At 34.0% G+C, this 57,671-nt stretch carries 57 protein-coding genes, 5 tRNA genes, 1 pseudogene, 1 riboswitch and 2 other annotated features (1 of these 66 running past the window's edge); of the genes and pseudogenes, 60 read left to right on the top strand and 3 right to left on the bottom strand.

Annotated elements, in window-relative coordinates; genetic code table 11:
• Together BM077_RS04885 and BM077_RS04880 are read right to left on the bottom strand one after the other, a co-directional pair.
• Window positions 1–85, bottom strand: a tRNA-Leu gene (locus BM077_RS04885); it reaches 3 nt to the left of the window's first position.
• A gap of 135 nt (window positions 86–220) precedes the next feature.
• Window positions 221–388 (bottom strand): 4Fe-4S binding protein, encoded by a 168-nt coding sequence (locus BM077_RS04880; RefSeq protein WP_089748508.1) that lies wholly within the window; start codon window positions 386–388, stop codon window positions 221–223.
• A 237-nt stretch (window positions 389–625) separates the two neighbouring features.
• On the opposite strand from BM077_RS04880, the gene BM077_RS04875 reads away from it, so the two are divergent.
• On the top strand, window positions 626–979 hold the full coding sequence (locus BM077_RS04875; RefSeq protein WP_089748507.1) for an excisionase family DNA-binding protein: 354 nt from the start codon (window positions 626–628) through the stop codon (window positions 977–979).
• Window positions 980–1,081: 102 nt separating this feature from the next.
• Here the strand turns inward: BM077_RS04875 and BM077_RS04870 are convergent, their stop codons facing one another.
• Window positions 1,082–2,473: an S-layer homology domain-containing protein gene (locus BM077_RS04870; protein ID WP_089748506.1), complete on the bottom strand. Its 1,392-nt coding sequence runs from the start codon at window positions 2,471–2,473 to the stop codon at window positions 1,082–1,084.
• A 267-nt stretch (window positions 2,474–2,740) separates the two neighbouring features.
• Here BM077_RS04870 and BM077_RS04865 point away from each other — a divergent pair, with 267 nt between their 5' ends.
• The 59 genes and pseudogenes from BM077_RS04865 (at window position 2,741) to pheT (ending at window position 57,136) form a co-directional block, all read left to right on the top strand.
• Window positions 2,741–3,217, top strand: coding sequence for a hypothetical protein (locus BM077_RS04865; RefSeq protein ID WP_089748505.1), 477 nt, complete (start codon window positions 2,741–2,743; stop codon window positions 3,215–3,217).
• 23 nt (window positions 3,218–3,240) lie between these two features.
• Window positions 3,241–5,862, top strand: a complete 2,622-nt coding sequence (gene polA, locus BM077_RS04860) for a DNA polymerase I (protein WP_089748504.1) — start codon at window positions 3,241–3,243, stop codon at window positions 5,860–5,862.
• Window positions 5,863–5,894: 32 nt separating this feature from the next.
• Window positions 5,895–7,292, top strand: a complete 1,398-nt coding sequence (locus BM077_RS04855; protein WP_255364341.1) for a TldD/PmbA family protein — start codon at window positions 5,895–5,897, stop codon at window positions 7,290–7,292.
• A gap of 2 nt (window positions 7,293–7,294) precedes the next feature.
• Window positions 7,295–8,647: a TldD/PmbA family protein gene (locus BM077_RS04850; protein WP_089748502.1), complete on the top strand. Its 1,353-nt coding sequence runs from the start codon at window positions 7,295–7,297 to the stop codon at window positions 8,645–8,647.
• A gap of 226 nt (window positions 8,648–8,873) precedes the next feature.
• Window positions 8,874–9,788, top strand: coding sequence for a cation diffusion facilitator family transporter (locus tag BM077_RS04845; protein ID WP_090003515.1), 915 nt, complete (start codon window positions 8,874–8,876; stop codon window positions 9,786–9,788).
• Window positions 9,789–9,873: 85 nt separating this feature from the next.
• Complete coding sequence (gene mutM, locus BM077_RS04840; RefSeq protein ID WP_089748500.1) at window positions 9,874–10,692, top strand: bifunctional DNA-formamidopyrimidine glycosylase/DNA-(apurinic or apyrimidinic site) lyase; 819 nt, start codon at window positions 9,874–9,876, stop codon at window positions 10,690–10,692.
• A 76-nt stretch (window positions 10,693–10,768) separates the two neighbouring features.
• Window positions 10,769–11,434: a sporulation membrane protein YtaF gene (ytaF, locus tag BM077_RS04835; RefSeq protein ID WP_176941627.1), complete on the top strand. Its 666-nt coding sequence runs from the start codon at window positions 10,769–10,771 to the stop codon at window positions 11,432–11,434.
• 26 nt (window positions 11,435–11,460) lie between these two features.
• Window positions 11,461–12,081: a dephospho-CoA kinase gene (gene coaE / locus BM077_RS04830; protein WP_089748498.1), complete on the top strand. Its 621-nt coding sequence runs from the start codon at window positions 11,461–11,463 to the stop codon at window positions 12,079–12,081.
• Window positions 12,044–12,427, top strand: a complete 384-nt coding sequence (gene mgsA / locus BM077_RS04825; RefSeq protein ID WP_089748497.1) for a methylglyoxal synthase — start codon at window positions 12,044–12,046, stop codon at window positions 12,425–12,427. Before coaE ends, mgsA begins: the two co-directional genes overlap by 38 nt.
• Before the next feature lie 12 nt (window positions 12,428–12,439).
• On the top strand, window positions 12,440–13,012 hold the full coding sequence (locus tag BM077_RS04820; protein ID WP_089748496.1) for a lytic transglycosylase domain-containing protein: 573 nt from the start codon (window positions 12,440–12,442) through the stop codon (window positions 13,010–13,012).
• A gap of 258 nt (window positions 13,013–13,270) precedes the next feature.
• Complete coding sequence (locus BM077_RS04815; RefSeq protein WP_089748495.1) at window positions 13,271–14,200, top strand: ABC transporter permease; 930 nt, start codon at window positions 13,271–13,273, stop codon at window positions 14,198–14,200.
• Between the two features lie 23 nt (window positions 14,201–14,223).
• The gene (gene nikC / locus BM077_RS04810; protein ID WP_089748494.1) at window positions 14,224–15,096 is read left to right on the top strand and encodes a nickel transporter permease; all 873 of its coding nucleotides are present in this window, start codon (window positions 14,224–14,226) and stop codon (window positions 15,094–15,096) included.
• A gap of 32 nt (window positions 15,097–15,128) precedes the next feature.
• Window positions 15,129–16,118 (top strand): ABC transporter ATP-binding protein, encoded by a 990-nt coding sequence (locus tag BM077_RS04805; protein WP_089748493.1) that lies wholly within the window; start codon window positions 15,129–15,131, stop codon window positions 16,116–16,118.
• A gap of 13 nt (window positions 16,119–16,131) precedes the next feature.
• Window positions 16,132–17,109: an ABC transporter ATP-binding protein gene (locus tag BM077_RS04800; protein ID WP_089748492.1), complete on the top strand. Its 978-nt coding sequence runs from the start codon at window positions 16,132–16,134 to the stop codon at window positions 17,107–17,109.
• 332 nt (window positions 17,110–17,441) lie between these two features.
• On the top strand, window positions 17,442–18,122 hold the full coding sequence (locus BM077_RS04795; RefSeq protein ID WP_089748491.1) for a UTRA domain-containing protein: 681 nt from the start codon (window positions 17,442–17,444) through the stop codon (window positions 18,120–18,122).
• Between the two features lie 135 nt (window positions 18,123–18,257).
• Window positions 18,258–18,346 (top strand) — tRNA-Leu (locus BM077_RS04790).
• Window positions 18,347–18,523: 177 nt separating this feature from the next.
• Window positions 18,524–18,724: an SHOCT domain-containing protein gene (locus BM077_RS04785; protein ID WP_089748490.1), complete on the top strand. Its 201-nt coding sequence runs from the start codon at window positions 18,524–18,526 to the stop codon at window positions 18,722–18,724.
• 19 nt (window positions 18,725–18,743) lie between these two features.
• The gene (locus tag BM077_RS04780) at window positions 18,744–19,001 is read left to right on the top strand and encodes an SHOCT domain-containing protein (protein WP_089748489.1); all 258 of its coding nucleotides are present in this window, start codon (window positions 18,744–18,746) and stop codon (window positions 18,999–19,001) included.
• 26 nt (window positions 19,002–19,027) lie between these two features.
• A complete protein-coding gene (locus tag BM077_RS04775; RefSeq protein ID WP_089748488.1) occupies window positions 19,028–19,561 on the top strand; it encodes a hypothetical protein in 534 nt (177 codons plus the stop codon).
• Between the two features lie 232 nt (window positions 19,562–19,793).
• Window positions 19,794–22,133, top strand: coding sequence for a sulfurtransferase TusA family protein (locus tag BM077_RS04770; RefSeq protein ID WP_089748487.1), 2,340 nt, complete (start codon window positions 19,794–19,796; stop codon window positions 22,131–22,133).
• 216 nt (window positions 22,134–22,349) lie between these two features.
• On the top strand, window positions 22,350–22,991 hold the full coding sequence (locus BM077_RS04765) for a hypothetical protein (RefSeq protein WP_089748486.1): 642 nt from the start codon (window positions 22,350–22,352) through the stop codon (window positions 22,989–22,991).
• Window positions 22,992–23,152: 161 nt separating this feature from the next.
• Entirely contained in the window at window positions 23,153–25,012 is a 1,860-nt protein-coding gene (locus tag BM077_RS04760) for an ABC-F family ATP-binding cassette domain-containing protein (protein WP_089748485.1), read from the top strand.
• Window positions 25,013–25,116: 104 nt separating this feature from the next.
• Window positions 25,117–25,317 carry a spore coat associated protein CotJA gene (locus BM077_RS04755; RefSeq protein WP_089748484.1) on the top strand — a complete coding sequence of 67 codons (201 nt, stop codon included), beginning with the start codon at window positions 25,117–25,119 and terminating at the stop codon, window positions 25,315–25,317.
• A gap of 20 nt (window positions 25,318–25,337) precedes the next feature.
• Window positions 25,338–25,601, top strand: coding sequence for a spore coat protein CotJB (locus tag BM077_RS04750; protein WP_089748483.1), 264 nt, complete (start codon window positions 25,338–25,340; stop codon window positions 25,599–25,601).
• Between the two features lie 21 nt (window positions 25,602–25,622).
• Window positions 25,623–26,180, top strand: a complete 558-nt coding sequence (locus BM077_RS04745; RefSeq protein ID WP_089748482.1) for a manganese catalase family protein — start codon at window positions 25,623–25,625, stop codon at window positions 26,178–26,180.
• Between the two features lie 443 nt (window positions 26,181–26,623).
• Window positions 26,624–27,175: a hemerythrin domain-containing protein gene (locus BM077_RS04740; protein WP_089748481.1), complete on the top strand. Its 552-nt coding sequence runs from the start codon at window positions 26,624–26,626 to the stop codon at window positions 27,173–27,175.
• Between the two features lie 229 nt (window positions 27,176–27,404).
• The gene (locus BM077_RS04735; RefSeq protein WP_089748480.1) at window positions 27,405–27,587 is read left to right on the top strand and encodes a hypothetical protein; all 183 of its coding nucleotides are present in this window, start codon (window positions 27,405–27,407) and stop codon (window positions 27,585–27,587) included.
• A 131-nt stretch (window positions 27,588–27,718) separates the two neighbouring features.
• The gene (locus BM077_RS04730) at window positions 27,719–27,922 is read left to right on the top strand and encodes a cold shock domain-containing protein (RefSeq protein ID WP_089748479.1); all 204 of its coding nucleotides are present in this window, start codon (window positions 27,719–27,721) and stop codon (window positions 27,920–27,922) included.
• 196 nt (window positions 27,923–28,118) lie between these two features.
• Entirely contained in the window at window positions 28,119–28,607 is a 489-nt protein-coding gene (locus BM077_RS04725; protein WP_089748478.1) for a cell wall hydrolase, read from the top strand.
• Window positions 28,608–28,628: 21 nt separating this feature from the next.
• Entirely contained in the window at window positions 28,629–29,948 is a 1,320-nt protein-coding gene (locus BM077_RS04720; protein ID WP_176941625.1) for a PepSY1/2 domain-containing protein, read from the top strand.
• Window positions 29,949–30,228: 280 nt separating this feature from the next.
• On the top strand, window positions 30,229–31,101 hold the full coding sequence (gene glcT / locus BM077_RS04715; RefSeq protein WP_089748476.1) for a glucose PTS transporter transcription antiterminator GlcT: 873 nt from the start codon (window positions 30,229–30,231) through the stop codon (window positions 31,099–31,101).
• Between the two features lie 18 nt (window positions 31,102–31,119).
• Window positions 31,120–32,571 carry a PTS transporter subunit EIIC gene (locus BM077_RS04710; RefSeq protein WP_218140291.1) on the top strand — a complete coding sequence of 484 codons (1,452 nt, stop codon included), beginning with the start codon at window positions 31,120–31,122 and terminating at the stop codon, window positions 32,569–32,571.
• Window positions 32,572–32,643: 72 nt separating this feature from the next.
• Window positions 32,644–33,120 (top strand): PTS sugar transporter subunit IIA, encoded by a 477-nt coding sequence (locus tag BM077_RS13840; protein ID WP_218124647.1) that lies wholly within the window; start codon window positions 32,644–32,646, stop codon window positions 33,118–33,120.
• A 53-nt stretch (window positions 33,121–33,173) separates the two neighbouring features.
• Window positions 33,174–33,440 (top strand): HPr family phosphocarrier protein, encoded by a 267-nt coding sequence (locus tag BM077_RS04705; RefSeq protein ID WP_089748475.1) that lies wholly within the window; start codon window positions 33,174–33,176, stop codon window positions 33,438–33,440.
• An 11-nt stretch (window positions 33,441–33,451) separates the two neighbouring features.
• Window positions 33,452–35,182: a phosphoenolpyruvate--protein phosphotransferase gene (gene ptsP, locus BM077_RS04700; protein ID WP_090095154.1), complete on the top strand. Its 1,731-nt coding sequence runs from the start codon at window positions 33,452–33,454 to the stop codon at window positions 35,180–35,182.
• A 143-nt stretch (window positions 35,183–35,325) separates the two neighbouring features.
• Window positions 35,326–35,402, top strand: a tRNA-Cys gene (locus BM077_RS04695).
• A 6-nt stretch (window positions 35,403–35,408) separates the two neighbouring features.
• Window positions 35,409–35,498, top strand: a tRNA-Leu gene (locus BM077_RS04690).
• A gap of 9 nt (window positions 35,499–35,507) precedes the next feature.
• Window positions 35,508–35,582, top strand: a tRNA-Val gene (locus tag BM077_RS04685).
• Between the two features lie 175 nt (window positions 35,583–35,757).
• Window positions 35,758–36,150: pseudogene (gene hslO, locus BM077_RS04680) on the top strand (Hsp33 family molecular chaperone HslO); the annotation flags it as partial.
• Window positions 36,151–36,284: 134 nt separating this feature from the next.
• Window positions 36,285–37,142 carry a hypothetical protein gene (locus BM077_RS04675; RefSeq protein WP_089748472.1) on the top strand — a complete coding sequence of 286 codons (858 nt, stop codon included), beginning with the start codon at window positions 36,285–36,287 and terminating at the stop codon, window positions 37,140–37,142.
• Window positions 37,143–37,252: 110 nt separating this feature from the next.
• The gene (ytxC, locus tag BM077_RS04670; protein ID WP_089748471.1) at window positions 37,253–38,179 is read left to right on the top strand and encodes a putative sporulation protein YtxC; all 927 of its coding nucleotides are present in this window, start codon (window positions 37,253–37,255) and stop codon (window positions 38,177–38,179) included.
• A gap of 56 nt (window positions 38,180–38,235) precedes the next feature.
• Window positions 38,236–38,517, top strand: a binding site (T-box leader).
• Between the two features lie 56 nt (window positions 38,518–38,573).
• Window positions 38,574–40,490, top strand: coding sequence for a threonine--tRNA ligase (thrS, locus tag BM077_RS04665; protein ID WP_089748470.1), 1,917 nt, complete (start codon window positions 38,574–38,576; stop codon window positions 40,488–40,490).
• Window positions 40,491–40,753: 263 nt separating this feature from the next.
• Window positions 40,754–41,278 carry a translation initiation factor IF-3 gene (gene infC, locus BM077_RS04660; RefSeq protein WP_089748469.1) on the top strand — a complete coding sequence of 175 codons (525 nt, stop codon included), beginning with the start codon at window positions 40,754–40,756 and terminating at the stop codon, window positions 41,276–41,278.
• 26 nt (window positions 41,279–41,304) lie between these two features.
• A complete protein-coding gene (rpmI, locus tag BM077_RS04655; RefSeq protein ID WP_089748468.1) occupies window positions 41,305–41,502 on the top strand; it encodes a 50S ribosomal protein L35 in 198 nt (65 codons plus the stop codon).
• A gap of 49 nt (window positions 41,503–41,551) precedes the next feature.
• Entirely contained in the window at window positions 41,552–41,905 is a 354-nt protein-coding gene (rplT, locus tag BM077_RS04650) for a 50S ribosomal protein L20 (protein WP_089748467.1), read from the top strand.
• Window positions 41,906–42,007: 102 nt separating this feature from the next.
• A riboswitch (cyclic di-AMP (ydaO/yuaA leader) is annotated at window positions 42,008–42,163 on the top strand.
• Between the two features lie 72 nt (window positions 42,164–42,235).
• Window positions 42,236–43,579, top strand: a complete 1,344-nt coding sequence (locus BM077_RS04645; protein ID WP_090095152.1) for a TrkH family potassium uptake protein — start codon at window positions 42,236–42,238, stop codon at window positions 43,577–43,579.
• 47 nt (window positions 43,580–43,626) lie between these two features.
• Window positions 43,627–44,274, top strand: coding sequence for a potassium channel family protein (locus BM077_RS04640; RefSeq protein WP_089748555.1), 648 nt, complete (start codon window positions 43,627–43,629; stop codon window positions 44,272–44,274).
• Window positions 44,275–44,322: 48 nt separating this feature from the next.
• On the top strand, window positions 44,323–46,167 hold the full coding sequence (locus BM077_RS04635) for a sensor histidine kinase (RefSeq protein WP_089748465.1): 1,845 nt from the start codon (window positions 44,323–44,325) through the stop codon (window positions 46,165–46,167).
• Between the two features lie 11 nt (window positions 46,168–46,178).
• Window positions 46,179–46,538 carry a response regulator transcription factor gene (locus tag BM077_RS04630; RefSeq protein ID WP_090003554.1) on the top strand — a complete coding sequence of 120 codons (360 nt, stop codon included), beginning with the start codon at window positions 46,179–46,181 and terminating at the stop codon, window positions 46,536–46,538.
• Between the two features lie 52 nt (window positions 46,539–46,590).
• Window positions 46,591–47,298, top strand: a complete 708-nt coding sequence (locus BM077_RS04625; RefSeq protein WP_089748463.1) for a sigma-54-dependent transcriptional regulator — start codon at window positions 46,591–46,593, stop codon at window positions 47,296–47,298.
• Between the two features lie 2 nt (window positions 47,299–47,300).
• Window positions 47,301–47,699, top strand: coding sequence for a potassium channel family protein (locus BM077_RS04620; protein ID WP_089748462.1), 399 nt, complete (start codon window positions 47,301–47,303; stop codon window positions 47,697–47,699).
• A 26-nt stretch (window positions 47,700–47,725) separates the two neighbouring features.
• Window positions 47,726–48,403: a potassium channel family protein gene (locus BM077_RS04615; protein WP_089748461.1), complete on the top strand. Its 678-nt coding sequence runs from the start codon at window positions 47,726–47,728 to the stop codon at window positions 48,401–48,403.
• A complete protein-coding gene (locus BM077_RS04610) occupies window positions 48,400–49,878 on the top strand; it encodes a TrkH family potassium uptake protein (protein WP_089748460.1) in 1,479 nt (492 codons plus the stop codon). The genes BM077_RS04615 and BM077_RS04610 overlap by 4 nt, the downstream gene beginning before the upstream one ends.
• 356 nt (window positions 49,879–50,234) lie before the next feature.
• On the top strand, window positions 50,235–51,602 hold the full coding sequence (locus tag BM077_RS04605) for a TrkH family potassium uptake protein (RefSeq protein ID WP_255361557.1): 1,368 nt from the start codon (window positions 50,235–50,237) through the stop codon (window positions 51,600–51,602).
• A 25-nt stretch (window positions 51,603–51,627) separates the two neighbouring features.
• Entirely contained in the window at window positions 51,628–52,275 is a 648-nt protein-coding gene (locus BM077_RS04600; RefSeq protein WP_089748459.1) for a potassium channel family protein, read from the top strand.
• A 23-nt stretch (window positions 52,276–52,298) separates the two neighbouring features.
• On the top strand, window positions 52,299–53,111 hold the full coding sequence (locus BM077_RS04595; RefSeq protein ID WP_089748458.1) for a TrmH family RNA methyltransferase: 813 nt from the start codon (window positions 52,299–52,301) through the stop codon (window positions 53,109–53,111).
• A gap of 87 nt (window positions 53,112–53,198) precedes the next feature.
• On the top strand, window positions 53,199–53,303 hold the full coding sequence (locus tag BM077_RS04590; protein WP_255361556.1) for a YqzL family protein: 105 nt from the start codon (window positions 53,199–53,201) through the stop codon (window positions 53,301–53,303).
• A gap of 27 nt (window positions 53,304–53,330) precedes the next feature.
• Window positions 53,331–53,580 (top strand) — a binding site (T-box leader).
• A 78-nt stretch (window positions 53,581–53,658) separates the two neighbouring features.
• Complete coding sequence (gene pheS / locus BM077_RS04585; RefSeq protein ID WP_089748456.1) at window positions 53,659–54,678, top strand: phenylalanine--tRNA ligase subunit alpha; 1,020 nt, start codon at window positions 53,659–53,661, stop codon at window positions 54,676–54,678.
• A 61-nt stretch (window positions 54,679–54,739) separates the two neighbouring features.
• A complete protein-coding gene (gene pheT, locus BM077_RS04580) occupies window positions 54,740–57,136 on the top strand; it encodes a phenylalanine--tRNA ligase subunit beta (protein WP_090095150.1) in 2,397 nt (798 codons plus the stop codon).
• The last annotated feature ends 535 nt before the right edge of the window (window positions 57,137–57,671 follow it).

Here is a 57,671-nt window from a genome sequence, read left to right as displayed (position 1 = left end):
TGCCGAAGGTGGGAGTCGAACCCACACGAGCACAAGGCCCATTGGATTTTGAATCCAACGCGTCTGCCAATTCCGCCACTTCGGCACATTTAAATATATTCAATTCCCGTATCGACAATTAATATAATAACACAATGATTAAATTTTTGCAAGGAAAATCTAATACAAATTATTTACATATCCCCGGTTAACAATAGGTTAACCGGGGTAGATTTATTCTTTACTCTTCAATTGCTTCTACAGGACAGACTTCAGCACAGACTCCACAATCAATACATAAATCAGCATCGATATCGAACTTGTCATCACCTTCGCTAATTGCTTCTACTGGACATTCTGGTTCACAAGCTCCACAAGCAATACATTCATCAGTAATAGTGTAAGCCATTGTTATACTTCATCTCCTTTCTAGAATAATTCTTTAGATAATTTAATGTACTTAATTATAATAACATTTTAATTTATGCAAGTCAATTACATAAGTCATATAATTATTGGTTGCAAGAGACAGATTATTGACATAAAAGTAAATAAATAGTATAATATAAACAATAAATAGTTGATAAGGATATTATTTGCACGCCTATTAGTAGAGAGTAGTCAAGAAGTAACTGGGGGGAATATAATGAATTATGGAGTAGATGTAGATTATTTAAATGAAGAAGAAGTAGCAGAACTATTAGCTGTCAGCTCAGAAGTTATTGTTAAGTATCTCTATGATGGAGAATTAGAAGGTGTTGAATTAGGTGAGGAGTGGAGAATAGAAGTAGGTGACTTAAAAGAATTTATTTCTAAACTAAAAGAAGATAAAGAAGAAGAATTGAAATTTAAAGATCAGCAAGCAATAGAGGTAGATCCTAATTGGACTTTAGATGAATGTGGACATTGTGGTGAATTAAGGATGATGAATATAGAACTTTCTCCTTTCTGTTCAGTAGAATGTAGAGACGCGGTAGACTTTGGAGTGCAGAGCTTATAATTATATATGAGATTAAAAAGAGCAACTTATTTGAAGCTTCAAATAAGTTGCTCTTTTTTTGGGAAGGAATATTTTAATCCCTTGAATAGATATTTTAAATTTTTAAGACAATAGACCGCTATTCATGACTTGCACTGTTGCTCTTTGAATCAACTCGATTTCAGCTAATCGTTGTAAGCGAGTCCAGTTCTGTTCAAAGATTGCCTTAGTAACATCGACAGGTAGTCCTGTTTGTAAAGAGACAGCCTCTACTAAACGATTCTTACCAGTTGACTGTAAAGTATTCCAATCTTGGTCTAAAAGAGCTTGGGCTTCATTAGTAGTCAAGCCTTGTTTAACTAATCTACTTTCAATTCCTTGTCTAAGAGTAGGCTCAAGGGTCTTTAAATTACCTTGGGATAGAGCCTTTACCTCACTAGGACTCAAGACTCCTTTAGTCATCTGACTTAACTGATTATTAAGTTCAGACTCAATAACATTTATATTACCACTGGCAATACTTTCTACTTCACTAGGTGCAAATAATCCGTTAGTTCGTTTACTAACTTCAGTATTCAATTTAGAGTCAAGAAATTGATAGTTACCTTTAGCCAATGACTTAACTTCCTGAGTATTAAATAGTCCACCGGTCATTTCACTTACCTCAAAAGCTAAATCATCTTCACTAATAACTCCATATGCTTTTAGATACTTAACTTCATTAGCTTGATTAAGCACTAAATGCAGATTATCATTTCTTAATAGTGACCTTAAATTAGTTATTCTCTTATTACGACCAATTAATGGGTCGCTAGCTAAATCTAAGGTTAATTCAGAGCCATCGTTCTTTTTAACCCGAATCTTGTTAGCTAAAGGATACTTTTCAATTAAGTTACCTTGGATAACTTCTAATTTCAAGAAACGGCTTAACATCTTAGCTGTTTCAGCTCTAGTTACTAGATTATCTGGTCTAAAAGTATTATTAGGATAACCAGTAATGATACCTAACTTAGTAGTTAGATTAATAGAATTATTAGCCCAATGCTTCGTACTAACATCTCGATATATACTTTTGTCTAATTCAATCTTAGTCTCCATCTTATTAAGCTCTAAAGCTCTAACTAACATAGTTACTAATTCAGATCTAGATATTGCTTTCTCTGGTCTAAAAGTATTGTCAGGATACCCAGTAATAATCTCTTTGCGAACTAAGGCAGCGACATACCCCTTAGCCGGATGAGTCTGGATATCTTTCAAATTAGTAACACTAATTGGCGTTAAATTTAGAGTCTTAGCCAAACTAGTTGCAAATTCAGCCCTAGTAATCGGCTGATTTGGTTTAAAAGTGCCATTACCATAAGTAGACATAATACCTTTAGCCAATAAATTATTTATTTCTTTTTTTGCCCAGTGACCATTAATATCATTTGCTTGTCCAGCAGCAAAAGCTGTTGAACTCATCACTAACATAAGAATCATAATAATTATTCCTGTACTGATGATTCTTTTTTGCATTTGCGATTGCTCCTTTCTTTATACTCACTGTTTAAATAGTACCATATTTTATAATTAATTTCTAGATTATTACTTATGTAATTTATGCCCAAACTGTTAAGAAATAGATATTATTCTTGCAATTAAACTAATGAATACTTTCAAGGCGATAATATCAAAATAAGAAGAAGGCTTTTAAGACTTAATTTTTCAATTAAACAGGGATTATAAACTTTTTACTGAAATATAAATAAGAGTTAACAAATTTAGATAGTAGGTGATTAAAATATGAAAAAGTTAATTATTACTATGATTTTTATCGCTTTAGTGTTTGGAGCGATGGACTTTTTAGGGGCATTGCCGGAGGTAGGAGTAAAGTCACAGGCTGGTAGTATAAACTCAGCAGTTATTAAGAATGATTTTACTAAAATAGCGATTAGTGTAAAAGAAAAGGTTACAGATAAGGTAACAGATTTAATGTCAGATGAAAATTCAAAGGAGAATATTGCTCGGTCAGATGTAGGAGAAATCCATTTAGAAGGCGAAATTAAAAAGATTTATGCTGATCCGCGGGCTATTTCTATTAAGTTACATATGAACGATAACCATAGTAAGGTTGAAAACCCAATTAAAATAGCACCTAACGCCGTCTTTAAGATTCGTAAAGAAGAAGTTACTTTTCGTAGTTTAAAGATTGGAGATATAGTAGGGATTATTATAAATCCTAAAGGGAAGGCGCGTTCTATTACAGTTTACAATAGATAGGAGAAGGCTAAAGGAGGAGAATCATGGCAGAAAAAAAAGAAATGTTCTTATTAGATGGTAGTAGTTTATTACATCGTGCATTTTATGCTTTACCTACGAGTTTGCAGACTTCGGATGGAGAGTGTACTAATGCTGTGCTTGGCTTTACTAAGATGTTGTTACGTTTGATTGAAGATGAAGAACCGGATGCATTGGCGGTTGCTTTTGATTTAGCAGCGCCTACTTTTAGACATAAAGAATATAAAGAATATAAAGCTCAACGAAAAGAGACCCCCGATGAGCTAAAACCACAATTTGGTTTGATAAAAGAAGTCTTAGCAGCATTTCAGATTCCAGTTTTAGAATTAGAAGGCTATGAAGCTGATGATGTGATTGGGACTTTAGCTAATAAGGGAGAAGAAGCAGGTTATCAAGTGACAGTTGTAACTGGAGACCGCGATGCGTTACAGTTAGTAACTGATAATACAAAGATTATGTATACTAGAAGAGGTATTACCGATATTGTTAATTATGATCTTCCTAAGGTAAGAGAAGAGTATGAATTAGAGCCTAAACAATTAATAGATATGAAGGGACTAATGGGCGATAAATCAGATAATATTCCTGGTATTTATGGGATTGGTGAAAAGACAGCTATTAAGTTATTAAAAGAATTTGGTACGGTTGAAGAGGTATTAGCCAATATTGACCAAGTATCTGGAAAGAAAAGAAAAGAAAGGCTGCGCGAACAGGCAGATAAAGCAAGGCTGAGTAAAAGGTTAGCTACTATTGAATTAGATGTGCCTTTAGATTATGATTTAGATGCATTCTGTTTAAGCGAACCAGACCAAGAGAAATTAGTTGAGATTCTTAGTAGATTAGAATTTAATAGCCTTTTAAAAGAGTTAGGTGGTTATGAGACTCTTTCATTTGAAGAGGCTTACATATTAATAAATAAGGAGATCGAATTAGATGAAGTGCTTGCAGAGTTAAAAAGGATAGATGAATTTGCTTTTAAATTTAACTTTAAAAAGAATAAACCTTACCATCACCAAGTGAAAGGATTAACGATTGCTTGTAATGAAGAAAAGGTCTATTACATAGATTTAAAAGAGTTAGCAGTAGAAGAAGCTATTAATAAATTAAAAATTATCTTTGAAGATTCAACTATTAATAAGTTAAGCTTGCATGCTAAGGAGAATCTACTCTATTTAAAAGAGTTTGATATAGAAGTAGTAAATTTAACTTTTACTCCTTTATTAGCAGGTTACCTCTTGCGCCCAGCTAATAAAGAAGAGGATTTAGAAGATTTAGTAACCGAATATTTAAGAGTAGAGTTATCTGAGGTAGATTCGGCAATTCAAAAAGAGATTCAAACTGTTAGAACTCTATTTAAGTTAAGAGAAGTACTAATTAAAGAATTAAAAGATAAAGACTTACTTGAACTCTTTAATGATATAGAAGTACCTTTAATTCCAGTATTAGCTGAATTAGAATTGAATGGAATTGATGTTGATGAAGAAGAATTAGATAGATTATCGGCTCAATTACAAGAGAAACTAGATAATATATGTGAACAGGCATATGAGTTAGCTGGAGAAGAGTTTAATCTTAATTCTCCTAAACAGTTAGGAGTGATCCTCTTTGAAAAATTAGGCTTGCCAGTAATTAAGAAGACCAAGACAGGTTATTCAACTAGTGCTTCAGTCTTAGAAGAACTAGAGGATAAACATGAAATTATACCTTTAATCTTAGAATATAGACAGTATCAAAAATTAAAATCAACATATGTCGATCCTTTAGCAGATCTAATTAATCCTGAGACTGGTCGCATCCATACTTCTTTTAACCAGATGGTAACAGCCACTGGAAGGTTAAGTAGTACAGAGCCTAATTTACAAAATATACCGATTCGAACTAAGGAAGGCCGAGAGATTAGAAAGGTCTTTGTAGCTGAGGAAGGAAAAGAGTTACTAGCTATCGATTATTCACAGATAGAATTAAGAGTGCTAGCTCATATATCTCAAGATGAGAACTTAATTGATGCTTTTATCAATAATGAAGATATTCATACTAAGACAGCAGCGGAAGTCTTTGGGGTTGAAGATAGCGAAGTTACATATGAAGAACGAAGAAGGGCTAAAGCTATTAACTTTGGTATAGCTTATGGTATAAGTTCGTGGGGATTAGCAAAAGATATTAATGTAAGTAAAAAAGAAGCAGAGGATTACATAAATCAATATTTTGAACGTTATCCAAAAGTTAAAGTCTATATGGACCAGCGGATTGAAGAAGCAAAAGAGAAGGGATATGTTAAGACGATTCTAAATCGACGACGTTACTTACCAGAGATTAATAGTAATAACTATCATCGCCGTAGCTTTGCCGAACGAATGGCGATTAATACTCCGATTCAAGGTAGTGCAGCTGATATTATGAAGTTAGCAATGTTAGAAGCAGCGGATGCTTTAAAAGAACATAATTTAGAAAGCAAGATGTTATTACAGGTTCATGATGAATTAGTATTTGAAGTCGAAGCTCATGAACTAGAAGAAATCAAAGCAGTTATGAAAGAGAAGATGGAAGGCGTTATCGAATTAGACGTCCCGTTAATAGTAGACGTGAAAGCAGGAGAAAATTGGCGTGATATGAAAGAGTTAGAGTAGGTTAGTGTTGATTAAATGCTAAAGGGGGAATGATGGTGTTAAGTCAGGAGAAGATTAATCAAGTATTAAAAACAGCCTTAAATAAAGGTGGTCAATTTGCAGAATTATTCTTTGAACGAAAGGTTAGTAATCAGCTTAGTATGGAAAGTAGCAAGGTAGAAACGGTAAAGACAGGGTATAATTTAGGAGTTGGAATTCGTGTTATCAATGGGGATCAAGTCTCTTATGCTTATACCGATGATCTTGCCTTAGAAGCCTTATTAGAAACCGCAAAAGTAGCCGGGGCAGCTAGTAAATACCATGATAATGTAGTGATTAATAATTTAAAAAAAAGTAAGTATGATTCACCACATCAGATTCAGATTCGTCCCGAGACTATAGAGAAATTAAAGAAGAAAGAAGTTTTAGAGACTGTAGACCAATCTGCTAGAGGTATTGATGAAAGGATACAGCAGGTGATGGTCAATTATGTAGATTATACTCAGGAAGTCTTAATTGCTAATTCTCAAGGTCTATTTGTTGAAGATGAAAGAGTGAGGACTCGTTTAATGGCCAATGCTGTAGCTGCGGATGGTCAAATAATCCAGACTGGGCGGGAGACTCCTGGGAAACATATAGGCTTTGAACTGTTTGAAGAATATCCACCAGAAGAGATAGGTAAGAAAGCAGCCGAAAAGGCAATTACTATGTTAGAAGCTAGGCCAGCGCCATCAGCTAGAATGCCAGTAGTGGTCAATCATGGTTTTGGTGGAGTCCTATTCCACGAAGCTTGTGGTCATGGCTTAGAAGCAGATGCTATTCAAAAAGGTTCTTCGGTATATGCTAACCGGATAGGCGAGAAGGTTGCTAACGAAAAAGTAACAGCCATTGATGATGCGACGATTGTTAATGAGTGGGGGGCCTTTGTTATTGATGATGAAGGCCATCCAGCCCAAGAGACCGTTTTAATTCAAGATGGGAAATTAACCGATTATATGTATGATTTCAAAACAGCTAAGAAAGAAGGTAGAGAATCTACTGGTAACGGAAGAAGACAGTCTTATCGAAACCCACCGATTCCGAGGATGACTAATACCTTTATTGCACCAGGTGAATCTACGCCAGATGAGATAATAGGTAGCGTAGATAAAGGTCTCTATGCTAAGAGTTTAAGTGGAGGTCAAGTAGAGCCAGCGACAGGAGATTATACTTTTACTGTTGCCGAAGGATATTTGATTGAGAATGGTAAAATTACTGAGCCAGTACGAGGTGCTACTTTAGTAGGGAATGGGCCTAAGAGTTTACATAGAATTACTATGGTTGGTAATGATCTTAAACATGCGCCGGGAATGTGCGGAAAAGAAGGTCAGAGTGTTCCAGCGGCGGTAGGGCAGCCTACTTTATTGATTGAAGAAGTAACTGTTGGTGGCACAGAAAGGGAAGGTGAGTAGAGATGACTGAAACACTAAACTTAGAAGAGATAATAACTCAAGGTCAAGAGTTAGGCGTAGACGATATCGAATTATTCTATGAAGAATCTACGGTCAATAATCTAAAAGTTTATGAAGGTGAAGTAGAGTCTTTAAAGTCGGCCCATGCGAAAGGATTAGGGATTAGAGTCTTTATTAATCAGCAGATGGGCTTTGCCTATACTTCGAACTTCGCTGATGGCGAGGTAGAAAAGACTTTAAAAGAAGCAATTGCTAATGCTGAGGTTGCAAGTGTAGATGAATATCGTACTTTACCTGAGGTAAGTGATGAAATTAAAGCTTTAGAGCTTTATAACGAAGAACTAGCTGATGCTGAAATGGAAGATAAGATTGAACTTGCTTTAGAATTAGAGTCAGCCGCCTTAGACTATGACGAACGTATAGCAGCGGTAGATACTGTTGGATATGGAGATAGTGAAGTTGAGATTCGGATTATCAATTCGAAAGGATTTGATGAGAGTTATCGTCAGAATCAATGTTATGCCTATTTATATGTTATTGCCAGGGAGGATGAAGAGGCAGAGACCGGAATGGCGATTACTTATGGTGATAGCTTAGCTGAACTAACTCCTAAGGAGACAGGGATAGAAGCAGCTAAGAATGCAGTAGATTTATTAGGTGGGAAACCTGTTAGCTCACAAGAAGCACCGGTAGTCTTTCCACCAGAAGTAGGAACGATGTTTATGTATGTTCTATCGCAAGCTTTAACAGCTGAGTCGGTACAGAAAGGGCGGTCAGTCTTTGCGCAAAGGTTAGGAGAGCAAGTAGCTTCTAAGGAGGTAAATATTTTAGATAATGGTCTTTTAACTAATGGTTTAGCTACGGCACCTTTTGATGGTGAAGGGGTACCTTCTAGCAAAACAGAAGTGATTAAAGATGGCGAGTTAAAGACTTTCTTATATGATACTTATACTGCCAATAAAGAAGGGACTAATTCAACCGGCAATGCTAGTCGTGGTTCCTATCAAGGAGTGCCTGGGGTTTCACCAAGTAACTTTTATTTAGATGCTGGTGATAAATCTACGGATGAGATATTATCATCTGTAGATAATGGATTCTATGTAATGAAAGTTTCAGGATTAGTAACCGGTGGAGCCAATCCAATTTCAGGAGATTTTTCAGTTGGAGCTACAGGAAGATGGATTGAGAACGGAGAACTAACAAAACCAGTACGTGAGATTACAATTGCTGGGAACTTAATTGACTTCCTACAGGATATTGACTTAATTGGTGATGATTTGAAGTTTAATCCGATGATAGGGTCTTATGCTGCGCCAACATTTAGAGTACAAAAATTAGCGATAAGTGGTAAATAAACATAAATTAGCTCTTTTTCTTCACAATTAATTATAAATATAATATAATAAATTGTGAAGTGGATATGATCTTCGGTCAGGCGATTAACGAACTCAAGCTTTTATTTGGGGAGGTTAATGGTGCTGGGCTTATTATAGCAGCGGGTTTAATAACCTGTGGGACCATTTTAATTAGGTTCTACAGGTTATATTTATTTTAAACATAATACAGAGGGGAGGGGTGAGGATGAGTGAAGTTTCTAGATATGCAGTCAGTCAAAAGGTGAGTATAATTACTCTAATAGCTAACTTAATATTTGCAGTTATTAAGATGTTTGTTGGAACGGTCTTTCGTAGTCATGCTTTAGTGGCTGACGGTTTACATTCAGCTTCGGATGCTGTCTCTACTATAACTGTTATGGTTGGGAATAGAATTTCTAAGGAACCACCGGATGATGAACATCCTTATGGTCATGGTAAAGCTGAGCCAATCGCTACGAAGGTATTAGGCATCTTATTGGTTATAGGTGGATTGATAATCCTAAAGGAGACTATCCATGCTATTTTAGTAGGTGATATTTCAGTGCCTAGCAAGTTGGTTTTATGGACTGCGCTAGCTTCAATTTTAGTTAAAGAATTAATGTATCACTATACATATCGAGCAGGAAAGAAGGTTAATAATAGGGCTTTAATTGCAGATGCTATTCATCATCGAACGGATGCTTTTTCTTCTATTGCTGCCTTAATTGGAGCCGGGGGAGCAAGATTGGGATATCCAATTTTAGACCCTATAGCTGGTTTAATAGTCGCTTTATTCATACTAAAGATGGGAGTTGAAGTCTTTAAAGATGCGGCGAATGAGTTAATGGATGCTGCTCCTGATGAAGAGAAATTTAAGGAAATTATAGATGTAGTAGAGACAATAGACCAAGTAATAAAGCTTAGGAATTTAAAGATTAGAACCCACGGGCCGAACTACTTTGTGGATATTAGAGTAGTTGTCAATAATGAGTTAACAGTAGTTGAAGGGCACGAAGTTGCTGTTGAGGTTAGGAGAAAGATTCAAGAGTATTGTGATGGTATCCAGGAAGTTTTGGTTCATATCGACCCTAAAGGTGTTCGGCACATTGAATCAGGCTATATCAATTCTAATGAAATATAAATTAAGGTATTAAAAGTTCTTCTTTTTTGATATTTGATTTTTTAATGTGATATAATAATTGGTAGTAGATTAGAGGGGGTTGAATATGCCAGAACTACCAGAAGTTCAAACAGTAGTTGACTCTTTAAAGCCTAAAATAAAAGGATTAGAAATTATAGATGTAGAAGTCAAAGAGGACAAGATAGTTGCTACGCCTGATATAGTCGATTTTAAGTCTGGATTAAGTGGTAATCGGATTGAGGATATAACTAGGAGAGGCAAATACATAATTATTCATTTAGCTAGCGGTGAGTATTTAGTGACTCACTTGCGGATGACTGGACAGTTACTTTATACTAACGATGAGACAGAGATGACTAAACATACTTATATAGTTATCCAGTTTCAAAATAAGCATCAATTACGATTCGTTAATCCGCGTAAGTTTGGTCGTATGTACTTTGTTACGGACCTAGATGATGCTGGAAGTTTGATGGAATTAGGACCGGAACCACTAGATGAAGGTTTTACTTTTGATAGGTTTAAAGCTTCATTTAAAAATAGACGGGGAATGATCAAACCACTATTGCTTAATCAAAAGTTCTTGGCTGGATTGGGGAATATATATGTAGATGAAAGCCTGCATCTATCTGGGATTTATCCAGAACGAAAGGCTGATACTTTAAACGAAGAAGAGTTAAAGAGACTATATCAAGCTATTCGTAAGGTTTTAAGAGACGGGATCAAACATCGCGGTACTACTAAATGGGACTATGTTGATAGCAGTGGTAAGGCAGGAGAACATCAGAATTATCTGCAAGTATATGACAGAGAAGATGAAGTATGTTATAATTGTGGAAAAGAGATAGAACGTATTAAGGTTGGAGGGCGGAGTTCTTATTTCTGCCCTCGATGTCAAGAATAGTTTTTGGGACAGGCACGAAAGTCAAACTTCCTCCATATATTAATTAGTGTACTTGTTATGGAGGGAGGAAAGGAATTTGGAAATATTCTCAATTTTAGTTTTAGCTTTTGCTACCAGTTTAGATAGCATGATGACAGGAGTTACTTATGGTTTGCGAAAGATTAAGATTCCTATATCTTCACTATTAATCATTGGGGTCGCTTCCACTATTTCTGTTTCAACTTCTATGGTGCTAGGAGGATTAGCGGCTAAATTTTTATCGACTGAATTGGCTGAAATAGTAGGAGGGTTAATTTTAATTGTAATCGGTTTCTGGATTCTATATCAGTCTATAAAAAAAATTTTAGTAGATCAAGCGCTAGGTTCAGAGATTGTATTTTCTGATCATGTAATTGAAGATGAACCTATATTCAAATTTAGAATTAAATCTTTAGAGATAGTAATTAAAATTTTAAATGAACCGATAAGAGCTGATTTTGATTATTCTGGAGAAATTAGTATGATTGAAGCAGTATTTTTGGGTTTAGCATTAGCTTTAGATGCGCTAGGGGTTGGTTTTGGAGCAGCTATGGCAAGTTACGACCCATTTTTGACGTCGATTACTGTTGGGGTAGTTACATTTATTTGTTTATCCGCAGGGTTATATTTAGGAAAGAGGCTTGATTTAGAAAGAATGAATAATAAGACTATTCTCTTACCCGGCATAGTGTTGATTATATTAGGTATCTTTAAATTATTTTAAATAAACTAGAAAAGGAGTATTTAAAGTTGTTAATTGGACTAACTGGAGGAATAGCTAGTGGGAAGAGTACTGTTAGTAATATACTTAAGAGTTTAGGAGTGTCTGTTATTGATGCTGATTTGATTGCAAAGGAAATAGTAGAACCAGGTAAAGCTGCTTGGCAGAAGATAGTTGACTATTTTGGTAAAGAGATATTATTACCTAATCAAAATTTGAATCGCCAAAAATTAGGTGATATTATCTTTAATAATCAGGCTGCAAGAGAAAAATTAAATCAGATAACCCATCCATATGTGATTTCTGAAATAGAAGCTAGAGTTAAGAAGTTAAGAGAAGAGGGAGAAGAAGTAATAGTAGTTGATGTTCCATTATTAATCGAGAGTAATATGGTTGATATATTTGATGAGATATGGGTAGTCTATGTAAGTCGTAAGACACAGATCCAAAGGTTGATGGAAAGGGATCAAATCGATTATGAAGATGCTATAGCTAAAATTGAAGCACAACTTTCCTTAGATAAGAAGAAAGAGTATGCTGATAGATTAATAATTAATGAAGGAAGTAAAGATGAACTAAAAGATAAAGTACTATCTATTTGGAGGGATATAGATGACAAAGAAGAAACTAGCTTTAATTGCTCACGATGAAAAAAAGGATGATTTAATTAGATTTGCTAAAAGAAACCAGAAATTTTTAAAAAACTTCAATTTAATTGCTACTGGAACTACGGGAAAATTGTTAAATGAGAATACTGATTTACAAGTGACGAGGATGGCTTCCGGACCATTAGGAGGCGATCAGCAGATTGGAGCAGAGGTTTCTATGGATAGTTTAGATGCTGTTTTATTTTTACGTGACCCATTGACTGCTCAACCGCATGAACCTGATGTTAGTGCGTTATTACGTGTATGTGATGTACATAATGTTCCTTTAGCCACAAATCTAGCAACGGCTAAAATGGTATTGGCTTATCTTGGTGAAGAATTAGACTAAGGAGTGTTAGGCTTGTTTATAAAGTTTAAGACTATAAAGAAGCTAATGATAGTTGTTATTTGTTTGATTATCATTAGCTTAGTTATTGTTAATTATAATCAAATTTTAAAAATTATTTATCCTCTACATTATAAAGAAATTATCTTTAGATATGCAGAAAAATATGATTTAGATCCATATTTAATAGCATCAATAATTAGAGTAGAGAGTAAATTTGATAAAGAGGCTACTTCTCAGCGTGGAGCTATCGGATTGATGCAAATTATGCCGGCGACCGGAAAGTGGATAGCTAAGGAAATAGATATTGATGACTTTACTACTGAAAAACTGTATAAGCCTGAACTCAATATTAAATTTGGTAGCTGGTATTTAGCACATTTAAAGAGAATTTTTGATGATGACTTAACTTTAGTTATTGCTGCTTATAACGGAGGACAAGGCAATGTTAATCGCTGGATTGAATTGAAAAAATGGACTGGCAAACACAAAGACTCTGAACAGATTCCCTTTCCAGAAACTAGAGATTACGTGCAGAAGACTGTAAAAACATATAGGCGTTATCAAAAGATTTATCAATCTCAATAATTGATAAATCTTTTTTATTTGACACAAAACGACAAAGGATATATAATATATATGTTAAAGTATGCTTATTAGAATTAAGTTAGAAGTTAATGTCGAAGTTTGTGGTTTGATAGTTTTTAAGGAGGTGGCTTAGAATTATAAAATGACTTATGTAAGTGAGGTTAGATTTAAATTGATGACTTAAATTTATAAAATATTATTTAACTAAAAAGTAGTATTGTGATTATTGGAGAACTTTTATATAGAAAGGTGGTAAATATGCTCACATATGCGGCAAGAAAGTTATTAATGGCAGTTCCGATTTTAATCGGTATTATAACAATTACTTTTTTATTAAACTTTGTCTTTGTGCCGGGAGATCCGGTACGAATTATGATGGGACAGACAGCTAATGAAGACACAATTAAGATGATACGCAAGGAATTAGGGTTAGATAAACCATTGTACGTACAGTATTTTAGATTATTAGGAAGATTAGCTAAAGGAGATTTAGGGCGTTCTTATAAATCCAGACGAGAAGTAAGTGATATGATTTTAGAGAGGTTACCTGCTACGGCTAAACTAGCTGTTAGTGCAATGATAGCAGCTATACTTATTGGAGTAACAGCTGGAATAATTTCTGCAATTATGCCCTATTCTATCTGGGATTATATTTCTATGGTCGGAGCATTATTAGGAGTCTCTATGCCGGTGTTTTGGTTAGGATTAATGTTAATAGTTGTCTTTGCAATTAAACTAAATATTCTACCTGTTGGTGGATATGGCAATGGACAGATTGAGTATTTAATTTTACCAGCCATTACTTTAGGTTCTAGACAGGCTGCTAAGATTGCTCGAATGACTCGTTCTAGTATGTTAGAAGTTATTAATAAAGACTATATTCGAACTGCTAGGTCAAAAGGCCTATCAGAAAAGATAGTAGTGATTAAGCATGCCTTAAGAAATGCTATGATTCCTGTTATTACAGTAATTGGAACTCAATTAGGTTATCTATTAGGGGGGACTGTATTGACAGAAACTACTTTTTCTTGGCCAGGGATTGGAAGGCTAGCAGTTGATGCAGTTCGTGCTCGTGACTTTCCATTGATTCAAGGAACAGTCCTCTTTTTGGCAGCGGTATTTATTATAGTGAACTTATTAGTGGACTTAGGTTATGGTCTCTTAGATCCACGTATTAGATATGATTAATAAAGTAAATAGGAGGTAAGCAGATGGACAAGCAGAATCAAGAATTAGAGATATACAGTCCATGGCGTGATGCCTGGCGAAGATTAAAAAAGAATAAAATGGCAATGGTAGGTTTAGGAGTAATAGGTTTATTAGTTATAATTGCTATCTTTGCTCCTTATATTGCACCCCATGACCCATTAAAGGTTGATCTAATGAACTCCTTACAGCCGCCTAGTGATGAATTTCCATTAGGAACTGATAGATTAGGTAGAGGAATTTTTAGTAGAATTATCTATGGAGCTAGAATCTCTTTACGTGTAGGTCTTATTACTCAGAGTATCGCTCTAGTTATCGGCATAACTTTAGGTGCATTAGCTGGTTATTATGGTGGTTGGGTTGATGAAATAATTTCATATTTAATTAATGTCTTCTTAGCATTTCCATTTTTATTATTTGCAATAGCAATTATGGCAACTTTAGGCCCAGGAATTAATAATGTCTTTTTAGCTTTAGCAATAGTAAGTTGGCCTGGACTAGCAAGGATTGTTAGAGGGCAAGTAATGTCTATTAGGGAAGAAGAATATGTGGAGGCTGTTAAATCTTTAGGTGCTAATGATGTTAGAATTATTTTTAAGCACTTGATTCCTAACTGTATGGCACCGATTATAGTAACAGTTACGTTAGGTGTAGCTAGTGCTATTCTTTCAGAAGCAGGATTGAGTTTCTTAGGGTTAGGAGCACAACCACCAACACCAAGTTGGGGATTAATGTTAAGTGGCGGACGATCATTTATTAGAAGTAATCCAGGTATGATGATCTATCCAGGTTTAGCAATTATGATTACAGTCTTAGGTTTAAACTTATTCGGAGACGGACTGCGTGATGTACTAGACCCAAATATGAAAGATAATTAATAACTAAAGTATAACTAAAGTGAGGTGCAATGATGAGTAAAGATGTAATCTTAGATGTTAACGAGCTACAGACCCACTTCTTTGTAGAAAAAGGAGTAGTTAAGGCTGTAGATGGAGTTAGCTTTCAGATAAAAAAGGGAGAAACATTAGGTATCGTTGGTGAATCTGGTTCTGGAAAGAGTGTAACATCGACTTCGATTATGCGATTAATTCCAGATCCACCAGGTAAGATTGTCGGTGGGGAGATGAACTTTAAAGGTGAGAACCTATTAGATAAGAGTGAGGCAGAGATGCGTAAGATTAGAGGTAACGAAATCTCAATGATCTTCCAAGAACCGATGACTTCACTAAATCCGGTCTATACGGTAGGTAATCAGATAATGGAGACAATTAGACTTCATCAAGACGTCAATAAAGAAGAAGCCTTAAAGAGAGCAGTAACAATGCTAGAAAAAGTAGGGATTCCCTCGCCAGAGCAAAGAGTTCACGAATACCCCCATCAACTAAGTGGTGGGATGCGACAGAGGGTAATGATTGCCATGGCTTTAGCTTGTAATCCCGAATTACTAATAGCAGACGAACCAACGACAGCCTTAGACGTAACGATTCAAGCACAGATTTTAGATTTAATGAAAGAACTTCGAGATGAATTTAATACTGCAATCATGTTAATTACCCACGACTTAGGGGTAGTAGCCGAGGTAGCCGACCAAGTCGCAGTAATGTATGCCGGGCGAGTTGTAGAACAGACCGATGTTGAAACTCTATTCCAATCACCAAAACATCCGTATACTATCGGTTTAATAAAGTCGATTCCAAAATTAGACGGGAAACAAGAGCGATTACAACCAATTCGGGGAGTAGTACCAGATCCATTCTCATTCCCAGTCGGTTGTAAATTTAGTAATCGCTGTGATTACGCAACAGATAAATGTTGGCAAGAAGAGCCAAAGTTAAAAGAAGCAGAAGAGAAGCATACAGTTCGTTGTTGGCACCATAAAGAGCTAGAAATAGGCGCATAGGAGGTGAGTAATAATGGGAGAAGCATTATTAGAAGTAAAAGGATTAAAGAAACACTTTCCAATCAAAGGTGGAATCCTATCCAAAACAGTAAACACAGTAAAAGCAGTAGATGGATTAAACTTTATAGTAGAAGAAGGTGAAACGCTAGGCTTAGTAGGAGAGAGTGGTTGTGGAAAATCAACAACCGGTCGCGTACTATTAAGATTATTAGAAGCAACCGAAGGAGAAGTCATCTTTAATAATCAGAATATATTTGACTTAGGCAAACGAGAGATGCGAAGTCTAAGAAGAGAGATGCAGATGATCTTTCAAGATCCATACGCATCGCTTAATCCACGGATGACAGTCGGGGATATAATAGGAGAAGCGATGGCGATTCATGGTTTAGCAAAAGGTAAAGATAAAGAAAGAAAAGTAAGAGAACTACTAGAAAAGGTAGGTCTAACAGCCCAGCAGATGCGAAGATACCCCCACGAATTTAGTGGTGGACAACGGCAAAGAATCGGAATTGCTCGGGCCTTAGCGGTAGACCCCAAGATAATTATCTGTGATGAACCAGTGTCAGCCTTAGACGTATCGATTCAAGCTCAGGTAATTAATCTAATGGAAGACTTACAAGAAGAGTTAGGTCTAACTTATATCTTTATTGCTCACGATCTAAGTGTAGTAAAACATATCAGTGATCGGGTAGCAGTAATGTATCTAGGGAAGATGGTAGAGTTAGCCGATAAAGAAGAGTTATATAGTAACTCTCAACATCCCTACACTAAAGCACTACTATCAGCAATACCACTAGCAGATCCAACAGCAAATAGAGAGAAGATAATCTTAGAAGGAGACGTGCCAAGTCCAATCAACCCACCAAGTGGTTGTAGTTTCCATCCGAGATGTCCATTTGCTAAGGATATCTGTAGTCAAGAGGAACCAGAGTTTGTGGACAGAGGAAACGGTCATTTCGTAGCTTGTCATTTAGATCCGGAAGAAATTTAGTTAAGAAGACCCTATAATTAAATTCTGTTTGTATTAAGGTTAATTAAGCGAATTTTATAATGGGATTTGTAGCATAATTAACGCTGAATTATTGACGTCAGCAATTAATTATGCAAGATTCATAATTTAATGGCGAAGCAACTATCGATTACGATAGTTGCTTCTTTGTATATTCTCACTTTTATCTGGATAATTTATATATAAGAGAGTAGTTATTCACGAGAAAATATTATTTTCTATGTATAAAAGGACTTTAATTAAGAGATAATATTTATAAGGCTAATGGAAATAAAAGACAAATAATTAAAGTTCAAAATATGGGAGTGAGAAATATGAGTTTAGAAGAATTAACTAAAAAGGAACAGATTATTAATTTTGCTCGTAATGATCCTTTTTTAAAGATTAGTGATATTGCAGAACATGTTAAGACTACACCACGTTATGTAAGAACTATTCTTTCAGAAGCAAATATTTCATTAATGAAATTAAGAGAGAAGTATGCTCGTAATATGGAAGAGAGATTACAGGTTAAAGAAAGTAATTCACAGAAGGCAGAAGTTAGGTTAATTAATCAAAAAGGCGAAGTGACTACTGGTAAGATTAAGTTAAGTAAGATTACTAATAAGGAATTTAGAGATCTACGTAAGACTCATCCAGAACAGGAATTATATAAGATTTCTCAGAAGCGTATGATTGATGGAGAAATATTTGGTGTTCAAGAGATCATTACATATTTAAATCCTGAAATCAACAAAGAAAGAATTGAAAACTTGGATTCATTATATGAGTTATTTGGAGACCAGAGTGTTAACAAATTAAATTTTAAAAATAACATTATGCAGGTAGAGAATGCAAATCAATTTTTGGCTAAGCTATTAGGGATTAGTAACAATAATCCGATTATTAAAAGTCAGAAATTAATTTTGATTGCCCAGATGCCAATTGCAATCGAAAACTGTTTCTTTGATGCGGATAAAGTACAATTGATTATTCCAGGAGAGCTTATAGTCTGATATAAGAGTAGTACTTATAACTGAATAAAGACATATAATAGTAGCTTAAGGGTAGGACACTTAAGCTACTATTAATTTTTAGCATTGACTTTTTTAAAATATATGGTATAATACCATTGTGAAAAGTTAATATACGCCGGGATGGCGGAACTGGCAGACGCGTAGCGTTGAGGGCGCTATGGACACTTTTGTCTGTGTGGGTTCAAATCCCACTCCCGGCACCATAAACTTCTAGCCTTTTGTAACTAGTGTTACAATGCGCTAGATTTTCTTGTTTTAAATAATAATTTTTGTCGTATTCATTAGATTTTCATATTTATATATTATAATTTAATCAAGCTAAACAAATAATAGATTTAATTCTAGAGATTGTAGTGATATCAGAAGGAGGGATAAAACAGATGATGATGGGAGGCGGATTACTATGGATTATAATAATTATTGGCATCTTCTTCTATTTTAATAATTCTCAAAATAGAAGTTATGATTCTAGAAATACAGTTAATTCTAAAACTCCTTTAGAGATATTAGAAGAACGATATGCACGGGGTGAAATAGATAAAGAAGAATTTATTGAGAAAAAGAATGATCTACTTTCATAGAAGAGGGAGGTATTTAAAGATGTTTAACTGTGGTTTTGGCTGGGGCGGTTTTGGCTTTGGAGCAGGTGGTACTGGAATGTGGATAACACAGATTCTATTTTGGGGTTTACTAATCGGTGTTGTAGTTTTTCTTATAAAAGGAATGAAGGGTCATGGTAATAGCGGTGCTGTGAACAATGACAGTTCTAGAACACTTGCGATTTTAGAAAGAAGGTATGCTAAAGGAGAAATAGGTAAGAGTGAATTTGAAGAGAAGAAAAGAGATTTAGGTTATTAAAAAATAATTAAGCAGGAGTGATTTAAATGAAAAAGTTAATAGTAAGTTTAACAGTCTTAGCATTACTATTATCATTAAGTATGATGGTCATGGCGGCAGAACAGAATGATGATTGGTTCCAAAAGAGATATGATTTTCAGAAAGATTATATTAAGCAACAATTAGATGAAGGTGTAATTACTCAACAGCAGGCAGACTATATGCTGCAAAGATTAGAACGAATTAAGAATTACTATGAGGAAAATGGTACTGATTATGGAGTTGAAGAAAGATATCAATTCCAGAAAGACTATATTAATCAGCAGCTAGAAAAAGGATTAATTACTGAAAAAGAAGCTGAGTATATGCTAGAACGATTAGAAGCAATGAAAGAGTATTATCAGCAGAATGGAGATTATGCTACTAGAATGCCGTGTGGACGACCAGGTGCTGGTCCAATGATGCACAGCCCAGGCATGATGGGTGGCTTTGGGTTTGGACCGATGATGCATGGTCCTGGTATGATGTATGGCCCAGGAATGATGCGTGGTGGCAGAGGTTTTGGTCCAAGAGGTAGATAAATATAATAGAATTTAAGTTTTATTTAAATCTGGTTTCTACTAAGTGTAGGAGCCAGATCTTTTTATTTTGTTTCCTAATGATTAATTTTTCATTATTATTGACATAGTTTACTGAATATGATAAAGTTTATAGTAACAGATAAAGTAATAAAAACCTATCAAATTACTAGAGATTAAAAATATACGACTACATAAAAGTCAATGTCAATAATAATTAAGGAAGGTGAGAGTAGTGAAGAAGGAGCCGGTTTTTAATATTCCGCAAACAATTAAAGAAGATACTAAGAAGTATAAATCACAAGTAGAAGCATTCTTAGATGGGGAGATTGATCCAGTACGTTTTAAAGGCTATCGAGTACCAATGGGAGTTTACGGACAACGAGGAGAAGAAACAGAAGATAAGTATATGGTTCGGGTAAGAGTACCTGGTGGGGTGATAACTAGGTCACAACTTGCTTGTCTGAATGAATTAAGTAAAGAGTATGGAAGTGGTTACTTACATATTACTACTCGACAAGACATTCAGATTCATCAAGTAAATATAGAGGATACCCCAAAAGTTCTATTCAAGCTTTTAGATAACGGATTAAGTCCTCGTGGTGGTGGAGGGAATACCGTTAGAAATATTATGAACTCTGCTAGAGCAGGAGTTAATCCGGAGGAAGTATTTGATACAACTCCTCATAATTTAGCTTTAACTGAGTATTTAATTAGGTCTAGGTCTTCATTCAATTTGCCTCGAAAGTATAAAATAGCTTTCTCTTCGGTGCAAGGAGATGATGCCTTAGCGACAGTTAACGACTTAGGTTTTATAGCTAAAGAATTAGAGGGTAAGAAAGGATTTAAGGTTTATGGTAGTGGAGGAATGGGAAATGGTTCAAAAGTTGGCTTATTATTAGAAGAATTTATAGAAGAAGATAAGATTTTTCATGTAGCAGAAGCAATTAAAAGATTCTTTGATGATTATGGTGATCGTAGTAATAAACATAAAGCAAGGTTACGTTTTGTTCGTGAGAGATTAGGTGATGAAGAATTTATTAATAAATATAAAGAGTATTTAGATGAGGTACTTGAAGAAGGTATAGAAACAGAAGAGATTAATTATTATCAAGAAACAAGAGAAGAAGTGGCAAACAAAGAAGCAAAAGCACTAAAAGAAGATGTTGATTATATCTATCGTGAAAAGGAAGATGGTTATTACTCATTAGAATTAAGACCAGAAAATGGAGACCTTTATTATGACGAGGTAGAAGCATTATTAGAATTATTAACTGATGGAGAAATATCAATTAGGACTACAAATAGACAAGGGATACTATTAAGAGGAATTAAAAGTGAAGATTTAGATGAGTTAATTAATAATATAAATGAAATTAATCAAAAGTTATTAGTAGCAAACAGAGGAATAGCACCGATATCTTGTAAAGGGGCTTCAACTTGTCGGTTAGGACTATGTATATCTCCTAATTTAACTAAAGAGATTAGTAAGCAGCTAAGAAAGATTAATGATAAATGTCAGAAGAGATTGCCGCAAATTTATATTAGCGGTTGTCCTAATGTCTGTGGTCAACACTTGATTGGTAAGATAGGATTTGAGGGTAAAGCAAAACGAATTGATGGCAGGCTAGTGCCACATTATGTTCTCTTATTAGGTGGAAATGTAGAAGAAGGTAGTACCAGATATGGTGAAAAGGTTATAGATATACCAGCTAAAAGGATACCAGAATTTTTAGTAGAATTAGCTAAATTTTTAGAATCAGAAGAAGACTATAGTCGTGATAATTTTGACCAATACCTCGCTAAAGAAGGCAAGAAGAAGATAGTAAACTTAGCTGAGAATTTCACTTCTATTCCAGATTATGAAGAAGACCCACAAATTTATAAAGATTGGGGACAAGATGAAGACTTCTCTCTAGCTGGAAGAGGTGCTGGTGAATGTGGCGTTGGTGTTATGGATATTATTCAGTTAGATTTAAACACAGCTAAGGATGCATATGAAAAAGCAATCGAAACTGAGGATAATGATAAGCTCTATCAAGCGATAGTTAATGCCGCCCGCGCTTTACTAATCGTTAGAGGGGTCGACACTAATAAGGACCGAGTCATATTAAAGGAATTCAAAGAGCAATTCATTGAGAAGAAATTAGTAAATACAGATTATACAGAATTATTGGATGCAGCTTTAGATTATAAGTTAGGTGATATCGATGGTTTATTGGAATGTTCAGAAGAAATAAATAACTTAATTGAGCGAGTAGATTATCTATTTAAATCGTTGAATGCTAAGTTAGAGTTTGATTTAGAAGAATCAGAGAAGATAGAAGATAACATCGAAGAAGAAGATTCTAACAATAACTTAGCAGATTTAAGAGGAGTAAAATGTCCAATGAACTTTGTAAAAACCAAGATTGCGCTTGCTCCGTTGGATGAAGGAGATATTTTAGAGGTTTACTTAGATGAAGGTGAGCCTATAAAAAATGTGCCACAAAGCTTACTTAATGAAGGACATGAAATTTTAGCTAAGGAAGAACAAGAGGAAGGTTATTATAGTTTAGTAGTTAAAAAAGGATAACTGAATTAGTAATAAGAGCTTCTTACTGAAGGATAAGGAGCTCTTATTTTTAATGTTCTACTCACTGTGATTATTCTCACTGACAAAAGTGATATTTTTAACTGATACTATTTAATATAATTGGGATAATAAAAGATAGAAGTTATTTGTAGTAATGAACTTTTAAGTATATAAAGCCTGCAATATAACAAAATTCTATGAATAAGGAGTGGTTAGATGAGCGCAAGATTAGGACCTATTCATCAATGGCTATATAACCAGATTAAATTAGTTGAGGAGAGAGAAGAAGAGATAGTTGAAACTTTCAAAGAAGAATATGGCAGTGAAGTAGAAGAATTAGCAAACGAACTTAGAGAAGAGTATGGAGCATTAAAAGGGGGCTATCCTTTAGCAGAATTAATAGGAAATAGTCAAATTCATCCTTGGCTAGAAGGAGCAATCAAGACTGCTCAAACCCGGGAAGCGGCTATGGCAAAAAGATTGATGAATGAATATGATAATAAAGAGTTATTACTTAAGGTTTATAAAGAACATGGAAAGATGGCCGCCAAGAATGCATCTGAGGAAGCAAGTGATAATGATTTAGAAACAGCATTTGAGCTATTAACAAATAACTTTGTTGAAAGAATGCCTTGTGACCGCTTATCCTCAGTAGTTAAGAATGAAGAAGATAAGATAGTTTGGAGGCATAGTATTAAACTCCATGTTGAATTTTGGCAAGCAGTAGGTGTATCAGAGAAATTAATGCATCAGTTATATAGTAGTTGGATTAAAGGATTCATAAAAGCTATTAATTCTAATATTAAACATCATCGTGATGTAACAGATGAATATTATGATGATATTTTTGCCTTATAAAATTAATAATGAACGTAATGCCTAAAGTTCCTTGTTAAGCGATTGTTTTTAAAGGGGACTTTAGGTATTTTCATATTTTAAAGAAGTTTGTTTGCAATAAATAACTTTGATATAATGATATAGAGTTCATTATTCTTGTTTTAATTTCAGGAGGAATATAAATGGCGTTATTACAATTGAGGAAGGGAAACAAAGTTTATCCAGAACAGATAATCTTTCAGGATATTTCATTACAGATTCAAAAAGATGATAAGATAGGCTTGATTGGTGTGAACGGAACTGGTAAATCTACATTATTAAGGGTATTAACCCAAAATGAAAGTTTGGATCAAGGAGAAATCTTAGTTAGTGATGATTTAGAGATGGGCTATTTGACTCAAAACTTAGATTTGGAATTAGATACTACCTTATACCAAGCGATGCTAAGTATTTATCAAGATTTATTCTCTTTAGAAGAAAGATTAAGGAAATTAGAAGCACAGATGAGTCAAGTCGTGGGTAGTGAATTAGATAAGGTGATGAAGAAGTATAGTCGATTACGTCAAAAATATGAAGAAGAAGGCGGTTATGAATATGAAAGTCAGATAAAGGGGGTATTAAGGGGGCTAGGTTTTAAAGAAGATGAGTTTAAAGAGCAACTAATTAATTTTAGTGGAGGCCAAAAGACTAGGGCTGCATTGGCAAGGTTATTATTACAAGAACCGGATCTCTTATTATTAGATGAACCGACAAATCATCTGGATTTAGAAGCTAAGGAATGGTTAGAAGATTACTTAATTAATTATACTGGAGCTTTAGTTATTATCTCCCATGATCGTTACTTTTTAGATCAAGTAATTAATCGTGTTTGGGAGTTAGAAAAAGGAAGGTTAGAAAAATATAAGGGCAATTATTCATTTTACTTAGAGGAAAAAGAGCATAGACTATTAACTTGGCAACGAGAGTATGAAAAACAACAAAAAAAGATCAAAAAAACGGAAGCTTATATTAGAAAGAATAAAGCTGGAGTAAATTCTAAACAAGCGCGGGGGCGTCAAAAGAAATTAGATCGAATGGAGCGCATTCCACCGCCTCCGAAGTTAAGTAAGCCGAAAATTGACTTTAATGTGAGTAGTGTCAGTGGACAAGAGGTGTTAGAAATAAGAGGATTAACGAAATCTTATGGTAAAGAAACATTATTTGAAGATATTAATTTTAAATTATATCGAGGAGAAAAAGTTGCTTTAGTTGGCCCCAATGGTAGTGGTAAGTCGACTCTTTTTAAGTTATTATTAAACCAAGAAGAGGCTGACTTGGGTAAAATAAAGTTAGGTGCTCGGGTGAAGATGGGATACTATGCTCAAGAAAATGAAAACCTATCTCTAGATTATAATTTAGTTGAAGAGTTGCAAAAGGTTGACGAAGTCACTAAGAGCCAAGCACGGGATCTCTTAGCTCGTTTCTTATTTCAAGGCGATGATGTATTTAAAGAAATAGCGACTCTAAGCGGCGGAGAGAAGGCTAGGGTATCTTTAGCTAAACTAACATTAGAAGAACATAATTTATTATTATTAGATGAGCCAACTAATCACTTAGATATTCGATCGAAAGAGCTACTAGAAGAAGCTTTGCAGAACTATTCGGGGACAGTGATAATTATTTCTCATGATCGTTATTTCTTAGATGAAGTTGTAGATAAAGTTTTTGCTTTACAAGATGAAGGTTTAGTTGAATATCGCGGTGACTATTCTAATTATCGGCAAGAGTATCGCAAGTTAATAGCTTCTAAAAAAGAAGAGAAGAAGAGAGAACGAGAAAGTGTGGCAAAGGTAAAGAAGCAAACAGCAAAAAAACAAGTGGATTTAGAAGAGCTAGAATCAAAAATTATATCATTAGAAGAAAAAGTTGAAAGATTGGAAAAAGAATTTAATAATGAAGAGTTATATGATAATGTTGATGATTTAAATGATCTAACTGGAGAATATGAAGAAACAAAAGAGAAGCTAAATCAATACTATAATATATGGGAAGAGAGTATTTAATCATTAGGCTCCTTGCAAAAAATTTGCAAGGAGCTTTTTCTATTTAATCACATTTTAGGTAAGATTTAATAAGATATACTAAATTGCGTTTGGAGGTGACTTCGATGAAGAAAAGAAAATCAGATTTTCAACATGGCTATTCAAATAATTGTAGAAGAAGAGAACTTGCTCAAGCGTATGTTCCGTTTCAAATGCTTGATGATATTTTTTACCCAGAAGAAGCATTAATGAAAGGAACATTGTTTCCAGAGTTATACTTTCCGTATCGAGAGAGAAGGTGTTGTGACCGTAGGCGAAGATACTAGTTTGTAAGGAGGTGTAAATAATGCCACAGGAACAGCTTGAAATGCTTAAAGAGTTAATGGCTATTCAATTTACTGTACACGAACTTGTTTTATATCTTGATACTCATCCTGATGATGAGGAAGCATTAGAACTTTATGATGAGTATGCAATGGAATTACAAGAACTAATGCAAGAATATCAAGAAGAATATGGCCCGATTGTTGCTAGACATCCTTTAAGAGAACCGATGGAAGATTATTGGGAATATATTCAGACTGCTTGGCCATGGCAAATAGAATATTAATTCAAAGAGGGAGGGATAAATATGTGGATTTATGAAAAGAAGCTTCAATACCCAGCAGAAGTAGAAGGTACTGACTTAGAAATTGCAAGTGAACTCTTTGCTCAATATGGAGGACCAGATAGTGAATTAGCAGCAGGGTTGCGTTATCTAACGCAGCGTTATACTATGCCTACGGATGAAGCAAAAGCTGTATTAACAGATATAGGTACCGAAGAGTTAGCACATTGGGAGATAATTGGCACATTAATTTATAAATTGATTGAAGGAGTTCCACCAGAAGAGTTACAGGAAGCAGGGTTAGCTGCACATTATGCTCAACACGGCCATGCTTTATATCCTCATGATGCTGCAGGAGTACCTTTTACCGTGTCTTATTTTCAATCACATGAAGACCCAATTGCTAATTTGCATGAAGATATGGCTGCCGAAGAAAAAGCAAGAGCAACTTATGAATATTTAATCAATCTTAGTAATGACTCTGGAGTAATTGATACGCTTAGCTTCTTAAGAGAACGAGAAATAGTTCATTTCCAGCGTTTTGGAGAAACATTAGAGATAGTTAGAGACTATTTAGATTAATATTAAAAATTGAATAATAGGAATCCTGCTTTTGGGCAGGGTTCTTACATAAATGGTAAGATGCTTTAATTTAATGTAGAATCTATTTTAGGAGAGATAATGAATAATGATTGACTTCAAGTGAGATGATAGATTTAAATACTATTGTAGTAGGAGGAATATTAATGGACGATAAAGAATTTGATAAAGCAAAGATGAAAGATGAATTTAAAGAGGAGCACCAACGTTAGTGAAGATAGCACCAATTATTTCGTATATGGACAAGCTTTTTAAGTAGTTGACAATTGATAGTTTACAGTTAAAACCTTAAAGATACTGATTGTTCAGCCTAAAAACCAAGGCTGATCATAAGCTTATGATAATTGTTGCTTCTAGTTTGATATCTTTTTATTGGGCAGACACTGAATACTGATTACTAATTACAGAACATTAGGAGTGATAAAATGGAAGCAATAGATTTATTAATTAAAGAGCATGATAATATCAAGAGGGTCTTAGCAGTAGCAAGAAAGTTATGTCTTAAAATTTTAGAAGAAGGGGAAGTTGATTTTGAAGTTTTTGAAAAGATAATAGATTTTGTAAAAAATTATGCTGATGACCACCATCATGGGAAAGAAGAAGATATTTTATTTGAGCGAATGTCTGATGAGTTGGATAAAGATGTAAAGGAGATTACTATTTCTGCTATGTTTTCTGAACATGATTTCGGTAGGTACTTTATTAGTAAATTAGAGACTGCATTGAAGGAAGTTAAGAGTGGAGATGAAGAAGCTAAAATAGATATAATTGCTAATGCAGTTGGCTATGCTGACTTGCTGGATGGGCATATATTTAAAGAGAATAATATGGTATATAATTATGGAAAAGAGAATTTAAGCTCAGATACTTTGCAAGAGATAGGAGTAAGTTGTAAAGAGGTAGAAGAAAAGGCAGCTCAAGAAGGTATTCAAGATAAGTATATTAAAATGATAGATGACTTAGAGCAAAGAGTGTAATAGATAATAGAGCAGATTAATATAATTATTTTAAAGATAGAAATTATTGAATAAATTATCAAGAATGAAATAATTAATTGAATAATTAGTCTTGGAATTTATTATGACAGATGGATGTAATCACAATAATTCTATGAAAATAGCATAATTTGCAGGATAATAATGTTAAATGAAGAATATAAATGGTAGTAGAAGTAAATTAAAATTTTTTAAAAGGGGAGGAAGTTTTATGAGTGATGAAAGTAGAGAGAAGGCTATAGAGAAGGCTATTAAAGAAAATATTAATGATAAAGGTATTGAATGTGAAGTTGCTCAGGAAATTGCAGCTGATTTAGGAGTCGAGCCAAAAGAAGTAGGAAAGGTAGCGAAAAATTTAGGATTAGATCTTAAAAATTGTCAAGGTGCATGTTAATTTATAATATTTTTCTAGACATTAAGGCTACTATATGTTACAATAATCTATGGATTTGCTAATAGTTATACAATTATTGGTGAAAAAATATATTAAATAATATGTTATAATTTAAGCATGGAGGGATTTTAGTGACATTAACAGGAACAGTAAAATGGTTTGATGCAAAAAAGGGTTATGGATTTATTGAGAGTGAAGAAGGAGACGACATTTTTGTGCATTATTCTTCGATTAATTCTGACGGATTCAAGACTTTAGAAGATGGACAAGAAGTAGAATTTGAAATTGTTGAGGGAGAAAAAGGACCTCAAGCTGATAATGTAGTTGCTTTATAAATTTAAGCTAAAGAAGTTTAAATTTATTACTTATAAACTATATAGGTTATTTTGAGTCCTAAGTCTAGGTGGAAATATTTCCACCTAGACTTTTTTATTTTAATATAAATTTTTGATTTACTACATTTAACAAGAATAAATTTGTGCTAAACAGTAAAGAATGATAAATGAATAAAGAGAGATGGGAGGATTATTGATGAAAAAAATATCTATCCTAATAATTTTAGTATTAGTTGTAGGAGGTTGGTTTATATATGATCATCTGCAACCTAATCGGCCGCAACAGGCAAGTAATATGCAAGCACAATGGGGACCAAGTTTTTGGAATTTATCGCCTAATGCTAGACTAATGGCCCGGACGATTTCAGCTGAGGCAAGAGGGGAACCTTATATAGGACAAGTAGCAGTGGGAGCAGTGATCATGAATCGAGTTGACGATGCAAGGTTTCCTAATACACTTGCTGGAGTTATTTATCAGCCATGGGCTTTTACAGCTGTTGCTTACGGACAGATTTGGAATCATACACCTAATTCAACCACTGTAGAAGCAACTTTAGATGCAATGTCAGGTTGGGATCCTAGCTATGGGTCGGTATTTTATTATAATCCGGTAAAAGTAACTTCTAATTGGATCTTTTCGCGACCAACAGTTAGAACTATCGGGAGACATGTTTTTGCTCGTTAAGTGTAGAAAGGGGTGGAGATTTTGAAACGAAACTTTTTGATCTTTGTTTTAGTCGTATCTTTAGCAGTCGTGGGTTACTGGGGAGTTAAGAATAATAGAATTTTAGCTCAGTGGGAGTTACAAGCTGAGAATCAATATAGAAGTGCTTTTCAAGAATTGAATACTCATTTTGAATCATTAGAAACAGAGATAGCTACTGCTTTAGTTACTAAGTCTAATGAGAGACGTTTAGTTAAGTTAAATAATATTTGGAGAGATGCTTTTGCTGCACAAGAAGATTTAGGAGAATTACCAATTGCTGGTGTCTCTTTAACGAACATTAAAAGTCTATTATCCAAAACAGAAAGGTATGCTTATAGATTATCTCAAGAAAATATCAATAAAAAACTATCCGGCAAGGATTGGGAAAATCTTAATCAGTTACATAAGCAGGTTAAAGTGGCAGCAAATGACTTAGAAGAAGTACATAACAAGATTGAAAAAAATAATTTCAGATGGAGCAAGCAAAGGCATATTATCTTAGAAAAAGATAATTTAAGTGATAATTCTGTTTTAAGCAGTTTACAAGTTACAGAAAGAAAACTAAAGTTATCTAATTTGGATTTAGGTTTAGAACAAGAATCAACTGATCAATTTCTTTTACAACTAAGTAAAGTAAAAGGACAAGAAGGTAGTATTGAGAAAGATAAAGCTATAAAGTTAGCTAAAGACTTCTTAGGTGCTCGAAGCAAGAATTATAAATTCGATTTATATGATAATCAAGTGAAGGATTCAGGTATAGTTACTGTAATAGCTAATTCAGAAGAAACGAATAATAGTCAGATATTCTTTGATATTAGTCAAAAAAGTGGAGAGGTTATCTGGTTCTTAGAAAAGCGGTCTTTTAAGACATCAGAATTTGAGGACGACCAGGTACAAAAATTTGCTACAGATTTTGTAAAACAGAGTAATTATGATGATTTAGTAGTGAAAGAGATTAGTTCAGAAGGAAACTTAGGTATAGTAGATTTAGCACCTAAGACAGAAGGAGTCTTAATTTATCCTCAATTAGTTAAAGTTAAAGTTGCTTTAGATAATGGCGATATTATTGGATTTAATGCGCGACGTTTCCTATCTAATAATGACTTAGAAGTAGATTTAGAACCAAAATTAAGTTTAGAAGAAGCCAAGCAGCGGGTAAACCAGAGATTAGACCTAAAAGATAATAGATTAGCGGTAATTTTTAATGATATAGGAAGACCGATATTAAGTTATGAATTTGTTGGTGTACTTGGAGATGAAGAGTTTAAAATATATATTAATGCAGACAATGGAAGAGAAGTTAAGGTAATAAAAACTTAAGAAACCGCTTGACATTTTTCGACTAATTATGTAAAATAAATATGTAAAATAAAATTACTTAAAATTAAAAAATACCTCTCTTAAACTAGTGTGTTACTGGTAAAGCAGGCATGAACTAGGGAGAGATACTATCTACAAGTCCTTGGGATAACTATAGGTAATATCTTTTCCTAGTTTTTTTATTTATATATAGATTTTTTGGTTTAAAATTAATTTAGGTTGTTTTGGGAAATATAAAATTATGGAACTTAAATGATATAGGAGTATAGGAGGCAATAAGATGCCAAACTTTGGACAAAGTTCAGAGCAAAATTATGAAGTTACAAAAGTTTTAAATAATAATGTAGTTTTAGCAGAAGGCATAGGAAGTAGAGAAGAGATAGTAGTTATTGGAAAAGGGCTAGGTTTTAGTAATTCCATAGGCGATATATTGTCTACTGATGATCCCAAAATTGATAAGACTTTTGTAGCAGTAAATAAAGAGAATAAAGAAAAGTACCAAAGGTTAGTTGCTAATGTAGATAAAGAAGTGATTGGTGTTACTGAAGAGATTATAGCCATGGCAAGTGAAGAGTTAGGAGAAGAATTAGATGAGCATATTCATATTGCTTTAGCAGACCATATTCAATTTTCGCTCAAAAGATTAAAAGAAGGCATGGAGATTCTAAATCCATTTTTAGCAGAAACACAAACTTTATATTCAACAGAGTATAATTTAGCTAAAAAATCAGTAGCTTTAATAGAAAAGAGATTAGGAATAGAGATGCCTGTAGCTGAAGTAGGATTTATTACTTTACATCTACATGCAGCTAAAAATAATTTAAAAGTTTCAAAGACGGTAAAGTATACTTCTTTAATTAAGAGTATGATTGAAGCAGTAGAAGAAGAATTAGCAATAAAATTATCGCGAGAGAGTTTAAATCATGCTCGTTTAGTTACTCACTTACGTTTTGCTTTAAAACGAATTGAAGATGAAACTCCTAATCAAAATCCAATTTTAGCAACGATTAAGAATAACTTTAATGATGCTTATCAACTTGCTGAAGAGTTAGCAAGAATGATTGAAGATAGATTAGAATTAGAAGTTCCAATTGATGAGGTAGGTTATATTGCTTTGCATTTGCAGAGGTTAAAAAAGAATATTAATCAATAATTAAGGGAGGAATAAGTAATGAAAATATTATTCAAGTATTTACAGAAAATTGGGAAGTCATTAATGTTACCAGTTTCTGTATTGCCAGCAGCTGGAATTTTAGTAGCTATTGGTCGAGTTTTTTCAAATAATTCAGGATTATTAGGTGGAGTAGGGCAAGTAATGTTTGCAGGTGGTATTTCAATCTTCGAAAACTTACCACTAATCTTTGCTATCGGTGTAGCAATTGGTTTTGTTGGTGAAGCTGTAGCGGGATTGGCTGCAGGCGTAGGATATATAGTCTTTACTAAGGTAATTGGTGTAATGGGTACTGATATTATTAAGATAGCTGAAAAGACCAGTGGAAATATAGAAGCTATTAATACCGGGGTTTTTGGCGGAATTATTATTGGTTTTGTAGCAGCCGGGTTATATAGGCGATATCATAAGACTAAGCTACCTCCTTATTTAGGATTCTTTGCTGGAAAAAGGTTAGTGCCAATTGTAACATCATTTGCTGCATTTGCAATTGGGGTCTTGCTAGCATTTATTTGGCCACCGATTCAGATTCAGATTAACAATTTTGCACGTTGGGCAATTGAATCTCCGATTGGACCAGCATTATATGCAGCTGGGAAACGAGCATTAATTCCAGTTGGGTTACATCATGTTTATTATCAGCCATTTTTATATGAGTTTGGACGTTTTGTAACTGAGAGTGGAGAGGTTTTAAGAGGTGAGGCAGCAAGGTATTTTGCTGGTGATCCAACAGCTGGGCGGTTTATGGCTGCAGAATATCCAATCATGTTATTTGGTTTACCAGCAGCATCTTTAGCAATGTTTTTAAGGGCTGAGCCAGGACAGAAAAAAGCGGTAGCCGGAATTATGTCTACAGCAGCAATTACTTCTATTTTAACAGGTATTACTGAACCGATTGAATTTTCATTTATCTTTGTAGCACCAGCGCTTTATGTTTTTCATATAGTAGGTGCCTTTATTTCCGGTTTATTAACTAACTTCTTTAGTATTCGCTTAGGGTATACTTTTTCAGCTAGTTTGATAGACTATATTTTAGGTATTAGTAATGCCGGGAATCCTTGGCAGTTTTGGTTAATAGTTGGTCCTATTATTGGTGTGATGTATTTTGTGGTCTTTTATTTTGGTATTAAATGGTTTGATTTTGCTACGCCTGGACGTGGAAATGATGACAAGACAGATGATGCTTTAGAAGGTATTATGTCTAATCCAGGTGAGGATAATGATAAGGCAGCAGCTGTATTAGAAGCCTTAGGTGGAGCTGAGAATGTAAAAGAGATAGATGCTTGTATTACTAGATTAAGAACTAACTTAGTAACTAGTGAGAAAGTTGACCAAGATAGGCTTAAACAACTAGGTGCTTCTGGAGTAATGGATGCTGGCGGTGGGAATGTACAAGTCGTATTTGGTCCAGAGTCAGATGTTTTAAAAGATGAAATTAATAAGTTGCTTTAGAGATGTATGATTTTTAGTAACATTAAAAACTGTATAAATTCAATTTGCAAATTAAAATGAGGAGGAAGTCAAATGTTCAATATCTTTAAGAAAAATAAGCAAGTTCATTTAGTAAACTCTCCTTTAAATGGTAAATTAATAGATTTATCAAAAGTTCCAGACCAAGTATTTGCTGAACGAATAGTAGGCGATGGAGTAGCAATTGAACCTCAAGAAGGCATTCTGGTTTCGCCAGTCGAAGGAGAAATAAAACAGCTATTTCCTACGAAACATGCTATTGGTATTAAGGCTAAATCAGGTTCGGAAATCTTAGTGCATATTGGTATTGATACTGTAGAATTAGATGGAAAAGGATTCAAGAAATTTGTAGATGAAGGTCAAACAGTAGAAGTTGGTACTAAATTAATTGAATTTGATTTGGAATATATTAAGCAGAACGCTACGTCAATAATTACTCCAATAGTAGTTACTAATTTAGAGGAAGAAGAAATTAATGTAATTGCCGAAAGTGAAATTAAAATAGAAGAGAAGTTATTTGAGGTTAAATAGAAAAATGTAGGAATCTTAATAATGTAATTAATACAATAAGGAGGCAGTCTAACATGGTAGAAAGAGAAGTTATAGTTAAAAATGAAACAGGTATTCACGCTAGACCAGCTTCATTACTAGTACAAACTGCTAATGAATTTGAGGCAGATATTAAATTAATTAAAGAAGACGAAGAAGCTAATGCTAAGAGTATAATGGGAGTCATGAGTTTAGCAGTAAGTGCTGATAACCAGATAATCATTAAAGCAGAAGGAGTAGAGGAAGAAGAAGCAGTTGAAGCAATAGTAGAGTTAATTGAGAGTAACTTTGGCGAAGAATAGGAGGTAGAAATATGATTAAGGGTATTGCTTCTTCACCAGGAGTTGCTATTGGAAAAGTCTTTAAACTAAACCAACCAGATTTAAGTTATGAAAAAGTAAAGATTAGTCAAGATGAAACGGAAGCTGAAAAGAAGAGATTTCAAGAGGCAGTAGCTAAGTCTAAAGAACAGCTTGAAGAAATAAAAGAAAAGGCTGCTCAGGAGATGGGAGATGAAGAAGCAGAGATCTTTCAAGCACACCTATTATTGCTAGATGATCCAGAATTAATTAAGGCAGTTGAGGAAAAGATTACTAATGAGTTAGTGAATGCAGAAGGAAGTTTAGATGAAGTAGTTGATAGTTTCGTAGAGATGTTTTCTGCTTTAGACGATGAATATATGCAAGAGCGAGCAGCAGACATTAAGGATATCGGAACTAGAATTTTAAAGAACTTATTAGATGCAGAAGTGAGTTCCTTAGCTAATTTAGACGAACCGATTATCTTAATCGCTGAAGATTTGACTCCTTCCGATACAGCTCAGATTAATAAGGAGCAAGTTTTAGGCTTTGTCACTGAAATTGGAGGAAGGACTTCTCATACTGCGATTATGGCTCGTTCTTTAGAGATTCCAGCGGTGGTAGGATTAGGGTCAAGTTTATTAAAAGAGGTAGATTCAGGGGATAGAGTAATTGTTGATGCCTTAGAAGGAAATTTAATTATTAATCCTACTTCTAAAGAATTAGCAGAGTATCAAGCTAAACAAGAAGAATATTTAGCAAGGAAAGAACGGCTCAATGAGCTAAAAGATTTACCGGCTGAGACCAAAGATGGTCATCGTATCGAAATAGTAGCTAATATCGGAACTCCTAAAGATGTTGATGGAGTATTAAGAAATGGCGGTGAAGGAGTTGGCCTATATAGAACAGAATTTCTATATATGGATAGGTCTAATTTGCCAACCGAAGAAGAACAATTTCAAGCTTATAAGAGAGTAGCAGAAGGATTTAATAGTAATCCGGTTGTCATACGCACATTAGACATTGGTGGTGATAAGGAACTATCATATTTAGATTTACCAGATGAGATGAACCCATTCTTAGGATATAGAGCGATTAGGATTTGTCTAGATAGGCCTGATATCTTTAAAATACAGTTAAGAGCAATTTTGAGGGCATCAGTTTATGGAAATCTTAAAATCATGTATCCAATGATCTCTTCTATAGAAGAATTAAGAGTAGCTAATGAAGTTCTCGCCGAAGTAAAAGCTGACCTACAGAGTGAAGGAGTTAAATTTGATAGAGATATTGAAGTAGGAATGATGATTGAAGTGCCTAGTGCGGCTATGACAGCCGATATTTTAGCTAAAGAAGTTGATTTCTTCAGTATAGGTACTAATGATTTAATTCAATATACTACCGCTGTAGATCGAATGAATGAGAATATTTCTGATCTATATAAACCTTTTCATCCAGCAGTCTTACGTTTAATTAAACGAGTTATCGATGCTGGTCATCGAGAAGATCGGTGGGTAGGAATGTGTGGAGAGATGGCTGGAGATATTAGATTAGCACCGGTTTTATTAGGTTTTGGTTTAGATGAATTTAGTATGAGTGCAATAGTTATTCCTGAGGTAAAGGAGATAATACGATCATTAACTTTAACTCAGGCTAAAGAATTAGCAGAGGATGTTTTAAGATTAGAGACAGCTGATGAAATTATTAATTATTTAGAAGACAAAGTAACTGACCTAAAAAATAAATAAAGGCGAAAAATTAAGTATGATTTAGAAAAAAAGAGAAAAAAGATGTTAACCCCCCTTAAAAGATAATTTTCGTTTTTGACTATTTCATGCTTATTTTATATACTTATTTATGCTGTTCGACCCAAGAACAGCATAAATAATTAGGTGGCATAGCCAAGTTGGTAAGGCAGAGGACTGCAAATCCTTTATTGCCCCGGTTCGAGTCCGGGTGCCACCTCCAAAATAAGCCGGGGTGGCGGAATTGGCAGACGCATCGGACTTAAAATCCGATGGGCCTTTAGTGCCCGTGTGGGTTCGAGTCCCACCCCCGGCACCATTTGTTTAGGCGGACATAGCTCAGGGGGAGAGCGCCACGTTGACATCGTGGAGGCCGATGGTTCGATCCCATCTGTCCGCACCATTTATAAATACTGTAATATCAATACTTAACAGTCATTTTGAGAATGGCTGTTTTTTTGTGTTTAATAACCATTTCGCAATAATTTCGCAATAACTATTTTTAAAAAGCCTATTTTTCAAGTATATTATTCAATTTTTGAACTACGTAAAAAGCCAAGTACTGGTCTGTTAAAGCTGCCGGAGGATTTATTGTTCAACTACTACCAGAAGCTAGTGAAGCGACGATAGAAAAATTAGAAGAAAATTTGGCTCAAATAAAGAGTGTAAGTGGATTGATAGACCAAGGTTTAAGTCCAGAAGAGATATTAAAAGAAATATTAGAGGGGTTTAGATTTAGAATCTTAGCCGAAAGGGAAGTCTCTTATCAATGTCAGTGTAGCAGAGAACGTACTAGGAATTTACTAGTTAGTATGGGTAGAAAAGAAATTCAGGAGATATTAGAAGAAGAAGGTCAAGTAGAGGTTAAATGTCATTTTTGTGGTGGAGTCTATTGTTATGAAAAAGAAGAGATTGATAAATTATTCGATAAAGTTAAGGATATAAATGAAAAACGAGAAAATAAAAAATAGATTATTTTATAAAACAAAATCTCCTATATAGGAGATTTTTTCTTTATAGTATAACTTTTAAATAATAAGCCATAATAGATAATGAAAATTACAGATAAAATTATAATTGAAATCTATTGAGGTGAATAATAGGTATGAGTAAGAGAATAATGATAGTTTTAATATTATTTTTGACAATAGTTTTTAGTATACTAGGTTGTAGTCAACTGAAGTCTAATCAACAGTCGAAACCAAAGAAGAATGAAAAGAAGTTGGTACCAAATGATTTAGTGGCAGTCAATGACAAGATTGAAGAAGTGGTTGATCAACTAGAAAAGATAAAGAATAAGAAGGAAGAAAAGAAGAAAGTTAAACAGAAGCAAGAGCAAAAGCAAGCACAAGGTGCTCAAAAACAGGAAAAGAAGCAACAAGGTGGGAAGCAAGGAGGTCAACAAAACCAAAGTTTAGCTGAGAATGTTAAAGGAGTTACTCAAGATCAATTTGAAAAATTATGGTCTAAAACAGATGATCTGACTCAGCAATTAAATAAAAGGTGGAATAATTTTGAGGTCACCGCACAAGAAGATAAGGCTAAACCAAAAGATATAAAGAGATTTAAAGATGATCTAAATCAGGCTACAGAGGCTGTTAAAAAGAAGAAGTTAAGAGAATCTTTAGTTAATACTAATAGATTAAATTTAGACTTAGTGCCTTTTTTTAAGTTATACAAAACTAAAATGCCGATTGAATTAAGAGCAATGAGGTTTTATGCTCAAGAAATTCTCTTTCTAAAAGGTGATTGGAAGAAGAGAAAAGAGGATATAACTCAAGCAAAGGCTCTTTTAGAACCTTTAAAGAAAAAGATAGAAAAAGAAAAGATACCAAAAAAGAAATTTTTAAAATTAAAAAATTCGATTTTAGATTTAAAAGAAGTAATCGAAAAGAAGAAAGAAGAATTAGTAAAAGTGAAAGGAAGAATCATGTTAGAGAATGTTGGCAATCTACAACAATAATTTTAAATACGCGTTATATTTTCACCTCTTGCATTTTAATCACTGTATACAACCATAATTTAAAACATATAATAGATATACAGAAAGAAAGGTAGAAAGGGGTGAAATAAATGAATGCTATTTCTATCGGTACTAACCTTTGTGCTGAAGAATTAAGAGAACGTTTAAACTTTGAAAAACGCATTCTAACTGAAGAAGGAATTAAGATTAATATCGAAGAAAAGAGTAAAGGAGATTTAACTTTATTTGGTTGTAATGTCAATAATATAGATGAATTTATAGATGGTAGAGAGAATGGTAATCTAAGCATACAAAGGTCATTTAAAGATTATCTAGCTAATACTATAGCAGATATAATCATTAATGATTTAGAAGGTGTATTAATTAATGAGATTGTTCAAAATCAATGTCAAGATTATAGTCAGAAAGAGAAAAAGCTAATTTATGATTCTGCTTTAAAAAAACTAAATAATTTAAAAGAAAAAGAGGAAGATAGTATTCTTTCTCAGGTAAACCAGAAGAGTAGAATTCAATTAGAATTAATTGATTATTTAGATATAAATAATGAAATTATATTGGAAGGCTTTATCAGATTCAGATTAAAGGACTACTTTACAGAACTAAAGTTGGCTGTAGAGTGTGCAATTGATGATTTTATGCTAGAAAAAGAGTACGAAGAATTTATTACTTTACTCCGTTACTTTGTTGATATTCAAGAACCACAGGTTCATTTAGTTCATGTAGTAAGGGATGCGAAGTCTGGTTTTAAGCTATTAGATAAGGATTATGAAAGGATAGAGAATGAGTACTTGGAAGGCTTTGTTTTAGATATGGTAGATGATGAACTGCATTATGAAGACTTATTAATTAGCGCTTTAATTACAGTAGCACCTGAAAGAATAAAGTTACATTGTGATAAGAACGATAAGGTTGTTGAAACGGTTGAGAATATATTTGAAGATAAGGCTGTAGTTTGTTCTGGCTGTGAATATTGTCAAGAGGTTAAGAGTGACCAAGTTTTTGAATATGAAAGGTAAATGATACTTGACAAAGATAGAAATTATAGTTATAATGATTTTAAAATTAAATATTAGTAAAGACTATGAAGAGGACGAGTAAGTTAAGTTTTATCTCTTAAGAGAGGAAAGTCATCGGCTGCAAGCTTTCCGAGATAATTTAACTGAAAACCACCTCTGAGTTGGTACCGGAAAGAGTTTGTTTTAAGTATGGTAGCCCGGAAATTATAATTTCCGTTATTAAATAAGAGATTATTCGATTTGTAATTATTAGCTCTTAATTTACTTTAATTAAGTTAATAATTTTAATCGGATAAAATAGAGTGGAACCACGAATAATAATACCTTTCGTCTCTAATTTAGAGATGAAAGGTTTTTTTATTTTATAATATTATTTAAAAGGAGAGATGAGAAAATGGAAAAAGTAGAAGTAACTTTACCAGATGGTTCTAGTCGCGGGTATGAAAAAGGAACTACTATTAAAGAAGTAGCTTTTGATATTGGCCCTAGATTAGGAAAAGCTTCAGTAGCTGGTGTGATTAACGGTGATAAAGTTGATTTAGATTATCCAATTGAAGACGATGTGGACTTAGCTATAATTACTATCGATTCAGAAGAAGGATTAGAGATTTATAGGCATAGTACAGCTCATATTATGGCCCAAGCTGTTGAAAATCTCTTTGGTAAAGAAGAAGTAAAATTAGCTATTGGTCCAGCTATTGATGATGGATTTTATTATGATTTTGATGCTAGCGAAAGCTTTTCTGATAATGATTTAGAAAAGATAGAAGACGAGATGCAAAGAATTGTCAATGAGGATTTAGAGTTTAAACGAATTGAATTAAGTAAAGAAGAAGCAATTGAGAGAATGAAAGAACGAGATGAAGAGTATAAGGTTGAAATGTTAAAAGAGTTTGAAGATGAAAGAGTTACTTTTTATGAACAAGGTGATTTTGTAGACTTATGTAGAGGACCACACTTACCATCAACTGGTAAGGTGAAGGCTTTTAAATTACTAAATGTAGCCGGAGCATACTGGCGTGGTGATGAGAATAATGAAATGTTACAGAGAATCTATGGAACAGCATTTCCTAAGAAATCTAAGTTAGAAGAACATCTTCATAGATTAGAAGAAGCTAAGAAACGAGATCATCGTAAGCTAGGGAAAGAACTAGACTTATTCAGCCTGCATGAGGAAGGGCCTGGTTTTCCATTCTTCCATCCTAAGGGCATGGTCGTTTGGAATGAATTAGAGAGCTTTTGGAAAGAAGAACATCAAAGACGAGGTTATCAACAAGTAAAGACACCTTTAATTTTGAATCAACAATTATGGAAAGAATCAGGACATTGGGACCATTATCAGGAGAATATGTACTTTACAGAGATAGATGAAGAAGGCTATGCAGTGAAGCCGATGAACTGCCCAGGTTCAGTATTGATCTATAAGAATCAAATGCATAGTTATCGTGATTTCCCGATTAGAATGGGAGAGTTAGGCTTAGTACATCGTCATGAGCGCTCTGGTACTTTACATGGTTTGATGAGAGTAAGGTCTTTTACACAAGATGATGCACATATCTTTATGCTACCATCACAGATTAAAGATGAATTAACAGAAGTGATTGATTTAATCGATTACTTCTATGATGTCTTTGGTTTCAAATATCATGTAGAGCTAAGTACAAAACCAGATAAAGCTATGGGCTCTGACCAGTTATGGGAAGAAGCAACAGAAGCCTTAAGGGATGCAATCGTTGCTAACGACTTAGATTATACCGTTAATGAAGGAGACGGAGCCTTCTATGGGCCAAAGATAGACTTCCATCTAGAAGACTGCTTAGGGCGTACTTGGCAGTGTGGAACTATCCAGTTAGACTTCCAGATGCCAGAACGGTTTGACTTAAATTATGTAGGAGAAGATGGAGAAGAACATAGACCAGTTATGATTCATCGGGTAGTCTTTGGCAGCTTAGAACGGTTTATTGGAATCTTAATTGAGCATTTCGGTGGAGCTTTTCCAACTTGGTTAGCACCAATCCAAACAGAGATTATTCCAATTACTGATGACCATTTAGACTATGCTTACGAAGTGCAAGAAGCATTAGCAGCCGAAGGTATTCGTGTAGAAGTAGATGCTAGGCAAGAAAAAGTAGGATATAAGATTAGACAAGCACAATTACAGCAGGTTCCTTATATGCTAATAGTAGGAGATAATGAAGTAGAAGACGGCACCGTATCAGTTCGTCATCGTCGTGAAGGAGATGTAGGAGCTAAAGAATTAAGTGAATTTAAAGCTGAAATTTTAGATGAGATTCAAGATAAAGTTAATTAATTTTTATATTTGACTTGTCTAAAATAATGTGCTATAATTGAGTGGACAATAAAGAGGAAGCCATCCGCTTCACACCTATCGGTATCAATCGAGGGTTAATAAGTAGTCGCATAGAGTAGTGTCTATATCACTGTTATAATTATATCTGATTGCGACTAGTATTATTGATAAGTTTGCGGGTGGTCTATGTCTATATTAGGCTACCCGTTTTTTAATTTTAATCTTTAGGCTATGTTAAGTTTTGTTAAAAACTCAGGAGGTGCATAAAAATTAGTAAGGATTTAAGAGTTAATGAACGAATTAGAGCGAGAGAGGTTAGAGTAATTAATAATGATGGAGACCAGATTGGGATTATGCCATTAAAGAAAGGCTTAAACTTGGCAAAAGAGCGAGGTTTAGATTTAGTAGAAGTAGCTCCAAATGCTAACCCGCCTGTCTGTAGAATTCTTGATTATGGTAAGTACAAGTATGAGCAGGCTAAGAAAGCTAAAGAAGCTAAGAAGAACCAGAATGTCATGAACGTAAAAGAAGTACAAATGAGTGTTAAGATTGAAGAACACGACTTTAATGTAAAAGTTAATATGGCTAAAAGGTTCTTAAATAATAAAGACAAAGTTAAAGTTAAGATTAAATTTAGAGGGAGAGAAATTACTCATAAAGAGTTAGGATATGATTTAATGGAGGATTTCTTTGCTGAAATAGAAGATTTAGGTAAAATGGAAAGCAAGCCTAAGATGGAAGGTCGTAACATGTTAATGATGGTTACACCAAAAAGTGATAAGGAATAGATAAAGAATAAAGGAGGAAATAATTTATGCCGAAAATGAAGACGCATAAAGGTGCTAAGAAACGATTTAAGAAGACTGCTAAAGGTAAATATAAGCGTAAGAAAGCTTATAAGAACCACCTGTTAACTAAAAAGTCAGGTAATAAAAAGAGAAAATTAAGAAAAGATGCAGTAGTTTCTAAAGCAGACCAAAAGAAATTAGACGAACTATTACCATATGAATAATTAATTTTGAATTTTATATAGATTTATTTTAGGTAAAGGAGGGATTAGGATGCCACGTGTTAAACGAGGTACTAAACGACGCAAAAGAAGAAAGCGAATCTTAAAATTAGCTAAAGGGTATTTTGGTTCTAAGAGTAAGTTATATAGACCTGCTAAAGAACAGGTATTGAAGTCATTACATTATGCGTATCGAGATAGAAAGCAGAAGAAGCGAAACTTCAGAAAGTTATGGATTACTCGAATCAATGCTGCAGCTAGAAATCATGGTCTTTCTTATAGTAGATTTATCCATGGTCTAAAGCAAGCAGATGTTGATATTAACCGTAAAATGTTAGCTGATTTAGCAGTTAATGATGACGAAGCTTTTGGTGAATTAGTTACATTAGCTAAAGAAAATATCTAGTTAGTAAGTAGAAAGGTATGGGGTTTATCCCATGCCTTTTTCTTATTCTGTTACTTTACATAAATAAAAAACTATAGTATAATATAAGCAACAAAATTAAAAACGGTTAAAACGCTTAATTCCATTTGGAAGCGGGGGACCCACTTTCTTTTGGGGTGAATCTACTTTTCAAGCTTACTGATATAGGATTGGAAATGGTAGGGTTACTCTTTCAACCCGAACCCGACAGCTAACTTCGTAGGCGTTGGAAGAGGAAGACCATAATTACCACAGGTAGGTGTTCCTGTGGTTTTTCTATGCCTAATTTTAAATTTAGAAAGGGATGTAAAGATGAGAGCAAATGATAGATTTGATTTAAATAAGTTAACGCCGGCACAAGTCTTAGCTTTAGGTTATTTAGTTGTTATTTTAATCGGTTCAATCTTATTGTCATTGCCAATTGCTACTGCTAGTGGACAAAGCATGCCTTTTGTTGATGCTCTATTCACGGCTACGTCGGCAACAGCGGTAACAGGATTAATTGTAGAGAATACTAGTACTTTCTTTTCTATGTTCGGGCAGATTTTAATTATGATTCTAATTCAAATCGGCGGTTTAGGAATCATGAGTATGTCCACGTTATTTGCCCTGTTAGTAGGAAAAAAGATTACTTTAAAAGAAAGGTTAGTCATTCAACAGGATTTAGACCAATTTCAATTATCAGGAATCATTAGGTTAGTTAGGTATGTCCTGATGGTTGCTTTTACAATCGAAGGTGTAGGTGCTTTAATTCTATTTCTACGTTTACTCAAAGATTATCCGCCATTGAAAGCGCTATACTTTGCTATTTTTCACGCTGTATCAGCTTTTAATAACGCAGGATTTGATTTATTTGGCAATAGTTTAGAAAATTTCACTGGGGATATTACTATTAATTTAGTAATTACTACTTTAATCATTCTTGGTGGAATCGGTTTTGCTGTAATTGCAGAATTGTATAGTAATAAACGCAACTTTAAACGATATTCTTTACAAACTAAATTAGTATTATCAGTTACAATATTTTTAATTATATTTGGTACAATTGTTGTTTTTGCTTTAGAGTATTCAAATCCAGAAACTATAGGTGATTTATCGCTAGGAGACAAAGCTTTAGCTTCTTATTTCCTATCTGTAACTCCAAGAACGGCTGGTTTTAATACTGTTCCTACAGGAGCATTAAAGAGTTCAACGCTTTTCTTCGTGATTATTTTAATGTTCATTGGTGCATCACCGGGTTCTACTGGAGGTGGGGTTAAAACTACTACCTTTGGTGCAGTTGTTGCTGTAGTATACGCAATGATAACTGGGCGAAGAGATATAGAAATATTTAAACGTCGTTTAGCTAAGGAAATTATATTTAAAGCGCTATCGATCATAATTATTTCATTACTTTTGATAGTTACAGTTACTATGATTCTAACTATAACTGAGGATATGAATTTTCTAGATCTCTTTTTTGAGACAGTATCTGCTTTTGGAACGGTAGGTCTATCAACAGGGGTAACAGGAAAACTGTCGATAATAGGGAAGGTATTAATTACCTTAACGATGTTTGCTGGGCGAGTAGGTCCGTTAACTTTAGCCTTAGCGATTGGTTACAAAGAAGAAAAAGCTAATATTAGATATCCAAAAGAAAAGATCTTAGTTGGATAATTAGATTAGGAGAGTATATTTAGAGGAGTGATAATATGAGTGATGATATGAAACAATTTATTGTAATTGGATTAGGACGTTTTGGTACTAGTGTAGCAGCTACATTAGCAGAACAAGGACATGACGTTTTGGCTATTGATCGTGATGAAGATCCTATTCAAGAGATTAGTAATCTAGTAACTCATGCCGTGCAGGCCGATGCTACGGATGAGGATTCTTTAAAGACATTAGGAGTTAATAACTTTGATGTAGCAGTAGTAAGTATCGGTGATGATGTACATTCTAATATTTTGGCTACTTTAGTTTTAAAGGAATTAGGAGTACCTTATGTAGTAGTTAAGGCTCAGGATAATCTACACGGCAAAGTTCTAAGTAAGATTGGTGCTGATAAAATAGTATATCCAGAACGAGATATGGGGACACGAGTGGCGCATAACTTAGTTACATCTAATGTGCTAGACTATATAGAGTTAGCTCCAGATTATAGTATTATTGAAGTGCGAGCAACTACTAAGTTAGTAGGTAAAACTCTAAGAGAATTGGCTTTGCGAGTTAAATTTGGTGTTAATGTTATTGCTATTAAAAAAGGTGATGATATTAATGTTACTCCCGAAGCAGATGATCGTATTGAGGCCGGTGATATCTTAGTGGTAATGGGTAAAGATGAAGGCTTAGATAAACTTAGAGAATATTAATTTAAGGAATAGATAAACATATAATTAATCTAGAATAGGAGGAGCTTTATGTTTAATACCTTACGGACTAAGATATTAGCTGGATATCTTATCTTAATTTTGATAATTTCAGGAGTAGCACTATGGTCTATTAATAATTTCTTAGGTTTAAGTAATGCCATTAATGATATTATGGTAGAAAATTATCGTAGTGTAATTGCTGCTCAAAATATGATTGGGTCTTTAGAGAGGCAGGATAGTGCTGAGCTTCTTTTCTTATTTGGTAGACAGGATAAAGGTACTGAAGTCTATAGAAGTAATGAAAAAGAGTTTCTTAAGTGGTTTTCACGGGCTGAAGATAATATTACCATTAGAGAAGAAAGAGATATTCTAAATAAGATAGATAAAGGATTTACTAAATACCTACAAGATTTTAATCAGTTACAGATTAAATATCAAAAAAACCCACAACAAGCTAAAGAATTTTATCTAACTAAGGCGATGCCGCACTTTAATGAAATTAAAGGCTGGTGTCAGGACTTACTAGAAGTAAATCAGAATGCTATGGTTAAAGCTCAGAAACGAGCTAACAAAAATGCTAATGATGCCGTCTATTCAACAGCGATTATTTCAATTGTTGCTATTGTTTTAGCATTATTATTTGGGATTTATATATCGAATTTAATTATTAAACCAACTGAAAAGTTAATTGAAACTGTTCAGAAAGTAGGTCAGGGAGAGTTAAATCAGGAGATAGAAGTAAAGTCGAATGATGAAATTGGAGAACTAGCTGTTGAATTTAATCAGATGACTAAGCGTTTAAAAGATTATGAAGAGATGAATGTTAATAAATTAATGGCTGAAAAGAATAAATCAGAGGCTATAGTTAAAAGTATCAATAGTCCAATTATTGTTACTGATAAAGAACATAAGATTGTACTATTAAATCCAATTGCTGAGAAGTTATTTGGCATAAGAGAAGAGGAAGTAGTTGGTAGACACTTCCTAGAAGTAATTAAAGAAGAAGAAATTTTCGCAAAGATAGAAGAAGTAGCAGAGAATGGGTTTATAAGAGATACTAATCAAAAAGAGAAAGTATTAAAGTTTTCTTATCAAAATAAAGAACACTACTATCGATTAATGGTTACTCCAGTACTTGATAAGGAAGAAGAGGTATCGCGGGTTATTACTTTCTTAGATGATATCACTCATTTGAAGGAAGTGGATGATTTGAAATCAGACTTTGTTTCTACAGTATCTCATGAATTTAGAACACCATTAACTTCAATGAATATGGGACTTAGCCTTCTATTAGAAGAGACTCCAGGAGAAGTTAATGATGATCAAAAAGAATTATTAGCAGCTGCACATGAGGATTGTAAGCGACTAATTGATTTGGTAGATGACTTATTAGACCTATCTAAGATTGAATCAGGAAAGATTCAGATTAATTTAGATAGTATCAATTTAGGAGATTTAGTTAATGCTTCAGTTAGACCGCTTGAAGAGCAAGCTAAAGAACAGGGAGTAGATATATTAACTAAGCTTCCACAAGAACTACCATTAGTCAAAGCCGATTCTAATAAGATAACTTGGGTTTTAAGTAACTTAGTAGGTAATGCCCTAAGATATACTAAAGGTAATGGTAAGATAGAAGTCAGTGCAGCAAAAAAAGGTAATAGAGTTTATGTATCAGTTGAGGATACAGGTATAGGTATTCCAGAAGAATATCAAGATAAGATATTCGAAAAGTTTGTGCGAGTAAAAGGTGAGAATGCAATAGATGTTAGTGGAACAGGATTAGGATTAGCAATTGTAAAGGAGATAGTAGAAGCCCACGGTGGAAAGATATGGGTAGATAGTGAAGTTGGAGAAGGTAGTAAATTTACGTTTACCTTATTGTTGGCTGGTTAGGAGGGTAGATAATGGGAAGAATCTTATTAGTGGAAGATACTAAGAATATAATCTTATCAGTTAAGATGTGCTTAGAAGGCGCTGGTTATGAAGTTGCGGTAGTTGAAGATGGAGTAACGGCTGTAGACCGGGCATTACGTCAAAAACCAGACTTAGTTTTGTTAGATATATTAATTCCTAAAATGAATGGATATTTAGTATGTGAAGCGCTTAGGGAAGATGATAAAACTAAAGATATTCCAATAGTAATGTTGAGTGCTAAGGCTGAAGAAAAGGATATTAAAAAAGCAATGAAATTAGGAGCTGATGATTATCTAGTAAAACCTTTTGAACCTAGTGAATTGTTAGATAAGGTTGGAGAAAATATTTAAGTAAGAATAACTAATATAAAAGTTAGAAAAAATGTTTAAAGAGGTGATAAAAGTGGTGAAGAAAATTTTGATTATTGATGATGAAAAGAATATTCGAAATACGTTAAGTCAATGTTTGAAAGGAGAGGCTTACGAAGTAAAGACAGCAGTGAATGGTGAAGATGGGGTTGGTAAGTTCCAAGAAGATAATTATAATTTAGTTTTATTAGATATGAAGATGCCCGGGATGGATGGAATTGAAACTTTAGGTAAGTTAAAAGAGATTAACCCTAAGGCAGATGTAATAATGATTACTGCTTATGGAACAATTGAAACTGCTGTAGAAAGTATGAAGTTAGGTGCATGTGACTACTTGCGCAAACCATTTTCGCCATCTGAGATTCGCGAGATAGTAGAACGGGTATTAGACCGACAAGGCTTAGATGAAGAAGATTTAGATGATTTTAATTCATATGTTGAGTTTGCAAAAGCATGCATTAACGAAAGAAAGTATGACAAAGCAGCTAAATATTTAAAAGAAGCGATTAGTATAGAGGCCACAAAACCAGAACCATTTAATCTATTAGGAGTCTTATTAGAAATCGAAGGTAAGGTTAATGAAGCTCAGAAACAATATCGAGCTGCTTTAGCTTTAGACCCTACTTATAAACCTGCTCAGGATAATTTAGAACGAACTGGAAAGTTTGATTATAGTATGCATGGCATGAATCTTGGGGAAGAAACAGAAGCAAATAATGAAAGCGAAGAAGAGGGTGAGTAGATATGTATATCTTAATTGTTGGCTGTGGCAAAGCCGGTTCTCATTTAGCCAATTCAATTTCAAGAAAAGGGGAGGATGTTGTAGTAATTGATAATCGTGAAGAAGCCTTTAATAACTTATCGACTGAATTTACGGGTTTCACTCTATTAGGTGATGCCACTGAATTTGAGCTGTTGAAAGAAGCGAAAATAGATAATGCAGATGTAGTAATTGCTACAACTACTGATGATAATGTAAATTCTATGATTGCGCAAATTGCTAAAGATATCTTTGAGGTTCCTAAAGTATTGGCTAGAACTTTTGCGCCTAGAAGAGAGAAAATATATAATCAATTAGGAATTGACACTATTTGTCCAACTACATTATCAGTAACAGAGTTTGAGAAGGCGATCCTCGATTAGAAATTAGTGATAGGAGGAAATATGAAATGAAAGTAATAATTATTGGTGGTGGGAAGGTGGTATATTTCTTAGCTAAAACCTTTCTGTCTAAAGGTTATGAGGTAACTATTATTAATCGAGATCAGGATTATTGTGAAAGATTAGCTAAGAAATTAAGGGCTACTATCATTCATGGCGATGGTTCTGATCCTTATTTTTTAGAAGATGCAGAAGCTTTAAAAGCAGATGCTGTAGCAGCTTTAACTCCTAATGATCCAGATAATCTATTTATTTGTCAGTTAGCAGAACAAAAATTTAAAGTTCCTAAGACCTTTGCTTTAGTTAATAATCCGACAAATGAATGGATCTTTCAAAAGTTAGGAGTTACTAAAGTAATTAGTACAACTTCAATTATTTCATCTTTAATTGAACAGCAAGTAACTGTTGATGATGTGACAAACCTCTTTCCAATCGATGAAGGCAAGGTAACAGTCACTCAAGTAGTTCTAACAGAAGAATCACCGGTATTAGGGAGGAGTTTAAGTGAAGTTAGTCTGCCTTATGATTCAGTATTAGGATCGGTTATTAGAGGTGATGAAGTGATTATTCCTCGGGGGGATACTAGATTATTAAAAGGAGATAAAGTGATAGTTATTGCTTTACCAGAGAATCAAGCTGAAGTATTTAAGGTACTATTAGGGCACGAGAAAGAGGGAGTAAGATGAGATATAGGCAGTTACTTAAAGAACGCTATAAACTATTAATTAAATATATTGGTGCTTTAACTATGGGGATTGGAACATTTTTATTATTACCTTTATTAATTTTATTCTTTTATCCAGAGGAAGTAATTTATTTAACAGACTTTTTAGTTCCTTCAATTTTCTGTTTGATAATTGGTTTTTTAGCTTGGAAGCTTACTTCTTATAAAAAGGAGGTTGCTCTTTCTTTAAAAGAAGGTGGGATTATTGTTTTAATCTCTTGGATTATTGCTATTGGAGCTTCAGCGGCTCCTTTTGTAATTACAGGAGATTTAAATATAACTCAAGCCATCTTTGAAGCAACAAGTGGCTGGACAACAACAGGATTATCTGTTGTTGATGTCACTAAAGCACCACGTATCTTTTTATTATGGCGTAGTATTATGCAATTCTTTGGTGGGGTTGGATTAGTAGTTGTAATGTTGTCTTCAGTCTTACATCCTTACGGCTTTGGGCTATATAATGCTGAAGGGCGGAGTGATAAACTCTTACCTCACGTGAAGCGTTCTACCAAAGCAATTATGTTGATCTATATAGGGTATATTACTGGAGGAGCATTACTCTATATATTAGTAGGGATGACACCGTTTGATGCTATTAACCATGCAATAGCTGCATTATCAACAGGTGGATTTTCTACTAAAGTGAATAGTATCGGTCATTGGAATAGTTTACCATTAGAATTAATAACTCTTATTCTAATGATATTAGGGACAATAAATTTTGCTACTCACTTTACTCTATTAAGAGGAAAGATAAAGACTTTCTTTAAGAACGGTGAGATTAAATTATTATTCTTTTTAATTGCTCTTTTTACGCCAATAGTTACTTACTTTTCTATGACTAAGTTATATACAAATTTACCTATGGCGTTTAGAAGGGCGATCTTTGAAGTTACTTCTGCTCTTTCTACCACGGGTTATTCTTTAGATACATTTGCTAATTGGAATCAATTTGGAATTTTAGCTTTAGTTATCTTAATGTGGATCGGTGGAGGGACTGGTTCAACAGCAGGTGGTATTAAGTTATATAGAATTTACCTAATGATTAAATCGTTTATTTGGGAGTTAAAGGCTTATTTCTTGCCTAAGAATGTTGTTGTTGATAATTATATTTGGCATGGAGATAGTAAGGTCTATATAAAAGATAGTTATATTCGACAGACTACTAATTATATATTTATTTATATGGCAACCTATTTTGTTGGAGTCTTAATATTTTTAGCTCATGGATATACATTATCTAAGTCTATGTTTGAATTTGCTTCTTCATTAGGAACTGTTGGTTTGTCAATAGGAATTACTGGTCCTGATGCTCCAGCAACTATCTTGTGGACAGAGACGATAGGTATGTTCTTAGGGAGACTTGAATTCTTTGTTATCTTCTTTGCTACGGCTAAATTATTTAAGGATATAAAGGAAATGAGTAATAAAAGTTGAATATAGATAAATAGACCACAAAAAAACTCCTTGCGTAAGGTGATCTTTTTGTGGTCAAATTATGTAATAGCTATATTATGGTATAACCACAAAAAGGTCACCTTTCGCGGCAAAATACATTTTTCGAAACATCTAAGGTTCGTATCCGCCAAAAATAAGGCTTCCTAATCTATAGGACGTCCTGTCCTGAGATTAGCTCACCACGTCCTGTGGTTCGGCCATATTTTCGGCTCCTACTCACCAAGATGTTGACCGAAAAATGTATGATTTGCTCAATATGACCTTTTTGTGTTCTAATCATATTATATGGTAAAAATAATTTTCACCACAGGTTATAATGAAGCGTTAGAGTGGAGATATTAAATTATGATACTCAAGCTTCGGAGGTGAGAATTATTAATATAGGGATTAAGTCATTATCTCCAGGTCAATTCTTGGCTTTAGGATATATTATTGTTATTTCAATAGGAACTTTATTATTAACCTTACCGATTGCTACTGTAAATCATCAAGGTTTAAATGTGTTAGATGCTCTCTTTACTGCTACTTCCGCTACAGCAGTTACAGGGTTGATTGTAGTTAATACTAGTACATATTTTACTGTCTTTGGTCAATTAGTAATTCTATTGCTAATTCAAATTGGTGGCTTAGGGTTTATGACAACCTCTACTCTATTTGCCCTGCTATTAGGAAAGAAGATCAATTTAAAAGAGAGAATTATTATTCAGGAAGAGTTGAATCATTTTAATCTATCGGGTGTAATTAAATTAGTCAGATATGTTATTCTGTTAACTTTAGGGCTTGAAGCAATAGGTGCTATCTTACTCTTTCCAAAGATGATAGTGAGATATCCATTAAGCAAGGCCCTACTTTATTCGGTCTTTCATTCTATATCTGCTTTCTGTAATGCAGGATTTGATCTATTTGGTAATAGCTTGGCGAACTTTACTGGTGATATATATATTAACATAGTAATAACTAGTCTTTTCATTGTAGGTGGGATAGGTTTTGCAGTAATTGCTGACCTATATCGTCATCGGAAATTTTCTCGCTTCTCTTTAAATACAAAACTAGTCTTAGTAACTACTATTACTTTAATTATTTTAGGAACAGTAGTTATCTTTATCTTGGAGTATTCTAATCCCAATACTTTACAAGGACTATCCGTTAAGGGTAAAGTATTAGCTGCTTATTTTCAAGGAGTAACACCACGGACGGCTGGCTTTAATACAATTTCTCTTGGTCAGATGAGAAGTGCAAGTCTCTTCTTTATTATAGTATTGATGTTTATCGGTGCATCACCAGGCTCAACCGGTGGTGGGTTAAAGACGACGACAATGGGGTCGTTGATAGCTGTAGTATATAATCTAGTGCGTGGTAATGATGAAATTGAGTTGTTTAAACGAAGGTTAGCACGTAGTGTAATTTATAAAGCATTAGCTGTGACTATTATTTCTTTAGCTTGGGTTATATTAATAACAATGGTCTTAACTATTACTGAAAAAGCAAAATTTTTAGAGGTGTTTTTTGAGACAGTTTCTGCTTATGGAACAGTAGGCCTATCGACTGGTATCACTGGGAATTTGAGTGGGATAGGAAGAGTACTAATCATTGTAACTATGTTTTTAGGTCGAGTAGGTCCTTTAACTTTGGCTACAGCCATAGGTGAACAAAAGCAACAGGGGAAAGTTCGATATCCAGAAGAAAAAGTGCTAATCGGTTAGCTATTTAACAGGGAGGCAGTAAGATATGAAACAATTTATTGTAATTGGTTTAGGACGATTTGGTTTTAGTGTGGCTAAGACATTATCAGAAAAAGGTTATGATGTCTTAGCCATCGATAAAGATGAAGGTAAAGTACAAGAGTTAGCGAATATAGTTACTCATACAGTGCAGACTGATGCTACTGATGAGAACTCCCTGCAGACTCTAGGAGTTAGCAACTTTGATGTAGCAGTAGTGAGTATCGGTGAGGATGTACATTCTAATATATTAGCAACTTTAATTTTAAAGCAATTAGGAGTTAAGCATGTGGTAGTTAAAGCCCAGGATAGATTACATGGGAAAGTATTGAGCAAAGTAGGAGCCGATAAGATAGTCTATCCTGAACGGGATATGGGGACAAGGATTGCTAATAATCTAATTTCTTCTAATATGTTAGATTATATTGAATTTGCTCCTGATTATAGTGTTATTGAAATTCAAGCTACAGATAAAATGGACGGCAAGAATTTAGAAGAGTTAGAGCTAAGAAGCAGATTTGGAGTCAATGTAATGGCAATTAAGACGGAAGACGGTTTAGAAATTACACCTGAAGCAAAACAGATTATTAATAGAGGAGATGTCTTAATAGTTATTGGAAATAATAAGAGTTTGGAGAAATTAAGAAGTTTTTAATTATTAGGAGGCTTAAAATAGTAATGTCTGAGTTGATTTCTAGTGCACAGAATCAGAAAGTAAAGTTTTTACGTTCATTATATAGAAAGAAGTATCGAAAAAGACATAATAAATTTATATTAGAAGGAAGAAGAATTATTGCTGATGCTTTAAAAGAAGAGACGGATATCTGTCAAATCTTTTATTCGCCACAATTTTTAGCTGATCAAACTAATAAGGATCTTATTGAAAAGCTAGCTAATAATACAGAACTAATTCAAATTACAGATTCATTATTAGAAGAAGTGGCAGATACTGAAACTCCCCAAGGAATAATAGCAATCGTTGAGCAACCACAGTTTGATTTAAATGAATTTTTGCATTCAGAGAATAATTTCTTTTTAATTGTAGACCGGATTCAAGATCCGGGAAACTTAGGTACAATTATGAGAACAGCTGATGGAGCTGGAGTTGATGGCGTCTTTTTTTTGAAAGGAACAGTCGATATTTATAATTTAAAGACTATAAGAGCAACAATGGGAGCTTTATTTAGAATACCTATTTTTGATATAGACGAACCAACTGATTTGGAAGATGTATTACAAACAGAAGGCATTCAGATAATAGCAGGAGATATTAGTGCGGAAGATTATTATTATGATTTAGATTATTGCTGTCCAACAGCAATAATAGTCGGAAATGAGGGTTCAGGGATTAGACCGGAAGTTCTTAATTTAGTAGATCATAAAGTAAAGATTCCTTTATCTGCAGGAGTTGAATCCCTAAATGCAGCAATTGCCACCGGAGTAATGCTTTATGAGGTTGTAAGACAAAGAAAATCTAATAATTACTTGTAAAGGTTTAACAGTTATGATATAATCGTTTTTAAAAGAAGGAACAAAAATTCCTTGAAAGGGTGTGGTCTTTAAGTGCTGACCGCAGCTATGTTCTGGAAAATCTTTGAACAGACAGGCTCTATTCAGGCGTATTTAGCTTATAAGATTTTCTTAAGTATTAATTATCAGGCGTCTTTGGACACACAGGCCTAGATTTAACAGAAATTAATTTAATAAGTGTTAAAAGCTACGAAGGAGTATAAGTAACTTAGACTTAAGCTTTATTAACAGGGAGAAGGTGTCATAGACTGAGAGCATCTTCAAGTGTATCCTAGGTGAAAATTCGCTCTGGAGCTATCCGGTTGAATCTCTATAGTAAGTCGGATCGGCCTTCTACCGTTAAAAGGAGTTAAAGAGATTTCTAATTTTATAGTTCAATTATGTTAATTAGAATTAAGTAGGGTGGTACCGCGGCTCTTTCGTCCCTGATAGGATGAGAGAGCTATTTTTTTGTTTTATATACTATTCTTAACTTAATACTTGATTATTATAAAAGGAGGACACAAAGATGGAAGAAAAGTTGGAGAACCTTGAGAATGAAGCTAATGCAGAGTTAAAAGCAGTAACAGATTTAGATGAATTAGAGAATATTCGCGTTAAATATTTAGGTAAGAAAGGTGAAATAACTGAGATTCTTAAAAATATTGGTAACTTACCGCCAGAACAGCGACCAATAGTAGGTAAGTTATCTAATCAAATTAAAGGTAAGTTAGAAGGATTAATTGCAGAGAAGAAAAGAGAATTAAAAGAAGTTGCCAAGGAAGCAAGATTAAAAGAAGAAAGGATAGATGTTACTTTACCAGGCAAGAAAGTTAAGCTAGGCAACAAGCATCCTTTAACACAAGTATTTAATGAGATTAAAGAGATCTTTTTAGGTTTAGGGTTTAAAATAGCTGAAGGTCCAGAGGTTGAAACCGATTATTATAATTTTGAAGCCTTAAATATTCCTAAGACTCATCCAGCTCGCGATATGCAAGATTCATTTTATATTTCAGAAGAGATTTTGTTGAGAACCCATACTTCGCCGGTTCAAATTAGAACAATGGAAAAGACAGACGTGCCGATTCGTATTATTGCTCCCGGAAGAGTGTATCGGGTTGATGAAGTAGATGCCAATCATTCACCGATTTTTCATCAAATAGAGGGATTAATGATAGATAAAGATGTCTCATTTAGTCATTTGAAAGGAACTCTAATTAAAGTAGTTAAAGAATTATTTGGAGAAGAGAGAGAGGTTAGATTTAGACCTAGCTATTTCCCTTTCACAGAACCAAGTGCAGAGGTAGATGTTTCTTGTGCTATCTGTGGGGGTGAAGGTTGTAGTACTTGTTCTCATACTGGATGGTTAGAAATCTTGGGTTCAGGCATGGTTCATCCTAGAGTTTTAGAAATGTCAGGTTTAGATCCGGAAGAGGTAAGTGGTTTTGCTTTTGGAATGGGAGTCGAAAGGATTGCTATGTTGAAGTACGGGATTACAGATATTCGCCTTTTCTATGAAAATGACATGAGATTTTTAGAACAATTTTAATTTTGAATTATTTTCAATATACAAGATAGCATAAGTATTCTAAGGAGGTAAAGTAAATAAAATGAAAGTTTCATATAAATGGTTACAAGAATACATAGATTTTGACTATACACCAGAGGAGTTAGCAGCTAAGTTAACTATGGCTGGCCTAGAAGTAGATGATGTAGTCTATCAAGATGAGGGATTAGAGAACGTAGTAATCGGTGAAATCTTAGAGATTAAAGAACACCCTAATGCAGATAAGTTATCTATCTGTCAAGTTGATTTAGGTACTACTAAAGAAGAGATAGTCTGTGGTGCTAAAAATATGGAAGAAGGAGATAAAGTACCTACAGCTTCGGTAGGAACTACTCTTCCCAATGGAATGGAGATTGATGAGGTTGAGTTAAGAGGGGTAAAGTCTAGAGGGATGCTCTGCTCAGCCGATGAATTAGGATTGCAAGAAGAGAGAGCAGAAGGATTAATGATTTTAGATTCTAACTTAGAGACAGGTAGCCAGTTTGCAAAGGCCTTAGAGTTAGACGATATTATCTTTGAGTTAGATTTAACACCTAATTATTCTGATTGTTTAAGTATGATTGGAGTAGCACGAGAAGTAGCCGCTATGACTGGGAATCAGTTACAGCTACCAGAAGTAGAGTATAGTGCTACAGGTCCAGAAGTTAAAGAATTAACTAGTATTGAGGTTGAAGATGAAGATTTATGTCCTCGATATACAGTAAGGGTAATTAAAGATGTGGAGGTTAAAGAGTCGCCATTGTGGTTGCAGAGACGACTAAAAGCAGCAGGTATTAGACCGATTAATAATATAGTTGATATCACAAATTACATTTTAATGGAGTTTGGGCAACCGTTACATGCTTTTGACTATGATCAATTAACTGAGAATAGAATTGTAGTTAGACGAGCTAAATCCGGCGAGAAGTTGCTGACTCTTGATGATGAAGAGCGAGAATTAGATGAAGATATGCTAGTAATTGCTGATGCCCAAGAGCCAATATGTGTAGCTGGAGTAATGGGAGGAGCAAATAGTGAAGTAACAGAAAGAACAACTAATATCCTTCTTGAATCAGCTAACTTTGATCCGATTAGCATTCGCCAAACGGCTAAGAAATTAGGGTTACATAGTGAATCATCTCATAGATTTGAAAGAGGTGTAGATGTTAATAGCACTGATTTAGCTAGTCAGAGAGCAATTAAATTAATCTTAGATTTAGCAGGTGGTGAAGTAGCAAAAGGAGTAATTGATCTTTATCCAAATCCAGTAGAACCTTTAGAATTAAATTTAAATGTTAATAGAATTAACAGGTTATTAGGTACTGATATTGGTGAAGACGAGATGATTGAACTCTTAACAAATTTAGAATTTGAAGTAGAAGAAGAGAATGATAATTTAATAGTAAAAGTGCCTACTTTTAGAGGGGATATAAGTCGCGAAGCTGATCTAGTAGAAGAAATAGCTAGAATGTATGGTTATGACCAAATAGAACCGGTCTTAGCTTCAGGACCTATCTTACAAGGTAAGAAGACTTGGCAGCAATCATTAGAGGATAAGACTTTAAATCTTTTAACAGGATTAGGTTTAACTGAAGTTAAAACTTTCAGTTTTACTAGTCAAACTATATTTGATGAAATTAAACTCCCAGAAGATAGTGACTTAAGGGATACAGTTAAATTGAATAACCCTTTAAGTTCTGAACATGAAGTAATGCGTACTACTTTGCTTCCAAATTTACTAGAAGTTCTAAATAGAAATATTAGTCGAAATGTAGATGAAGTAAAGATATTTGAATTAGGTAGAGCCTTTACACCACAAGAGGGTGAGTTGCCAGAAGAGAGACTATTATTATCAGGAGCATTAATGGAGAAAAATGAAAATGAAATTTGGGACCTAGATGCATCTAACTTCTTTGCTTTAAAGGGTGTGATAGAAGAATACTTTACAGCATTGAATATTGAAGAATATGAATTTAATAACAGTGAACATCCAAGTCTCCATCCTGGTAGAACAGCTATAATTAAGGTTAAAGGAGAAGAGGTAGGGATATTAGGTGAAGTTCATCCTGACTTAATTGATAATTATGACTTGTTGCCAAGGACTGTTTTATTTGAATTAGAATTTGAGATAATAGTAAAGCATGCCAATGATGACCTTGTATATAGAGAGTTACCTAAATATCCAGCGTCTACTCGTGATATTGCTTTAGTGGTTGATGTAGAAGTTACTTCCCAAGATTTAGAGAATATTATTAATGGAGTAGCAGGTGATTTATTAGAGACAATTGAGTTATTTGATCTATATCAAGGGAAACAAGTTGAGGAAGGAACTAAGAGCTTAGCTTACTCTTTAACGTATCGCGCCCAAGATAGAACTTTAACTGATGATGAGATAAATAAGCTTCAATCTCAAATAGAAGATAGGTTAGATGAGGAGTTTGGAGCAAAGATTAGAGAATAGATATAATGAATATGGATATAAAGTTTAAGTAAATAATTAATATTATAATAAGGCAATGTGGCTCCAATGAAGGTTGAGCACATTGCCTTATTAATTTCAAATTATTCTTGACAAATTAAAAGTAAGATGTTAGAATATTTTTTGTCGCTTACGAGAAAACTATTTTTGTAAGTGGTTATTGTAAGAGAAAAACATTTTGAATTTTTTCTTGACACTTCTCTAAAGATTTGTTACACTATTTCTTGTCGCTTGAGCAATTGACAGTTGACAATTGACAATTTTAAAATCAAAAGATTTAAAGATAGTTGTCAAGGGTTATTGTCAATTATAAATTGTTAGCGTGAGCGAGAGAAAAAACATTTTAAATTTTCTCTTGACAAGTTTCGAAAGTTTTGTTACACTGTTAATTGTCGCTTGAAGAAATGCGACAGATTATAACTTGTCTAGCAAAATTATTTTTGAAATTATCTTGACAAGCTTTGATGAGTGTGATAGAATTTTAAATGTCGCTGAAAAAGTGACAGCAAAATTTAAA

This window comes from Candidatus Frackibacter sp. WG13 (assembly GCF_900114655.1).
Taxonomy (GTDB): Bacteria; Bacillota; Halanaerobiia; order Halobacteroidales; family Acetohalobiaceae; genus Frackibacter.
Note: the sequence above shows the minus strand (reverse complement) of the source record. Positions and strands in the feature narration are given on the sequence as shown.

Bases quoted from the DNA above. Each gene is read 5' to 3' on its own strand.
- BM077_RS04880 (WP_089748508.1), bottom strand. From the start codon at position 388: ATGGCTTACACTATTACTGATGAATGTATTGCTTGTGGAGCTTGTGAA.
- BM077_RS04875 (WP_089748507.1), top strand. From the start codon at position 626: ATGAATTATGGAGTAGATGTAGATTATTTAAATGAAGAAGAAGTAGCA.
- BM077_RS04870 (WP_089748506.1), bottom strand. From the start codon at position 2,473: ATGCAAAAAAGAATCATCAGTACAGGAATAATTATTATGATTCTTATG.
- BM077_RS04865 (WP_089748505.1), top strand. From the start codon at position 2,741: ATGAAAAAGTTAATTATTACTATGATTTTTATCGCTTTAGTGTTTGGA.
- polA (WP_089748504.1), top strand. From the start codon at position 3,241: ATGGCAGAAAAAAAAGAAATGTTCTTATTAGATGGTAGTAGTTTATTA.
- BM077_RS04855 (WP_255364341.1), top strand. From the start codon at position 5,895: ATGGTGTTAAGTCAGGAGAAGATTAATCAAGTATTAAAAACAGCCTTA.
- BM077_RS04850 (WP_089748502.1), top strand. From the start codon at position 7,295: ATGACTGAAACACTAAACTTAGAAGAGATAATAACTCAAGGTCAAGAG.
- BM077_RS04845 (WP_090003515.1), top strand. From the start codon at position 8,874: ATGAGTGAAGTTTCTAGATATGCAGTCAGTCAAAAGGTGAGTATAATT.
- mutM (WP_089748500.1), top strand. From the start codon at position 9,874: ATGCCAGAACTACCAGAAGTTCAAACAGTAGTTGACTCTTTAAAGCCT.
- mgsA (WP_089748497.1), top strand. From the start codon at position 12,044: ATGACAAAGAAGAAACTAGCTTTAATTGCTCACGATGAAAAAAAGGAT.
- BM077_RS04815 (WP_089748495.1), top strand. From the start codon at position 13,271: ATGCTCACATATGCGGCAAGAAAGTTATTAATGGCAGTTCCGATTTTA.
- nikC (WP_089748494.1), top strand. From the start codon at position 14,224: ATGGACAAGCAGAATCAAGAATTAGAGATATACAGTCCATGGCGTGAT.
- BM077_RS04805 (WP_089748493.1), top strand. From the start codon at position 15,129: ATGAGTAAAGATGTAATCTTAGATGTTAACGAGCTACAGACCCACTTC.
- BM077_RS04800 (WP_089748492.1), top strand. From the start codon at position 16,132: ATGGGAGAAGCATTATTAGAAGTAAAAGGATTAAAGAAACACTTTCCA.
- BM077_RS04795 (WP_089748491.1), top strand. From the start codon at position 17,442: ATGAGTTTAGAAGAATTAACTAAAAAGGAACAGATTATTAATTTTGCT.
- BM077_RS04785 (WP_089748490.1), top strand. From the start codon at position 18,524: ATGATGATGGGAGGCGGATTACTATGGATTATAATAATTATTGGCATC.
- BM077_RS04780 (WP_089748489.1), top strand. From the start codon at position 18,744: ATGTTTAACTGTGGTTTTGGCTGGGGCGGTTTTGGCTTTGGAGCAGGT.
- BM077_RS04775 (WP_089748488.1), top strand. From the start codon at position 19,028: ATGAAAAAGTTAATAGTAAGTTTAACAGTCTTAGCATTACTATTATCA.
- BM077_RS04765 (WP_089748486.1), top strand. From the start codon at position 22,350: ATGAGCGCAAGATTAGGACCTATTCATCAATGGCTATATAACCAGATT.
- BM077_RS04760 (WP_089748485.1), top strand. From the start codon at position 23,153: ATGGCGTTATTACAATTGAGGAAGGGAAACAAAGTTTATCCAGAACAG.
- BM077_RS04755 (WP_089748484.1), top strand. From the start codon at position 25,117: ATGAAGAAAAGAAAATCAGATTTTCAACATGGCTATTCAAATAATTGT.
- BM077_RS04750 (WP_089748483.1), top strand. From the start codon at position 25,338: ATGCCACAGGAACAGCTTGAAATGCTTAAAGAGTTAATGGCTATTCAA.
- BM077_RS04745 (WP_089748482.1), top strand. From the start codon at position 25,623: ATGTGGATTTATGAAAAGAAGCTTCAATACCCAGCAGAAGTAGAAGGT.
- BM077_RS04740 (WP_089748481.1), top strand. From the start codon at position 26,624: ATGGAAGCAATAGATTTATTAATTAAAGAGCATGATAATATCAAGAGG.
- BM077_RS04735 (WP_089748480.1), top strand. From the start codon at position 27,405: ATGAGTGATGAAAGTAGAGAGAAGGCTATAGAGAAGGCTATTAAAGAA.
- BM077_RS04725 (WP_089748478.1), top strand. From the start codon at position 28,119: ATGAAAAAAATATCTATCCTAATAATTTTAGTATTAGTTGTAGGAGGT.
- glcT (WP_089748476.1), top strand. From the start codon at position 30,229: ATGCCAAACTTTGGACAAAGTTCAGAGCAAAATTATGAAGTTACAAAA.
- BM077_RS04710 (WP_218140291.1), top strand. From the start codon at position 31,120: ATGAAAATATTATTCAAGTATTTACAGAAAATTGGGAAGTCATTAATG.
- BM077_RS13840 (WP_218124647.1), top strand. From the start codon at position 32,644: ATGTTCAATATCTTTAAGAAAAATAAGCAAGTTCATTTAGTAAACTCT.
- BM077_RS04705 (WP_089748475.1), top strand. From the start codon at position 33,174: ATGGTAGAAAGAGAAGTTATAGTTAAAAATGAAACAGGTATTCACGCT.
- ptsP (WP_090095154.1), top strand. From the start codon at position 33,452: ATGATTAAGGGTATTGCTTCTTCACCAGGAGTTGCTATTGGAAAAGTC.
- BM077_RS04675 (WP_089748472.1), top strand. From the start codon at position 36,285: ATGAGTAAGAGAATAATGATAGTTTTAATATTATTTTTGACAATAGTT.
- ytxC (WP_089748471.1), top strand. From the start codon at position 37,253: ATGAATGCTATTTCTATCGGTACTAACCTTTGTGCTGAAGAATTAAGA.
- thrS (WP_089748470.1), top strand. From the start codon at position 38,574: ATGGAAAAAGTAGAAGTAACTTTACCAGATGGTTCTAGTCGCGGGTAT.
- rpmI (WP_089748468.1), top strand. From the start codon at position 41,305: ATGCCGAAAATGAAGACGCATAAAGGTGCTAAGAAACGATTTAAGAAG.
- rplT (WP_089748467.1), top strand. From the start codon at position 41,552: ATGCCACGTGTTAAACGAGGTACTAAACGACGCAAAAGAAGAAAGCGA.
- BM077_RS04645 (WP_090095152.1), top strand. From the start codon at position 42,236: ATGAGAGCAAATGATAGATTTGATTTAAATAAGTTAACGCCGGCACAA.
- BM077_RS04640 (WP_089748555.1), top strand. From the start codon at position 43,627: ATGAAACAATTTATTGTAATTGGATTAGGACGTTTTGGTACTAGTGTA.
- BM077_RS04635 (WP_089748465.1), top strand. From the start codon at position 44,323: ATGTTTAATACCTTACGGACTAAGATATTAGCTGGATATCTTATCTTA.
- BM077_RS04630 (WP_090003554.1), top strand. From the start codon at position 46,179: ATGGGAAGAATCTTATTAGTGGAAGATACTAAGAATATAATCTTATCA.
- BM077_RS04620 (WP_089748462.1), top strand. From the start codon at position 47,301: ATGTATATCTTAATTGTTGGCTGTGGCAAAGCCGGTTCTCATTTAGCC.
- BM077_RS04615 (WP_089748461.1), top strand. From the start codon at position 47,726: ATGAAAGTAATAATTATTGGTGGTGGGAAGGTGGTATATTTCTTAGCT.
- BM077_RS04610 (WP_089748460.1), top strand. From the start codon at position 48,400: ATGAGATATAGGCAGTTACTTAAAGAACGCTATAAACTATTAATTAAA.
- BM077_RS04600 (WP_089748459.1), top strand. From the start codon at position 51,628: ATGAAACAATTTATTGTAATTGGTTTAGGACGATTTGGTTTTAGTGTG.
- BM077_RS04595 (WP_089748458.1), top strand. From the start codon at position 52,299: ATGTCTGAGTTGATTTCTAGTGCACAGAATCAGAAAGTAAAGTTTTTA.
- BM077_RS04590 (WP_255361556.1), top strand. From the start codon at position 53,199: ATGTTCTGGAAAATCTTTGAACAGACAGGCTCTATTCAGGCGTATTTA.
- pheS (WP_089748456.1), top strand. From the start codon at position 53,659: ATGGAAGAAAAGTTGGAGAACCTTGAGAATGAAGCTAATGCAGAGTTA.
- pheT (WP_090095150.1), top strand. From the start codon at position 54,740: ATGAAAGTTTCATATAAATGGTTACAAGAATACATAGATTTTGACTAT.